Annotated in this window: 44 protein-coding genes and 1 pseudogene (2 of these 45 cut by a window edge); 19 read left to right on the top strand and 26 right to left on the bottom strand. The window is 64.8% G+C overall.

The genetic code is table 11. The annotated features are described in order from the left end of the window. The 5 genes from CLG96_RS00705 to CLG96_RS00725 form a co-directional block, all read right to left on the bottom strand. Positions 1-58, bottom strand: the beginning of a protein-coding gene (locus CLG96_RS00705) for a TonB-dependent receptor (RefSeq protein ID WP_107965953.1). It extends 2,312 nt beyond the left edge of the window; only the first 58 of its 2,370 coding nucleotides appear in the window; the start codon lies at positions 56-58; its stop codon lies beyond the left edge, outside the window. 425 nt (positions 59-483) lie between these two features. Next, positions 484-1,782 (bottom strand): type III glutamate--ammonia ligase, encoded by a 1,299-nt coding sequence (glnT, locus tag CLG96_RS00710; RefSeq protein WP_107965954.1) that lies wholly within the window; start codon positions 1,780-1,782, stop codon positions 484-486. Between the two features lie 93 nt (positions 1,783-1,875). Further along, a complete protein-coding gene (locus tag CLG96_RS00715; protein WP_107965955.1) occupies positions 1,876-3,207 on the bottom strand; it encodes an FMN-binding glutamate synthase family protein in 1,332 nt (443 codons plus the stop codon). Between the two features lie 12 nt (positions 3,208-3,219). Next, positions 3,220-3,909: a GltB/FmdC/FwdC-like GXGXG domain-containing protein gene (locus CLG96_RS00720; protein ID WP_107965956.1), complete on the bottom strand. Its 690-nt coding sequence runs from the start codon at positions 3,907-3,909 to the stop codon at positions 3,220-3,222. Then, positions 3,909-4,772 carry a class II glutamine amidotransferase gene (locus tag CLG96_RS00725; RefSeq protein ID WP_243395547.1) on the bottom strand — a complete coding sequence of 288 codons (864 nt, stop codon included), beginning with the start codon at positions 4,770-4,772 and terminating at the stop codon, positions 3,909-3,911. The genes CLG96_RS00720 and CLG96_RS00725 overlap by 1 nt, the downstream gene beginning before the upstream one ends. Positions 4,773-5,016: 244 nt before the next feature. Between CLG96_RS00725 and CLG96_RS00730 the strand changes: the two genes are divergently transcribed. Together CLG96_RS00730 and CLG96_RS00735 are read left to right on the top strand one after the other, a co-directional pair. Then, positions 5,017-6,369, top strand: a complete 1,353-nt coding sequence (locus tag CLG96_RS00730) for an NAD(P)-binding domain-containing protein (RefSeq protein WP_107965958.1) — start codon at positions 5,017-5,019, stop codon at positions 6,367-6,369. Between the two features lie 7 nt (positions 6,370-6,376). Then, positions 6,377-8,668: a trimethylamine N-oxide demethylase gene (locus tag CLG96_RS00735; RefSeq protein ID WP_243395548.1), complete on the top strand. Its 2,292-nt coding sequence runs from the start codon at positions 6,377-6,379 to the stop codon at positions 8,666-8,668. A 52-nt stretch (positions 8,669-8,720) separates the two neighbouring features. Here the strand turns inward: CLG96_RS00735 and CLG96_RS00740 are convergent, their stop codons facing one another. The 5 genes from CLG96_RS00740 to CLG96_RS00760 all read right to left on the bottom strand — a co-directional run bounded on the left by CLG96_RS00740 (position 8,721) and on the right by CLG96_RS00760 (position 13,704). Beyond that, positions 8,721-9,998 (bottom strand): ammonium transporter, encoded by a 1,278-nt coding sequence (locus CLG96_RS00740; RefSeq protein ID WP_107965959.1) that lies wholly within the window; start codon positions 9,996-9,998, stop codon positions 8,721-8,723. Between the two features lie 241 nt (positions 9,999-10,239). Continuing rightward, complete coding sequence (locus tag CLG96_RS00745; RefSeq protein ID WP_107965960.1) at positions 10,240-10,899, bottom strand: helix-turn-helix domain-containing protein; 660 nt, start codon at positions 10,897-10,899, stop codon at positions 10,240-10,242. A 206-nt stretch (positions 10,900-11,105) separates the two neighbouring features. Continuing rightward, positions 11,106-12,167: a heme-dependent oxidative N-demethylase family protein gene (locus tag CLG96_RS00750; protein ID WP_107966752.1), complete on the bottom strand. Its 1,062-nt coding sequence runs from the start codon at positions 12,165-12,167 to the stop codon at positions 11,106-11,108. Positions 12,168-12,178: 11 nt separating this feature from the next. Next, a complete protein-coding gene (locus CLG96_RS00755) occupies positions 12,179-13,126 on the bottom strand; it encodes a PDR/VanB family oxidoreductase (RefSeq protein ID WP_107965961.1) in 948 nt (315 codons plus the stop codon). Further along, a complete protein-coding gene (locus tag CLG96_RS00760) occupies positions 13,123-13,704 on the bottom strand; it encodes a dimethylamine monooxygenase subunit DmmA family protein (protein ID WP_107966753.1) in 582 nt (193 codons plus the stop codon). Before CLG96_RS00760 ends, CLG96_RS00755 begins: the two co-directional genes overlap by 4 nt. Positions 13,705-13,912: 208 nt before the next feature. Between CLG96_RS00760 and CLG96_RS00765 the strand changes: the two genes are divergently transcribed. Next, positions 13,913-15,046 carry an aminomethyl transferase family protein gene (locus CLG96_RS00765; RefSeq protein WP_107965962.1) on the top strand — a complete coding sequence of 378 codons (1,134 nt, stop codon included), beginning with the start codon at positions 13,913-13,915 and terminating at the stop codon, positions 15,044-15,046. Between the two features lie 13 nt (positions 15,047-15,059). On the opposite strand, the gene CLG96_RS00770 is transcribed toward CLG96_RS00765, so the two are convergent. Genes CLG96_RS00770 through CLG96_RS00800 form a run of 7 tightly spaced genes read right to left on the bottom strand, consistent with a single transcriptional unit; the run spans position 15,060 to position 22,269 of the window. Further along, positions 15,060-15,446 (bottom strand): dihydroneopterin aldolase, encoded by a 387-nt coding sequence (locus CLG96_RS00770; protein ID WP_243395549.1) that lies wholly within the window; start codon positions 15,444-15,446, stop codon positions 15,060-15,062. Then, positions 15,439-16,308, bottom strand: coding sequence for a bifunctional methylenetetrahydrofolate dehydrogenase/methenyltetrahydrofolate cyclohydrolase FolD (folD, locus tag CLG96_RS00775; protein ID WP_107965963.1), 870 nt, complete (start codon positions 16,306-16,308; stop codon positions 15,439-15,441). Before folD ends, CLG96_RS00770 begins: the two co-directional genes overlap by 8 nt. 4 nt (positions 16,309-16,312) lie before the next feature. Then, positions 16,313-17,173, bottom strand: coding sequence for a formyltetrahydrofolate deformylase (gene purU, locus CLG96_RS00780; protein ID WP_107965964.1), 861 nt, complete (start codon positions 17,171-17,173; stop codon positions 16,313-16,315). 35 nt (positions 17,174-17,208) lie between these two features. Then, positions 17,209-17,808, bottom strand: a complete 600-nt coding sequence (locus tag CLG96_RS00785) for a sarcosine oxidase subunit gamma (protein WP_107965965.1) — start codon at positions 17,806-17,808, stop codon at positions 17,209-17,211. After that, positions 17,801-20,746 (bottom strand): sarcosine oxidase subunit alpha family protein, encoded by a 2,946-nt coding sequence (locus CLG96_RS00790; RefSeq protein WP_107965966.1) that lies wholly within the window; start codon positions 20,744-20,746, stop codon positions 17,801-17,803. Before CLG96_RS00790 ends, CLG96_RS00785 begins: the two co-directional genes overlap by 8 nt. Next, positions 20,743-21,003 carry a sarcosine oxidase subunit delta gene (locus CLG96_RS00795; RefSeq protein WP_107965967.1) on the bottom strand — a complete coding sequence of 87 codons (261 nt, stop codon included), beginning with the start codon at positions 21,001-21,003 and terminating at the stop codon, positions 20,743-20,745. The genes CLG96_RS00790 and CLG96_RS00795 overlap by 4 nt, the downstream gene beginning before the upstream one ends. Positions 21,004-21,015: 12 nt before the next feature. Then, a complete protein-coding gene (locus tag CLG96_RS00800; RefSeq protein ID WP_107965968.1) occupies positions 21,016-22,269 on the bottom strand; it encodes a sarcosine oxidase subunit beta family protein in 1,254 nt (417 codons plus the stop codon). Between the two features lie 59 nt (positions 22,270-22,328). On the opposite strand from CLG96_RS00800, the gene CLG96_RS00805 reads away from it, so the two are divergent. After that, positions 22,329-23,366 carry a GlxA family transcriptional regulator gene (locus tag CLG96_RS00805; protein WP_243395550.1) on the top strand — a complete coding sequence of 346 codons (1,038 nt, stop codon included), beginning with the start codon at positions 22,329-22,331 and terminating at the stop codon, positions 23,364-23,366. 4 nt (positions 23,367-23,370) lie between these two features. On the opposite strand, the gene CLG96_RS00810 is transcribed toward CLG96_RS00805, so the two are convergent. Beyond that, complete coding sequence (locus tag CLG96_RS00810) at positions 23,371-25,164, bottom strand: aromatic amino acid ammonia-lyase (RefSeq protein ID WP_107965969.1); 1,794 nt, start codon at positions 25,162-25,164, stop codon at positions 23,371-23,373. 529 nt (positions 25,165-25,693) lie between these two features. Between CLG96_RS00810 and CLG96_RS00815 the strand changes: the two genes are divergently transcribed. From CLG96_RS00815 to CLG96_RS00840, 7 genes and pseudogenes are all read left to right on the top strand, one after another. Further along, positions 25,694-26,725: a LacI family DNA-binding transcriptional regulator gene (locus tag CLG96_RS00815; protein ID WP_107965970.1), complete on the top strand. Its 1,032-nt coding sequence runs from the start codon at positions 25,694-25,696 to the stop codon at positions 26,723-26,725. Between the two features lie 167 nt (positions 26,726-26,892). Continuing rightward, positions 26,893-29,826, top strand: coding sequence for a beta-phosphoglucomutase (gene pgmB, locus CLG96_RS00820; protein ID WP_107965971.1), 2,934 nt, complete (start codon positions 26,893-26,895; stop codon positions 29,824-29,826). 73 nt (positions 29,827-29,899) lie between these two features. Continuing rightward, positions 29,900-32,371 carry a TonB-dependent receptor gene (locus tag CLG96_RS00825; protein WP_107965972.1) on the top strand — a complete coding sequence of 824 codons (2,472 nt, stop codon included), beginning with the start codon at positions 29,900-29,902 and terminating at the stop codon, positions 32,369-32,371. A 59-nt stretch (positions 32,372-32,430) separates the two neighbouring features. Beyond that, entirely contained in the window at positions 32,431-33,699 is a 1,269-nt protein-coding gene (locus CLG96_RS00830; RefSeq protein WP_107965973.1) for an MFS transporter, read from the top strand. Between the two features lie 28 nt (positions 33,700-33,727). Next, on the top strand, positions 33,728-35,782 hold the full coding sequence (locus CLG96_RS00835; protein ID WP_107966756.1) for a hypothetical protein: 2,055 nt from the start codon (positions 33,728-33,730) through the stop codon (positions 35,780-35,782). An 81-nt stretch (positions 35,783-35,863) separates the two neighbouring features. After that, a pseudogene (locus tag CLG96_RS18555) lies at positions 35,864-36,013 on the top strand (IS630 family transposase); the annotation flags it as partial. Between the two features lie 246 nt (positions 36,014-36,259). Beyond that, positions 36,260-36,589, top strand: a complete 330-nt coding sequence (locus CLG96_RS00840; protein ID WP_107965974.1) for a DMT family transporter — start codon at positions 36,260-36,262, stop codon at positions 36,587-36,589. On the opposite strand, the gene CLG96_RS00845 is transcribed toward CLG96_RS00840, so the two are convergent. From CLG96_RS00845 to betC, 3 genes are read right to left on the bottom strand one after another with little or no spacing between them, the layout of a single operon-like run. Next, a complete protein-coding gene (locus tag CLG96_RS00845; RefSeq protein WP_107965975.1) occupies positions 36,558-37,748 on the bottom strand; it encodes an MFS transporter in 1,191 nt (396 codons plus the stop codon). The two genes, CLG96_RS00840 and CLG96_RS00845, sit on opposite strands and share 32 nt — an antisense overlap. Before the next feature lie 3 nt (positions 37,749-37,751). Beyond that, positions 37,752-40,061, bottom strand: coding sequence for a TonB-dependent receptor (locus CLG96_RS00850; protein ID WP_165799470.1), 2,310 nt, complete (start codon positions 40,059-40,061; stop codon positions 37,752-37,754). 34 nt (positions 40,062-40,095) lie between these two features. After that, positions 40,096-41,613 carry a choline-sulfatase gene (betC, locus tag CLG96_RS00855; protein ID WP_107965977.1) on the bottom strand — a complete coding sequence of 506 codons (1,518 nt, stop codon included), beginning with the start codon at positions 41,611-41,613 and terminating at the stop codon, positions 40,096-40,098. Between the two features lie 113 nt (positions 41,614-41,726). On the opposite strand from betC, the gene CLG96_RS00860 reads away from it, so the two are divergent. Together CLG96_RS00860 and CLG96_RS00865 are read left to right on the top strand one after the other, a co-directional pair. After that, positions 41,727-42,683 carry a LysR substrate-binding domain-containing protein gene (locus tag CLG96_RS00860; protein ID WP_279330460.1) on the top strand — a complete coding sequence of 319 codons (957 nt, stop codon included), beginning with the start codon at positions 41,727-41,729 and terminating at the stop codon, positions 42,681-42,683. A gap of 46 nt (positions 42,684-42,729) precedes the next feature. Further along, the gene (locus CLG96_RS00865; RefSeq protein ID WP_107965979.1) at positions 42,730-43,665 is read left to right on the top strand and encodes a TauD/TfdA dioxygenase family protein; all 936 of its coding nucleotides are present in this window, start codon (positions 42,730-42,732) and stop codon (positions 43,663-43,665) included. Between the two features lie 127 nt (positions 43,666-43,792). Here the strand turns inward: CLG96_RS00865 and CLG96_RS19395 are convergent, their stop codons facing one another. Further along, positions 43,793-43,933 carry an ATP-binding cassette domain-containing protein gene (locus tag CLG96_RS19395; protein ID WP_423828184.1) on the bottom strand — a complete coding sequence of 47 codons (141 nt, stop codon included), beginning with the start codon at positions 43,931-43,933 and terminating at the stop codon, positions 43,793-43,795. Positions 43,934-44,114: 181 nt separating this feature from the next. Here CLG96_RS19395 and CLG96_RS00875 point away from each other — a divergent pair, with 181 nt between their 5' ends. From CLG96_RS00875 to epsC, 6 genes are all read left to right on the top strand, one after another. After that, entirely contained in the window at positions 44,115-44,915 is an 801-nt protein-coding gene (locus tag CLG96_RS00875; protein WP_107965980.1) for an SDR family NAD(P)-dependent oxidoreductase, read from the top strand. Positions 44,916-44,960: 45 nt separating this feature from the next. Next, positions 44,961-46,013 (top strand): NADP(H)-dependent aldo-keto reductase, encoded by a 1,053-nt coding sequence (locus CLG96_RS00880; RefSeq protein WP_107965981.1) that lies wholly within the window; start codon positions 44,961-44,963, stop codon positions 46,011-46,013. Between the two features lie 116 nt (positions 46,014-46,129). After that, entirely contained in the window at positions 46,130-47,479 is a 1,350-nt protein-coding gene (locus CLG96_RS00885) for an LLM class flavin-dependent oxidoreductase (protein WP_107965982.1), read from the top strand. Positions 47,480-47,489: 10 nt separating this feature from the next. Then, positions 47,490-49,088, top strand: a complete 1,599-nt coding sequence (locus CLG96_RS00890) for an FAD-dependent oxidoreductase (RefSeq protein WP_243395551.1) — start codon at positions 47,490-47,492, stop codon at positions 49,086-49,088. After that, a complete protein-coding gene (locus CLG96_RS00895; protein ID WP_107965983.1) occupies positions 49,085-49,474 on the top strand; it encodes a 4Fe-4S dicluster domain-containing protein in 390 nt (129 codons plus the stop codon). Before CLG96_RS00890 ends, CLG96_RS00895 begins: the two co-directional genes overlap by 4 nt. A 105-nt stretch (positions 49,475-49,579) precedes the next feature. Further along, positions 49,580-50,509 (top strand): serine O-acetyltransferase EpsC, encoded by a 930-nt coding sequence (gene epsC / locus CLG96_RS00900; protein ID WP_107965984.1) that lies wholly within the window; start codon positions 49,580-49,582, stop codon positions 50,507-50,509. 66 nt (positions 50,510-50,575) lie between these two features. On the opposite strand, the gene CLG96_RS00905 is transcribed toward epsC, so the two are convergent. The 4 genes from CLG96_RS00905 to CLG96_RS00920 form a co-directional block, all read right to left on the bottom strand. After that, positions 50,576-53,104, bottom strand: coding sequence for a TonB-dependent receptor plug domain-containing protein (locus CLG96_RS00905; protein WP_107965985.1), 2,529 nt, complete (start codon positions 53,102-53,104; stop codon positions 50,576-50,578). A 60-nt stretch (positions 53,105-53,164) separates the two neighbouring features. Beyond that, positions 53,165-54,139 (bottom strand): ABC transporter substrate-binding protein, encoded by a 975-nt coding sequence (locus CLG96_RS00910; protein ID WP_107965986.1) that lies wholly within the window; start codon positions 54,137-54,139, stop codon positions 53,165-53,167. A gap of 350 nt (positions 54,140-54,489) precedes the next feature. Next, on the bottom strand, positions 54,490-55,353 hold the full coding sequence (locus CLG96_RS00915; RefSeq protein WP_107965987.1) for a TauD/TfdA dioxygenase family protein: 864 nt from the start codon (positions 55,351-55,353) through the stop codon (positions 54,490-54,492). Positions 55,354-55,750: 397 nt separating this feature from the next. Continuing rightward, on the bottom strand, positions 55,751-57,671 hold the 3' portion of the coding sequence (locus CLG96_RS00920) for a TonB-dependent receptor plug domain-containing protein (RefSeq protein WP_107965988.1). Its footprint extends 503 nt past the window's final position; 1,921 of the gene's 2,424 nt are visible here — the last part of the coding sequence; its start codon lies beyond the right edge, outside the window; the stop codon is at positions 55,751-55,753.

Consider the following 57,671-nt stretch of genomic DNA (forward strand, 5'->3'; position numbering starts at 1 on the left):
TCGCCTTGATGAAATGATTGCGGGCAATGCTTGTAAGCGCTTCACCTGGACCTGACATAAGGATACCCCCCTTCCTTGATTGCGGTTCAGCCGACCAGTCGCGACAAGTCGCCGGCGGGTTGAGATGTCGGACTCACAAGCTTGCGCGCGCCGCCGCCCTGCGGGCTTGCCGATAGCTCACCGGGATCGTGGTCGCCGCGGCGCCATGGGCGTCGCGCTGGCAAGCGCGAAGCTACACGCCTTCAGGAATCTCTCGCTCTCCGAAGGACATCCGAGTGCCGGAGGAGATTGCCTATGCCGATCAATGGCAATCCCCCGCCCCTCGAATGTGCCCCTCCCATTCTCGTTCTGCGCGCGATTATGATTGCGGGGCCATTCTTAATGAGAATTCAATTTGCTTACAAGGAATATATTCTTTTTAAGAAATTAAATTGACACATCGACCGCGGAAGGGAGTGAACCCGCTCCGGCCAGCACCGGCGATCAGCAATCCAGCGTCGTGGTGCGTTCCCATGTGGTCAGATGCGCGGTGAAGCTGTTCCATTCCTGTTTCTTCAGCTTGAGATAGCTGGGAATGAAGGCCCCCAGTGCCTCGTTCAGCACGTCGGACGCCTCGAGCGCGCGCAGGGCATCGAGAAGATTGAGCGGAAGCGTGGCGACATCCTTCACGCTATGCCCGTCGGTATACATATTTATATCGAGGCGCCGGCCCGGATCGCGCCCATTCTCCATGCCGTCCAGCCCGGCCGCGAGGATCGCCGCTTGCAACAGATAGGGGTTCGCCGCGCCATCGGCGAGGCGCAGCTCCAGCCGGTCGCCCTCGGGAATGCGGATCATGTGTGTCCGGTTGTTGCCGGTATAGCTGATCGAATTGGGGGACCAGGTAGCACCCGAAATGGTGCGCGGCGCATTCAGCCGCTTGTAGGAATTGACCGTGGGATTGAGCAGCGCGGCCAATGCCGGAGCCGAATGGAGCAGGCCGGCAATGAATTGATAGCCCATTGCCGATAGGCCCAGCTCGCCCTTCTCGTCACAAAAGACATTGGCGCCATCGCGCCACAGCGAAATATGGGCATGGCAGCCATTGCCGGTGAGGCCGGAAAAGGGCTTGGGCATGAATGTCGCGCGCAGGCCATGTTTCTCGGCGATCGACTTGGCCATATATTTGAAAAAGGCGTGACGATCGGCGGTGACGAGCGCCGTGTCATAATTCCAGTTCATCTCGAACTGGCCGTTCGCATCCTCATGGTCGTTCTGATAAGGTTGCCAGCCGAGATCCTGCATCGCGTTGCAGATCTCGGTGATCACATCATATCTGCGCATGAGCGCGAGCTGATCGTAACAGGGCTTTTCATGGCAGTCGGCGGTGTCGGCGATCGCCTGCCCATCCGGCGTGATCAGGAAGAATTCGCATTCGACGCCGGTCTTCATCTCCAGCCCCTGCGCTGCCGCGCGCTCGACCATGCGCTTGAGCAGGTTGCGCGGCGCCTGTTCGAGCGGCTTGCCGTCCATCCACAGATCGGCGGCGAGCCAGCCCACTTCGGGCTTCCAGGGAAGCTGGATCAGGCTGTCGGGATCGGGAATGGCAAACAGGTCGGGATCGGCCGGGCTCATGTCGAGCCAGGTGGCGAAGCCGGCGAAGCCCGCGCCGTTGCGCGCCATCCCGCCGATCGCCGATGCGGGAACCAGCTTGGCGCGCTGGGCGCCGAACAGATCGGTGTAGGAGATCAGAAAATATTTGATCGCCCGTTCCTTCGCGATCACTTCCAGATCGATAGCCATATGCCGTCTTCCCTGTCCCCCGGCAGGCCGGGCGACGTGCCCGGTTACCGCCCCCTCATCATGTCATGTTGATCCGTCGCTAAGCGCTTCCCCTCAGAAGCGGTCCGCACCCGGTATCCAGCTCGTGCCGGCCAGCGGCACGCGCGCCATCGCCGCCGCCTCGATGGTCAGCGCGACGAGATCCTCGGGCTCCAGATTATGCAGATGGCTCTTGCCGCAGGCGCGCGCGATGGTCTGCGCCTCCAGCGTCAGCACCGACAGATAATTGGCCAGCCGCCGCGATGCCGCGATCGGATCGAGCCGGGCCGCGAGCACGGGATCCTGGGTGGTGATGCCCGCCGGATCGCGGCCGTCCTGCCAGTCGTCATAGGCACCCGCGGTGGTGCCGAGCTTCTGATATTCCTCTTCCAGCGCGGGATCATTGTCGCCAAGTGCGACGAGTGCCGCGGTGCCGATCGCCACCGCATCCGCGCCCAGCGCCAGCGCCTTGGCCACGTCCGCGCCGCTGCGGATACCGCCGGAAACGATCAGCTGCACCTTGCGATGCATGTCGAGATCCTGCAGCGCCTGCACCGCCGGGCGGATCGCGGCGAGGATCGGAATGCCGACATGTTCGATGAACACGTCCTGCGTCGCCGCCGTGCCGCCCTGCATGCCATCCAGCACGACCACATCGGCGCCGGATTTCACCGCCAGCGCCACGTCATAATAAGGCCGCGTCGCGCCCACCTTCACGTAGATGGGCTTCTCATAATCGGTGATCTCGCGCAGCTCCTGGATCTTGATCTCCAGATCATCCGGGCCGGTCCAGTCCGGATGACGGCAGGCGGAGCGCTGATCGATCCCCTTGGGCAGGGTGCGCATCGCCGCGACGCGATCGGAAATCTTCTGGCCCAGCAGCATGCCGCCGCCGCCCGGCTTCGCGCCCTGGCCGATCACCACCTCGATCGCGTCGGCCTTCAGCAGGTCCGCCGGGTTCATGCCGTAGCGCGAGGGCAGATATTGATAGACCAAGGTCTGCGAATGGCCGCGTTCTTCCGCGGTCATGCCGCCGTCGCCGGTGGTGGTGGAAGTGCCGGCGATGCTGGCACCGCGACCCAGCGCCTCCTTGGCCTGCGCCGAGAGCGACCCGAAGCTCATCCCCGCGATCGTCACGGGGATCTTCAAATGGATCGGCTTCTTCGCGAAGCGCGTGCCGAGCCACACATCGGTGGCGCATTTCTCGCGATAGCCTTCCAGCGGATAGCGCGAGATGGAGGCGCCCAGGAACAAGAGATCATCGAAGTGCGGCAGGGCGCGCTTGGCCCCCGCGCCGCGTATGTCATAGATGCCGGTCGCCGCCGCGCGGCGGATTTCCGACAATGTGTGGGGATCGAAAGTGGCGGAATGCCGCGGCATGGTGCGCGGGATATTGGTCAGGTCCATCGCGCTTGCCCCTCAATAAGCCGCAGCGTTGTCGACATGGAAATTGTAGAGCGTGCGGGCGGAGCCGTAGCGCCTGAACTCCTCGACACGGCATTCGCCGTTGAGCCCCGCCTGATCGAGCAGCGCGCGCAGCTCGGCGCGATGCTCGTCGCGCATCTCCTTCTCGATGCAATCCGCGCCGAGGCTCTTCACCGCGCCGCGAACATAGAGGCGCGCCTCATAGATGGAATCGCCCAGCGCATCGCCCGCATCGCCGAGCACTACCAGCGCGCCCGCCTGCGCCATGAAGGCGCTCATCGGCCCCACCGATCCCTTCACGACGATGTTGACGCCCTTCATCGATATGCCGCAGCGCGCCGAGGCATTGCCGTCGATCACCAACAGCCCGCCATGGGCGGTGGCGCCGGCGGACTGGCTGGCATCGCCGCGCACATGCACCTTGCCGGACATCATATTCTCGCCGACGCCGACGCCGGCATTGCCCTCGACAACGACCGTCGCCTGCCGGTTCATTCCGGCGCAGTAATATCCGGCATGGCCGGCGATCTCGACGGTGATCGGCGCGTCGAGACCGACGGCGAGCGCATGCTGCCCGCCGGGATTCAACACCCGCCAATGGGTTTCGTTGGTATCCTTCTTGAGCGCGTGGAGCTCCGCGTTCAATTCGCGGCGTGTGCTCCTGTCCAGATCGACGACCTGCATCAGTGACGCTCCCAGGCGTAGACACGCGCAGGCTCGGGTTCGAAGACGCGGGCGCGTTCCACCCCGGGAAGGCCGGCGAGCGCGCGATATTCGGAGGCGAAGGCGACATATTCGTCGGTCTCCGCCATCACCGCGGGCTTGCATGAAATCGGATCGCGAACGACCGCGAAGCCATTCTCCGTCCCGACGACGAATGTATAGAAACCGTCGAGATCGGCGAGCCCGGCCTCCAGCGCCTCGGCCAGCGTCGCGCCCCCGCGCATCTTCCAGCTCAGATAGCCGGCGGCCACCTCGCTGTCATTGTCCGTCTCGAAAGTCATACCCTGCTTGACCAGCATGCGGCGCAAGCTGGCATGGTTGGAAAGCGAGCCATTATGCACCAGGCACTGGTCCATCCCGGTGGAGAAGGGATGCGCGCCGGCGGTCGTCACGGCGGATTCGGTGGCCATGCGGGTGTGGCCGATGCCATGGCTGCCGGCCATCGATTCCAGGCCGAAGCGCTGCGACACATCCGCCGGCAGGCCGACCTCCTTGTAAAGCTCGATCCGCCGTCCCGCGCCGTTCACCGCCACGTCGGGCCGCTCCGCGCGGAACCAGGCACGCGCCGCCGCCTCATGTTCGGCACCGAGCGTCAGCACCGCATGCGTGTCATGGATCGTCGTGGATACGTCCACGCCCAGGGCCGTGCCCAGAGCCTCGGCGACGCCACCCGCGTCGGCGCAGCGGATGGTGAACTTCACCTGCGCGGCGGCGCCATCACCATAGACCGCAAAACCGGCACTGTCGGGGCCACGATCGGTCATGACCTCAAGCATGCCGGCGAGCAAGCTGCCGAGCTTCGGCTCCAGCGTCCGGTCTTTCAAAAACAATCCCACAATGCCGCACATAGCGTCCACGCTCCTCGTGAATTGCTGCACGAGGCTTAGAATGACGTTCCGCAGCATGTCAACTCTTGAGAATTGATATTTCTTCTAAGGAAATTACTCAAAGGGCAGGAAACGGCGGATTTCCGGGATTCTTCCGCTTTCGGCTCCATTGGGCATGGCGACGCATATTGACAAACTTTTTTACTGACACGAAACTCGACCGCAAGATTCGGGAGGGTACATGACCAAACGCATTGCGATCATCGGGGCGGGGCCGAGCGGACTGGCGGTGCTGCGCGCGTTCGAAAATGCCCGCCGCAAAGGCGCCGATATTCCCGAGCTGACATGCTTCGAGAAGCAGGACGACTGGGGCGGCCTGTGGAAATATAGCTGGCGCACCGGGCTCGATCATTATGGCGAGCCGGTCCATGGCAGCATGTATCGCTATCTCTGGTCGAACGGACCGAAGGAATGCCTGGAATTCGCCGACTATTCCTTCGAGGAACATTTCGGCCGGCCGATCCCCTCTTATCCGCCGCGCGCCGTGCTCCACGATTATATTATGGGCCGCGTCGCGAAGAGCGACGTGCGCAAATATGTGCGTTTCGAAACGCCGGTCCGCTGGGTGGCCTATGACGAGGCGAGCGGCCTGTTCACCGTGCGCGTGAAGGATCTGAAGGCCGATCGCGACCATAGCGAGACCTTCGATCATGTGATCGTCGCCTCCGGCCATTTCTCGACGCCCAACGTCCCCTATTTCGAGGGGCTGGAAAGCTTTCCGGGCCGCGTGATGCACGCGCACGACTTCCGCTCCGCCGACGAATTCGCCGGCAAGGACATGCTGATGATCGGCAGCAGCTATTCGGCGGAGGATATCGGCACGCAATGCTTCAAATATGGCGCGCGCTCGGTCACCTTCAGCTATCGCTCGAAACCGCTGGGCTTCGACTGGCCCGAAGGTTTCGAGGAAAAGCCGCTGCTACGCAAGCTGGTCGGGAAGACCGCCTTCTTCGCGGACGGCACCAGCCGCAAGGTCGACGCGATCGTGCTGTGCACCGGCTATCAGCATAATTTTCCCTTCCTGCCGGATGAGCTGCGGCTGAAGACGAACAATCGCCTCTATCCGCTCAATCTCTACAAGGGCGTGGCGTGGCAGCCGAATCCGAAGCTGTTCTACATCGGCATGCAGGACCAATATTATACCTTCAACATGTTCGACGCGCAGGCCTGGTATGCACGCGACATGATCCTCGGCCGCATCGCCATGCCCGATGCCGATACGCGCCAGGCAGATATATTGGATTGGCGCAGGCGTGAGGAAGCGATCGAAAATCCCTTCCAGGGGATCGACTTCCAGACCGGATATGTGCGCGATCTTCTATCCGCCACCGACTACCCCTTCCTCGATGTCGATGCCGTCGCCGCGCTGTTCAAGGAATGGGAGCATGACAAGGAACACAGCATCCTTGGCTATCGCGACAAATCCTACCGCTCGGTGCTGACCGGCAATATGGCGCCCGTCCACCATACCAAATGGATGGAGGCAATGGACGACTCGCTCGCTGCCTTCCTCGCCGTGCCGGACGCCGCATAGGCCCCCTGTGACGGCCGAGACCATGGCCTTCATCGCCGCTTCGGCCACAGGCACATGCGAGGAACGCCTCGTCGTCGCCGGCGGGGGTGCCAGCCTGTTCGCGCTGCATCCGGGCGACCGCTGCCGCATCACCGATCCGGAAGGCCTGCAGCCCGGCATGCTTCACATGCTGGCGCCGATGGACTCGGCGGCGGATCTGTTGCCTGCCCTTGCCGCGCATCATGTGCCCACACTGGCTCCGTCCGACGCGGTCATGCGCCTGCTCAGTGCGATTGCAGCTGATGCCGACAGGCCCGGCCGCATTGCCAGCTTCGCGCTGTTCGACGATGGCGGCGCACCCGGCGCGATAATCGAGTTCGCTGCGCCGGCCGGTGCCGTCTGCGTCATGGAAGCACCCGGCGCGGCAATGCTGCCCGATGCGCAAAACCCGCCGACGGAACTGCATATCCGCATCTTCCGAGCGGCGGCCGCACCTGCCGACGCCCCTGCCCTGCTGGCCCCGCCGAAGCTGGACCTCCGGGTGAAGGCGGCCTCCGCACGCGCCTATCGCGTCGCGGCGGGCGACTATATCCAGATCGTCGATGTCGAGGGGAAGCAATGTTCGGATTTCCTCGCCTTCGATGCCGCCGCGCTCGATGCGGGCGAGGAATATGGCCTCGATGCCGTTACCACGCGCACGCTGATGGGCACGGCCTTCGCCAGCCCCGGCCTTCATTCCAAATATTTCGATGCGCGGATGAAGCCGCTGGTGGAAGTCGTGCGCGACACGGTGGGCCGGCACGACACCTTCATGCTGGCGTGCAACGGCAAATATTATGATGATCTCGGCTATCCCGGCCACGACAATTGCACCGACAATTTCAACCGCGCGCTCGATCCCTTCGGGGTAGCGCCGCGCAGGGGCTGGCCGGCGATCAACTTCTTCTACAACACCATCGTCGGGCCGGACGACGGGATCGGCATGGACGAGCCCTGGTCGCGCCCCGGCGACTATGTTCTGCTGCGCGCGCTGACCGATCTCGTCTGCGCCTCTTCCTCCTGCGCCGACGATGTCGATCCGGCCAATGGCTGGAACCCCACCGATATCCAGGTCCGCGTCTATGACCGCACGACCGATTTTTCTCCGGGGATAGCCCATCGCATGACTGCCGACGCCGCGCCTCGCCTGTCCCGCCAGACGGGCTTCCATCCGCGCACCGCCGCGCTCACCCGCAACTTCGTGGAATATCGCGGTTTCTGGCTGCCCACTTGCTTCACCGGCGAGGGGCCGGTGGCGGAATATTGGGCCTGCCGCGAGCGCGCCGTTGTCATGGACCTGTCGGCGCTGCGCAAGTTTGAGGTGATCGGCCCGGATGCCGAGGCGCTGATGCAGATGGCCGTCACCCGCGACATCAGCAAGCTCGCCGTCGGCCAGATCGTCTATACCGCCATGTGCCATGAAACCGGCGGCATGATCGACGACGGCACGGTCTTCCGCCTTGCCCAGCATAATTTCCGCTGGGTGTGCGGCGAGGATTATTGCGGCGTGTGGCTGCGCGAGCTGGCGGCGAAGCATGGGCTGAAAGTGTGGGTCAAATCCTCCACCGACCAGCTCCACAATGTCGCGCTCCAAGGCCCGCTTGCGCGCGAGATACTCGCGCCGATCGTGGAAACGCCGCGCCATCTGGCGACGGTGGCCGAGCTCAAATGGTTCCGATTCACCACCGGCAGGATCGCAGGCATTCCGGTCGTCGTCTCGCGCACCGGCTATACCGGCGAGCTGGGCTATGAGATCTGGTGCCATCCGGACAGTGCCCCTGCGCTGTGGGATGCGCTGTTCGAGGCCGGCGCGCCGCGCGGCATGCTGCCCCTGGGGCTCGATGCGCTGGACATGCTGCGCATCGAGGCGGGGCTCGCTTTCGCCGGCTATGAATTTTGCGACCAGACCGATCCGTTCGAAGCCGGCATCGGCTTCACCGTGCCCGCCGGCAAGACGGCGCCCTATGTCGGCGCCGAGGCGCTGGCACGGCGCAAGGCGAGCCCGCAGCGCCTGCTCGTCGGCCTGAACGTGGAGGGGGCGGAACATATCGGCCATGGCGATCCGCTCTATGCGGGTCGCATGCAGATCGGCGTCATCACCAGCGCCACCCGCTCGCTCATCCTGAACAGGACGATCGCGCTGGCGCGGGTCGATATCGCTTATGGCACGATCGGCCAGACGATCGAGATCGGCAAGCTGGACGGCCATCAGAAGCGCATCGCCGCCACCGTCACCCGCTTCCCGCATTACGACCCGGACAAGATACGCGTACGCGCCTGACGCGTCCCGCCGGCGGCCACTGTCCGGGCCCGAACCCGGACGGTGGCGTGGCTCAGCCCAGCCGATATCCCGTTTCGCCATGGCTGCTGAGGTCCAGCCCGGCCTGCTCATCCTCCTGGGACACGCGCAGCCCCACCGTCAGGTCCGCGATCTTGAGCGCGATATAGGTCGTCACCAGCGACACCAGCGCGCTGAAGCCGATCACGAAGATCTGGATGCCCATTTGCGAGATGATGTCCCGCCCCTCGGCATAGCCGGTGCCGCCCAGCGCCGGCGCCGCGAACAAGCTGGTCAACAGCCCCCCGGTCAGCGCGCCCACACCATGCACACCGAACACGTCGAAGGAATCGTCATAGCCGAAACGCTGCTTAAGATGATCGACCGCCCAGACGCAGATGGGCGAAACGATCGCGCCAATCGCAATCGCGCCCATCGGATGGACGAAGCCACAGGCCGGGGTGATCGCTACCAGCCCGGCGATCGCGCCGGAAACGACGCCCAACGTGCTCGGCTTGCCGCGATGCAGCCATTCCGTCGCCATCCACGCAACCGCGCCTGCAGCACCGCCCAGCAGCGTGTTGATGGTGATCAGCATGGCGAAGCCGTTCGCCGCCAGCGCGCATCCGCCGCAAAAGGCGAGCCAGCCGACCCACAGCATCGATCCGCCCGTCATCGTCATGGTGAGATTGTGCGGCGCCATCATTGCCGATCCCAGCCCCTGGCGCGGGCCGACCATGAAGGCGGCGACGAGGGCGGCAATGCCGGCATTGAGATGGACGACATTGCCGCCCGCGAAATCCTGCACGCCGAGATGGAATATCCAGCCGCCGCCCCAAGCCATATGCGCCATCGGCACATAGTTGATCAGGAACCACAGGAGCATGAAGATCATCACCGCCGAAAAGCGGATGCGTTCGGCAAAGGCGCCGACGATGATCGGCGGCGTGATCGCCGCGAACATCATCATGAAGATGATGTAGAGATATTCGGGAATGGTGCCCGTCAGGCTATCCGGCGTGACGCCGCGGAGGAACAGCTTGGCGGTGCCGCCGATCACCGCAGGGAATGCCCCCGTGGAATCGAAGGCCAGCGAATAGCCCGCAACCGCCCATAACAGGCAGATCAGCGCCGCGCTGGCGAAGACCTGCGTCAGGATCGACAGCGCATTCTTGGCCCGCCCCATCCCGGCATAGAAAAGCGCCAGGCCCGGCAGCATCATCAGCATCACGAACAGCGCGCACGTCGCCACGAAGGCGGTGTCCGCGCCGTTCGGTTCCGGCGTCGGCACCCCCTGCGCCAAGGCGGGCGATGCCGCCAGAATCCCTACCATCCAAGCAATTGCAAACCGTGGCAAACGCATGCGACCCCCCGTCCGTTGCGCACCGCACATGATCGGGCGCCGCCGCGGCCGGGCGCGCGCGATGCAAGGCATCGCCAAACCCGGAACCGCGCCAGCCGGCGGCCCTCCCACAGCCGAAGGTTAGACAGGGCGCGAGTCTACTGCAAGCAAGTTTCCTGTTAGGAATATAGAAAGGCGGGCGGCGCCGTTCGCCCACGGCGCCGCAACCTCCTCAGCTGGACGCGCGAGGATAGATGATGATCGAAAGATAGCGCATCGGATGGACGAGCAGCTGTTCCGGGCCATGCTGCGCGCCGGAATCGAACAGCATCGTGTCGCCAGGCCGCAGATGATAGCTTTCGCCGCCATGCCGGTAGGTCAGCTCGCCTTCCAGCATGTAGATCAGTTCCACGCCTTCGTGGCTGAAGCTGGTATAAGGCACGGCATTTTCGTGCAGCGTGATGAGATAGGGTTCGACCACCACATCGCCGCGCAGCAGATGGCCGAGCAACTGATAGTCATGGCCCGACTTGGTGCCCCGCCGCTCGATATGGACGCCGCGTCCGGCAGGCACGAAGGAGCAATCCTGCCGATCCTCGACCGAGGCGAACAGCGAGGAGATCGGCACCGAAAGCGCCACGGCAAGCGACTGTACCGTCGTCAGCGACGGCGAGATCTGGCCATTCTCGATCTTGGACATCATGCCGAGCGAAATGCCTGCTGCCGTCGCGAGATCGGATACGGACAGATCCTGCCTCCGCCGCAGCAGCCGGATTTGCGCGCCGAGCGCCTTTTCCAGCGAGCGATGGTCGCTGCTTGGCGCGCTGGAGCCGGTTCGGAGTTCCTCGATCTCCGCCACCGCCTCCTTCAGATCCCTAACAATCTTTGCCATGATATCTTGCACCTTCTTCGTATCTTGCGGGCTCCCTTAGGGCGATTGCGGACCGTATGAAATTACCCGGTCCCCGATCGCGGCAAAGCGAATGGCGGATGGCCTTGGCCGTGAGCGGAATATCCGCGAACCAGGCCGCCAATTGCCTACAGAATACGCTTCGAATGTGCCTATATATGGTGAATCCACGGCCGGCGCAGCAACCATTACGCCGGCAAAACATCCACTTCCGGTGCAATCCCCTTGCCGGTCGGCGCGCCATCATCGAATTGCGCCAGATGCTCGATCGCCATCCGCCGATAGCGGCCGAGGCCCTTATAATCCTCCAGCGCGGGATCGATATCGCGCAGCACGCGATGGAGCCGCCGGCCCCATTTCGGCACGCGCGCCAACTCGTTCATGCTGGCCAGATAGGCCCGCACGCTGAACAGGATCGCATTGGATCGGGGCAGGCGGTACAGCGTCTGCAATTCCACGCGCAGATGAAGCTTGTCCCCGACATTCTCGGGCGTCACGGTGGTGCGGTCCGGTCCCCATAAGGGATAATTTTCCGGTGACGTATCCAGCCGGGGATTGACGGTCATCGTCCAGTTCAGCCGCCGCACCGGCCGGCCATATTGCAGCCGCAGCAGATATTGCAGCGCCCGGTCGAACACGCCCAGATCGTGCGCCAGCGGCACCGGCCCGTGCCATTCGTGGAAGGTCATGCCCAGATCAAATTCCAGCGACCAATCGGCCTGGCTCGTCACCATGCCGCCATCCATGTAGAGATTGCCGTCGCGCTGGTCCTGCAGGGTGAAATCGCCCTGCATCTGCCGGGTGATATATTCGAAGGGCTCGAACGGCAGCGTCTCGGGCGCGCCGAAGACGAAGCTATCCTCGATGTTCAGCAGTCGGTTGCGCCACGTCCAGCGGTCGCCATCCTTCCCCAACTGGAAATGATCGGGATAATCCGCCGCCAGGCTCTCCATGATGAGCTCCAGCGTGTCCCACTGCGCGGCCATCATGTGCGGCAGCACCATGCAGCGATTGGGATCCTGTGCCAGGACCAGTGCACGCTCGCGGCATTCGCCGATATAATGTTCGTCGATATCGAGTACCGCGTCGAATGCGGGCGTCGGCCCGCCGCGCACATGCGGCTCGATATTGACCGAATACATGTAGCTGTCTTCGACGAAGGGAAAAGGAAAGCGCAGTATCGCCGCGTCGCTATTGGCGTAGCGGAAGCCGTCGCGGAAAATCTCGTCGGTCTTGAAGGCGATGGACATCGGCATTTCCCCTACAGATCCAGCACGAGCAGGTCGTTCTTCGCCCGCGACACGCATGGCATCACCAGCGCACCCTCCGCCTTCTCCAGGTCGGTAAGATAATGGTCGCGATGCTCCGGCACGCCGCCCGTCACTTTCGTCAGGCATTCGCCGCAGGCTCCGCCCCGGCACAGCGAAGGCACGGGCACGCCCGCCGCCTCCAGCGCATCGAGCATCGATTGATCCGGCCCCACCGCAATCTCGCGGCCCGACCGGGCAAGCCGCAGGGTGAAGGGATCGCCCCCCGCCGCCCCGAAATTCTCGCGATGCACGCGTGATGCGGGCCAGCCCAGCGCGGCGGCGGCCGCCTCTACATGATCCATCAACGCGGCGGGCCCGCAGACATAGACATGGGTGCCCAACGGCTGCCGCGCGAGCAGTGCGGAAAGGTCGAGCGCGCCCCGCCCGGCATGGACATGCACGTCATGGGCAGCATGAGGGGCCAGCAAATTCTCGAACAGCGGCACCTCGTCGCGCGCGCTGATCTGGTGCAGCTCCAGCCGCTCACCGCCCTGCCGCAATGCCGGCAGATAGGAGAGCAGCGGCGTGATGCCGATGCCCCCGCCGATCAGCAGATGCTTGCGCGCATGGCGCTGAATGGGAAACAGATTGTGCGGCACCGTCGCGCCGATGACACTGCCTTCGCCCAGCCGCTCGTGGATGAAGGCCGATCCGCCACGCGATCCGGCCGTCCGCCGCACGATCAGCTCATAACAGCCGCGCTCGCCCGGCATGGACACCAGCGAATAGGCATTGCGGAACGGCCGATCGCCGCCTTCCAGGATCAGCGAAACATGCGCCCCCGCCGATCCGATCGGCAGCGCCCCGCCATCGGCGGATTCCAAGGTCAGGCGCTTCAGCGTCGCGGACAGCGGCTCGATCGCCGCCACGCGCACCGCCAGCGGATCATGCCGGATCATCGGTAGATCTCCTCGACGTCAGGCCGCTCGCCCGGCATCTCGGCATCCACCTGGACCCCCATATAGGCGTTCAGCCGGCGCGAGAAATGATCGCGCACGAACAGCGCCGCGCCGCAGCCCCCGCAGGCGACAAGGTTGGTCGTGACGCCCTGGTTGAGCGTGCGGCAATGGACGCACAGCACGCGTCGCGCGCCGCTGCCGGCGTGGAAAAGGGCATATTCCTCCTTGCCCATTCCTGCCGCCTCCGCCGCGGCGGCCACATCCCACAAGAAAGCCTCGGTGCCGATGGCGTACAGGCGAAAGCCCATATATTCCATGGCCAGTCGCCGGCGCAGCGCGATCAGCAAGTGGCTCGCCGAACGGAAACCATGCATCCGCGCGTCGGGCATGGCGGACGGGATGGCGCGGCTATGCCCTTCCACCGTCCAGCATTCGTCATAGTCACCGAGACTCGTGCCCGGCGCGAAGGCCGCATGCGGTATCGCCATGCTATCGGCGACCAGAAGATGCGTGCGTCCCACCGGATCGCGGGCCAGCGGCGCATAGGCCGGGCGGCTCTTGATGCCCTGATCGTTCATGCGGCGCCCGCCCTCGGCGTCATCCGGCGCCACCCCGCCGTCCCCGCGACAATGCGCGTCATTTCTCTCCGCCCCGTCGGCAACATCGCAAGACTTTCTTTTAAGGAAACAGTCTTGTCAACTGCGCCGCACAGTTCCTATAAGTCAATATCGTTTCTGCTCGGTAAAGTTGACGGGCAGGACATGGGTTTCAACCAGCGAGGTTTCGATGACCAATTCCTGGCGCCATTCCGCCCTTGCCGACCGTCACCGCGCCCTTGGCTCCAGCCTGGAGGACTGGAACGGCATGGGCACGGCCTGGACCTATGCGAAGGATCTTCAGGACGATCATGCCGCGATCCGTACGCGCGCGGGGCTGATGGACGTATCCGGGCTCAAGAAGATCCATCTGGTCGGCCCGCATGCCGCGGCGATCCTCGATCGCGTCACCACCCGCAATGTGGAGAAGATCACGCCCGGCCGCTCGGCCTATGCGACGCTGCTGAACAACGCTGGGAAATTCATCGACGATTGCATCCTTTATCGCACAGGGCCCAATGACTGGCTGGTCGTCCATGGATCGGGAGCTATGCATGAGATGCTGGCGGCGGAAGCGGCCGGCCGCAACGTCGCCATGCTGTTCGACGACGATCTGCACGATATTTCGCTGCAGGGTCCGGTCGCGGTCGATTTCCTCGCCCGCCATGTGCCGGGCATACGCGACCTCAACTATTTCCACCATATGCAGACCATATTGTTCAAGAAGCCGGTGATGATCTCGCGCACCGGCTATACCGGCGAGCGCGGCTATGAGATTTTCTGCCGCGCGCAGGATGCGGTGGAAATCTGGGACAGGATCCTCGCCGAGGGCGCCGATCTGGGCATCGTGCCCACCGCCTTCACCGCGCTCGATCTGCTGCGCGTGGAGAGCTATCTGCTCTTCTATCCTTACGACAATTCGGAAATGTACCCCTTCGAGAAGGAAGGGCCGGGGGACACTTTGTGGGAGTTGGGTCTCGATTTCACGGTCAGCCCCGGCAAGACCGGCTTTCGCGGCGCCGAGGCGCATTATCGCGCGAAGGGCAAGGAGCGTTTCCGTATCTTCGGCGTGGAGCTGTCGTCCGATCAGCCGGCGGATGCGGCGGACGCGCTTTATGCGGGCGATCGCAAGGTCGGCATCATCACTTGCGGCATGGTATCGAAGCTCACCGGCCGTTCGCTGGCGATCGCGCGGCTCGATCCGGATGTCGCCGTCGCGGGCACCCCGCTCGAGCTTCGCGGCAAGCAGGGCATTGTGACAGCAACCGCGCAGCCGCTGCCCTTCGACGATCCGGAAAAGAAGAAGCGCAGCGCGAAAGGCTGACCGGGCGGCGAATTCAGGCGGCCCGCCCCCGCCGCATCCGTAACAAGACCCCCGCCGCCTCGGCATCGGGCGCGAGCGCGGCGGGCTTGGTCACGCGGATCTCGATCGCTTCGATCCCCGGCGCGGCAAGCAGCGCCCGCCCCATTCGTTCAGCGAAGCTTTCCACCAGCTCGATATGGCCGCATGCCAATGTCGCCGCGAGCGCATCGCGCACACGCTCATAATCGAAGGTCGCGCCGATCCGATCCTCCGGAACCGGGGCGATATCCATGTCGAGGTCGATCAGCAGTTGCTGCGCCCGCCCGCGTTCATGCGGATGCACGCCGATATGCGCCATCACCTTCAGCCCGCGCACGAACAGGCGCGTGGATTCGACGATCGCTGCGGGGATATCAGTCAAGCTCGCGCCGCGCTTTTGCCGCCGTCAGCGTGTTGCGCAGCAGGCAGGCGATAGTCATCGGCCCGACGCCGCCGGGCACCGGCGTGATCGCGCCCGCCACGGCCTCCGCCTCGGCAAAGGCGACATCGCCGACCAACCGGGATTTGCCATCGGCATCGCCGACCCGGTTGATGCCCACGTCGATCACGATCGCGCCGGGCTTGATCCAGTCGCCACGGATCATCTCCGGCCGACCGACGGCGGCGACGATTATGTCCGCGCGGCGGCACAGCGCCGGCAGGTCGCGCGTGCGCGAATGGGCGATAGTGACGGTGCAGCCCGCGCCCAACAGCAATTGCGCCATCGGCTTGCCGACGATGTTCGACCGGCCGACGATCACCGCATCGAGCCCGGTCAGGTCCGTCTTCACGCTTTGCAGCAGCAACAGCGCGCCCAGCGGCGTGCAGGGCATGATCCCGCCCGCGCCGGTGGCGACCAGGCCGACATTGGTGGGATGGAATCCGTCGACATCCTTGGACGGATCGATCGCACGCAGCACCTTTGTCGCGTCGATCTGCGGCGGCAGCGGCAGCTGGACGAGAATCCCGTCCACGTCCGGATTGGCGTTGAGCTCGCCGATCAGCCAGAGCAGATCCCCCTCGCTGGTCTCCGCCTCCAGCCGATATTCGAACGAGGCCATGCCGACCTCGACCGTCTGCTTCGCCTTGGAGCGGACATAGACCTGGCTCGCCGGATCCTCGCCCACCAGCACGACCGCCAGCCCGGGCTTCTCGCGCAATATGGCAAGGCTGGCGACCTCGGCGGCGATTTCCTGCCTCAGCGCGGCGGCGACCGCCTTGCCGTCGATAAGTATCGCGGCCATCGTCTCAATCCGCAAAGACGACGGTGGTCGCGCCATTGGGCAGCGCACGGCCGTCGAGATGGAAGGCCACCGCGCGCGCCAGCACGCGCCGCTCAATATCTCGTCCCTTGCGAACAAGATCCTCGGGGCTGTCATGATGGCTGACGCGTTCGACATCCTGTTCGATGATCGGCCCTTCATCGAGATCGGCGGTGACATAATGGGCCGTCGCACCGATCAGCTTCACGCCGCGCATATGCGCCTGATGATAGGGTTTCGCGCCCTTGAAGCCGGGCAGGAAGCTGTGATGGATGTTGATGCAGCGGCCCGAAAGATAGGCAGCCAGATCGTCCGACAATATCTGCATGTAGCGCGCGAGCACCACCAGATCGGGCCCCGTCTCCTCGACGACCGCCTTGATCCGCGCTTCCTGCTGCGGCTTCGTATCCTTGGTGATCGGCAGATGATGGAAGGGAATATCGCCGAAATCGATGCCCGCATAGGTTTCCAGCGGATGGTTGGATATGATGCCCACCACATCCATGTTCAGCTCGCCGATGCGCCAGCGATAGAGCAGGTCCACCAGGCAATGGTGGAATTTGGATACCAGCAGCAGCACCTTCTTGCGCTCGCTGCGCGACCGGATCTGCCAATCCATGCCATGCGCCTCGGCGATCGGGCGAAATTCCTCGATGAGCGCGCCGATCGCGCCATCATCGGCCAGGTTGAACGCCATGCGCATGAAGAAATGGCCGGTCTGCTGATCGTCGAACTGGTGCGCTTCCAATATGTTGCCGCCATGCTCGAAGAGCGTGGCCGTAACCTTGGCGACGATGCCGGGGCGGTTGGGACAGGATAGGGTGATCAGAAAGATATCGCTTGCCATGATCGCTTCCGGATGAAGGTTGGAGGAATATCGGGTCAGGCGGATCGCATCGGCGTCAGGCCGTTCGCGGCGGCAGTAGCGGCGATCCAGTGCCAGAAGCTTGCGGCGTAGCTGCGGAAGATGGCGACTTCGTAGACTGCCGCCTCGCGCTGCCACAGGATCGCGCCGATATGGGACATCACGGTCACCGCCGCCGCACCGACTGGAAAAGCGCGCGGATGCATGTCGATGAAGGCCCCGCGCGACAGCAAGGTCGCCGCCCCCGCGCCGCCCAGGCGCAGCACCGCATAGCCGGAGGACTGATCGAAGACCGAGGCGAGCCCATCCAGTTCGCCAGCCGGTTGCGCCGCCCAGTCCGGTGCCGCTCCCTCCCGCAGCATCAGCCAGGCGCCCGGACCGGTGCCGACAAGGGCGACGTCTCCTGCCGTTACGAAGCGGGCCGCATCCTCGACATCGATGCCGTATAGCGCCTTCATGCGCGTCGCGAGTGCCGCGCCCTGCCCGGCCCGCGCCATCACCGTGGCGATGCCGCGTGCCGGCGGTTCGGACAGGACAAGCCGCCCGTTGCCGGAGGGAGACAGCGTTTCGAGGAAGGGCGCGAAGGCTCCTTCAGCAGGCAGGAAAAGGTCAGCCACGCAGCCTCACTCCTTCCGGATCGACGAAGACGGGCGAGCAGATTTCGACCTCGACATCGGTACCGCGTAGCAGATCGACGGCGCGGACATGCTCGCCGATGCGCTCCCGCCCGCGCCGGAGCAGCGCCAGCCCGATCCAACCGTCCATCATCGGAGAGAAAGCGACCGAGGTGACATGCCCCTCATCATGCGCGGCGATGTCGGGCACGCCCGTCGGCAGCAGATGCGCGCCGCCGGCCAGCCGCGAAACGCGGTCCACCGGCCGGATGCCGATCAGCACGGGGCGATCGGGATCGGTCAGACCAGGCCGGGCCGCCATCACCCGCCCGATATAATCCTTTTTGGTCGACATCATTCCACCGAAACCAAGATCGGCGGCGGTCGTCTGGCCGTTCAGCTCATTGCCCGCGGCATGGCCTTTCTCGATGCGCAGCACGCCGAGCGCCTCGGTGCCATAGGGCGTCGCGTCGAGCGGGCGGCCTGCCTCCATCAGCGCGCGGACCAGCGCGTCGCCATAAGCGGCGGGCACGCCCAGCTCATAGGCCAGCTCGCCCGAGAAGGAGAGGCGGAAGATGCGCATCGGCACGCCGCGCCAGCGCGTCTCGGCGGCGGCCATGAAGGGGAAGGCTTCGTTCGACAGATCGAGATCGGGCAGCAGATATTGCAGCAGGCGGCGCGACAACGGCCCCGCCACCGCATATTGCGCCCATTGCTCGGTGACGGAGACAGCCTGCACGTCCAGCTCGGGCCACAATATCTGCCGGCAATAATCGATATGCTGCATCACCCGCGCGGCATTGGCCGTGGTGGTGGTGAGGAAATAGCGATCCTCGGCCAGCCGCGTGGTCGTGCCATCGTCCATGACGATGCCGTCCTCGCGCAGCATCACGCCATAGCGCGCCCGACCGACCTTCAGCGTCGAGAAGTTGTTGATGTAGAGCCGGTCGAGCAGCACGCCCGCATCCGCGCCTGAAAGCTCGATCTTGCCCAACGTCGAAACGTCGCAGAGGCCGACGCCGCTGCGCACCGCCCGCGCCTCGCGCGACACGGTTTCCAGCCAGCCTGTCTCGCCCGGCCGCGCGAACCATTGCGCGCGTTTCCACTGGCCGGCATCGACGAAGCGCGCCCCCTGCTCTACCGCCCAGCCATGGCCGGCGGTCAATCGCACGGGACGGAAATCGGCGTCACGATGATGGCCGGCGAAAGCGCCGATCGCCACCGGCAGATAGGGCGGGCGCGACAGCACCGTACCGGCCTCGACGATCGCCTTGCCGCTATACATGGCCAGCAGCGCATGGGCATTGACCTGGCTGGTCTTGCCCTGATCGGTCGCCATGCCGAGCGTCGTGTAGCGCTTGAGATGCTCGACCGAACGGAAACCTTCGCGCACCGACAGGGCGATGTCGCTGTCGGTCACGTCATGCTGGAAATCGACAAAGGCCTTCCCGCGTCCGCCCGGCACATGCCATGGCGCCGCGACGCCTGCCTTGTCGTCGCTGGTGCGCGGCATCGGCGGTGCGTGCCCTTCATGGCCCATATCGGCGGCGGCGGCCATGCCTTCGCGCAACCCGTCGCCGATCGTCTCGGCAAGCGAGAAGCGCCCTGCCGCCGCTCCCGCCAGCGCCATGCCCGGCGGCGGAGCCTTGAGCACGAAACTGTGGATCGCCTCCGACCAGATGGGCCGGCTGCCCAGATTGCAGCCTATCCCCATCGCCGGATTCCAGCCGCCCGCCATCGCCAGCACATCCGCCGCGATACGGGTGACACGTCCGCCGGCAGCGCGCACGCCGATCGACCGCAGTATCCTGCCATGCGTGCTCGTCACCGTGCCACCGGCGAACAGCGGCACGTCCGGCAGTGCCATCGGCGCCGCGCCTTCGCGCGGATCGATCAGCGCTGCCACCTCCACGCCCGCCGCGCGCAGATCGGCGGCCACCTGCCAGCCGCTGTCGCTGGTCGTGAACAGGGCGATGCGGCGGCCCGGCACCGCGGCGAAGCGGTTGACATAGCTCTGCACGGCGGACGCCATCATCACGCCGGGCCGATCATTGCCGCCGAACAGGATCGGCCGCTCGATCGCGCCGGCCGCGAGGATGGTGCGCTTCGCCACGATCTTCCACAGCCGCTGGCGCGGCTGGCCGGGCAGCGGCTCCGCCAGATGATCCGCCACGCGCTCGATCGCGCCATAGCTGCGGTCATCATAGACGCCGAAGGCGGTCGTGCGCCGCAGGATCGTGACTTCGGGCAAGGCGGACAGCTCGTCCGCCACTTCGCGCGCCCAGAGATGGCCGGGCCGCCCGTCAATCTCATGCCGTTCGGACAATAGCCGCCCGCCCAGCTCATTCTCCTGCTCGAGAAGGAAGACGCGTGCGCCCGCCCGTCCCGCCGCCAGCGCCGCCGCGAGCCCCGCCGGCCCCGCGCCGATCACCAGCAGGTCGCAAAAGCCATGGGCCTTGTCATAATGGTCCGGGTCGGGCGCGCCGGACAGCGCCCCCAGCCCCGCTGCGCGGCGGATCAGCGGCTCATACAACTTCTCCCACAGCGCCGCCGGCCACATGAAGGTCTTGTAATAGAAACCCGCGACGAACAGCGGCGACATGAGCCCGTTCACCGCCATCAGATCGAAACCCAGGCTGGGCCAGCGATTCTGGCTCTTCGCCTCCAGCCCGTCATAGAGCTCGATCGTCGTCGCGCGGCTGTTGGGCTCGGCGCGGGCACCGGCGCGCAGGGTGACGAGCGCGTTCGGTTCCTCGGCGCCTGCGGTCAGCAGCCCACGCGGCCGGTGATATTTGAAGGAACGGCCGACGAGCCGCACATCGTTGGCGATGAGCGCGGAGGCGAGCGTATCGCCGGCAAATCCGCCATAGTCCCGACCATCGAAGCGAAAGCGAAGGGGCTGGGAACGGTCGATGAGCCCGCCCGCGGCCAGCCGGCTCATCGTGCCGCCTCCCGCGCCAGGCGCACGGCCGCGATGGCATGGCTGCGCGTGTCGCGCTCCACCACCAGCCAGTTGCGACAGCCCTGTGCATGATACCAATGCTCGGCGATCGGCCCGGCCGGATTGTCGCGCAGATAGACATAGTCCGCGAAGGCCGCTTCGCCGGCATCCGCTGCCGGTCGCACCGGGGCGGCATCGCCGCGATAGACAAATTCGTGGACGTCCCGGTCACCGCAATAGGGGCATTTTACGCGCATCGGCTCGCCCTCTCAGTGCAGATTGGGTTGGGCGCCCTGGCCCTTCTCGTCGACCATTCGCCCGGCGGCGAAGCGATCGAGGCGGAAGTCCGTGGCGACGGGGTGGGGTTCGTCGCGGGCGATGAGATGGGCGAAGCACCAGCCGGAGGCCGGCGTGGCCTTGAACCCGCCATAGCACCAGCCGGCATTGAGATAGAGGCCGGGCACAGGCGCATGATCGATGATCGGCGAACCATCCATCGACATGTCCATGATCCCGCCCCAGGAGCGCAGCAGCCGGGCGCGCCCGATCATCGGCATGATCGCCATGCCGCCCTCGCACACATCCTCCACCACCGGCAGGTTTCCGCGCTGGGCGTAACTATTGTAGCCGTCGATATCGCCGCCGAAGACGAGCCCGCCCTTGTCCGACTGGCTGACGTAGAAATGGCCTGCGCCGAAGGTGATGACGCCGGGAATCAGGGGCTTCAGCGCCTCGCTGACGAAGGCCTGCAGCACATGGCTTTCGATCGGCAGGCGGAAGCCCGCCATCGCCGCCACGCGCGAGCTGTTGCCGGCCACCGCCACCGCCACCTTGTTCGCGCGGATTGTGCCCCGGCTGGTCTCGACTCCGGCGATCCGCCCGCCGGGTCCGCGCAGGAAGCCGGTGACCTCGGCATTCTGCACTATATCCACCCCGCGCGCGGAGGCGGCGCGGGCATAGCCCCAGACGACCGCATCATGCCGCGCCGTGCCGCCGCGCGGCTGAAGCAGCCCGCCCTGTATCGGAAAGCGCGCATTGTCGAAATTCAGGAAGGGGGCGATGCGGCGGACGCCCTCGCGATCGAGCAGCTCGGCATCGACGCCATGCAGCCGCATCGCATTTCCGCGCCGCACATAAGCGTCGCGCTGCGCATCGCTATGATAGAGGTTGAGCACGCCGCGCTGGCTGACCATCGCATTATAGTTCAGATCCTGTTCCAGCCCCTCCCACAACTTCATCGACCATTCGTAGAAGGGGATGTTGCCGGGCAGGCCGTAATTGGAACGGATGATGGTGGTGTTGCGCCCGGCATTGCCGCCGCCAATCCATCCCTTCTCGATCACCGCGACATTGGTGATGCCATGGTTGCGCGCGAGATAATGGGCGGTGGCCAGCCCATGGCCGCCGCCACCGACGATCACCACATCATAGGCGTCCCTCGGCGCGGCATCGCGCCAGGCGGGCCGCCATCCGCGGTGGCCCGACAGCGCCTGCCGCGCGAGGCTGAAGATCGAATAGCGCATGTCGCCGCCAGCACCCCTTCACCAACAGTGAAAACCGTTCACACTTGGTAAAATGAACAATGCCCGATATTGAGAGCGTCATCGCGTCCAGGAACGACTATTTCATGACCGAAAGCGACATCATGCCTGGAAGCCGATCGGCCCGGCTCGGATTCCTGCTGATCGATGATTTCGCGCTGATGTCCTATGCCTCGGTAATCGAGCCGTTCCGCGCGGCCAATATGCTCTCGGGCACGACGCTTTACAGCTGGCGGCATTTTTCGGTGCATGGCGGACCCGCGCGTGCCTCCAACGGGATCGAGATCCTCGTCGAAGGCATGTTGGACCGGGCCGAGCCGCTCGACCTGCTATTCGTCTGCGCGGGCGGCAATCCCGCCGGCTTTCGCGATCGCGCCACCTTCGCCCTGCTGCGCCATGCCGCCGCGCGCGGGGTGCGCATCGGCGGCGTATCCGGCGGGCCATGGCTGCTCGCGCGCGCCGGGCTGCTCCAGGGCTTTCGCTGCACCATCCATTGGGAGCATGAGCCGGCCTTCGTCGAGGCCTTTCCCGAACTCGATGTCGAGCCCAGCCTCTATGTGATCGACCGCGACCGGCTGACCTGCGCAGGCGGCACGGCGGGGCTCGATCTCGCCATCGAGCTGATCGGCGATGCGCATGGACCCGCGCTCGCGGCGAAGGTCGGCGAATGGTATATCCGCACCCAGACGCGCGAAGGCGGGGGTGCGCAGCGCGCGCCGGTCGCGCGGCGCTATCGCATCGCCCATCGGGGCCTGGCCGCGGCACTGGCGGCGATGGAGGCCAATCTGGCCGAACCGCTGCCGCGCGAGGCGCTGGCGGCGGCGGCGGGGGTGACGGTGCGCCAGCTCGAGCGGCTGTTCGCCGCCCATGTCGGACGCACGATCGGCCGCGAATATCTCGGCCTGCGGCTCGATGCGGCGATGCGGCTGCTGCGCGAGACGGAGCTTGGCCGAGTGGAGATCGCTATCGCCTGCGGCTTTGCCGACAGCAGCCATTTTTCCCGCGCCTTCCGCGCACGCTTCGGCATGACGCCGTCGCATGCGCGGCATGGCACGATGCCCGCCCGCAGGCGGGCATGAGCGGTCAGCGCTTGCCGACCAAGGGCACGGGCGCAGCCGGCGGCTGCGCCGGACCACCCGGATAGAAGCTGCTGGCAGGCATGCTCTTCAGGAATTGATAGGCGCGCATGCCCGGCGGCAGGCGGCCTTCGCCGGACGCCAGCGCCTTGCGCAGCGCCGCCGATGCCGCTGCCGGCGCATTACCGAAATTGCGCGAGGCATCCTGCGCCTTGCGCACTTCCATCCAGTTGCTGGCGGTGATGATGTCCTGCGCCAGCAAATGGGTGGCGACATCCACCGCCTCGCGGGCACGCACCACCTTCAGCCGCGTCTCGGCCTGCAGATCCTCCACCGTCGAAACGATGGCCTGCCCCTGCGGCGTCACCGGCGTGATGAGGCCCGCCAGCTCGATCCACAGATCGGACGGCAGATAGCCGCCGCCGAAAGCCATCTCCCGCGCCTGTTCGGGCGGGAGCACGTCGGACGGCTTGACCACGGTGAAGAAGGGATTGCCGAAACGATCGATCCGCTGCGCCACCGCCACGCCGAGATTGGCAAGCGCGATGGTGAAGGCCTCGATCTGGTTGGCCATGGGATAGGGATCCCAATTGGCGTTGGAGAAGATATAGCCGGACTTGCCGTTGCTCAGCTTTCCGCCCTTCACATAGAAACGCATCATCTGCGGCGTGGAGAGCTCCCATGAATCCGTGGGCTTCAGGCCGGGCCGGACCGCGGGATTATGATCCGACGAGTTCATCGCGATCATCAGCGTATCGCGCAGCTCCGCCCAGGACTGCCAGGCCGATCCGGCACGCTGGGTGGAGGCGCGCAGGCTTTCCGGATCCTGGATGATCCGCTTGGGATCGCCATCGAACAAATAGCTGCCGCGGATCATGTCCATCACCCGCGCCGCATCCCAATTCAGCCAGGGATAGGGCCGGTTGGACTGGACCGGCATCGAGATGGGCGTCACGCTGGAATTCATGCCGAGCAGCGCCATGGCGGTCGAAAGGTCGGTCCATTCCAGCAGCTGGCGCGCATCCTCCACGAGCAAGGCGGCATGGGCGACGGCATAGGCGTTGGTGCTGATCAGCGCCGCATCATCCGCGCCGAACGGCTCGAACGGCTTCAGCCCCGCTTCCTTCAGCGCCTGCGCCGCCGGCATGCGCACGCCGCGATAATAGACCTCGCCCTCGCCCACCATCGCTGAGCCGACCTGGCCGAGAATGGCGAGATCGCCCTCGCCCAGCGTGCCGCGGCTCTGCACCACGGGCGTGATGCGGTTGTTGAGCAGATCGATCAGCGCCTGGGTGAGGCCGGGGCTCGCCGCCTCATAGGACATGGTGTTGACGCGGATCGCCATCATCGCGCGCACCAGATCCTCATGCGCCACTTCGGGTCCATAGCCACCGCGCCAGCCGAAGGACGCGCGCTGCCGCGCGCGCAGCTTGGCGGCATTTTCGGGCGCGGTCGGATCGCCCGAAAAGATCACCGTCTCGCGCTGCGAGCCGGCGCCGCGGTTGAACCAATAGATGCTCACGCCTTCCGCCGAGCCTTGCAGCAGCAAGCCATAAGCATCGGCCGAACGCTGCCGCGCCTCGGGCGACAAGGCCACCTTCGCGCCGTGCCGTGCGACGCGAATGAGCTGATCGATCGTCAGGTCATGCCCCGTCATCGTCACCGTCTCGTCGGCGCGATCGTAGCGGATCGGCGTGTAGGCCGACGGGCCGGAGATGGCGACCTCCGCCAATGCCGGAGAAGAAGAACCAATTCCAAGAACGATCGACGCCAACAGGAATTTACGGAATACTTTCCTCATCTTCACCCCCGGTTCTGAATGGATTTCGCCGTGACTTGGACAGATTGAATTGAAATTCAGGATCAAACCAAGACATGCAGGTCCGCCGGATCACGTCGCCCGACGCCTGTAAGCGACCTTATTTTCTTGCGGTCGAGCCTGTTGGGTCGATTAACGGGGCCTCTATCGCCATCCGGCGCGTGCATTTCACAAAGGCATAGTAGCGCAACAGCCGAGGCCCATGTCGCCCGCTTCATCCTGCCCCCCAATTTGTTCGATGCGACTGCATATCCGCCGCCAACCGCATCAGAGAACAGCACTCATTTTCTCTTTAGTCAAGAAAGTTTCCTGAATTAATCATGCTGGCGAGCTCGATGGGTCCCGGAAGCCTCTTGGCCGGGCTCAACCGCTTGATTTCAGGAGAATCGGAACGAAATTGCGGCTTGCTTGCCGGTCGCGAAATCGGACGACCTCGCCCTCACGCTGCCCGCGGCCATAGACCTGACGTACCTGCTCGGTCGAACATTGCGTGCAATTGTTTACGGGTTGTATGTTGTCGATAGACGAACGAGCAGGACAGGATTTGGCCGAAGATCAAGACAAGCCACGAGATCCCTCGCGGCCGCCGACCATGGCGGACATCGCCAAGCTCGCCGGAGTTACCGCGATTACCGTATCTCGTGCCTTGAAAGACAATACTGTTGTCGCGCTGGAAACCCGCGAGCGAATTCGTCGTATCGCTGCTGAACAGGGTTATCGCCTCAATGTCGATGCGCGCCGCCTGCGTTTAAAGCGCAGTCACACGATCGCCGTGATTGTCGACATGCGGGCAACAAGCGAGCGGCCGATGTCCGGCCCCTATCCTCTTGGCCTGATCGGCGGAATATTGCAGCGCCTGTCGGAGCGGCGCTACAGCATGCTGCTGACGACGCTGAAGACGTTGGATCGCGACGGGATCGGCCATGCCGACGGCGCGATCCTGCTGGGTCAGGGCGCGAACGATGCGGCGGTACAACTGCTCGAACAATATTCTGTGCCATTCGTGGTGTGGGGCGCGGGACATGGCGGGCGCAACCATGTGTTCGTGGGCAGCGACAATATCGAAGCCGGAAAGACCGTAGCTGCTCGCTTTTACAGGCAGGGCCGTACCGCTCCGCTTTTCCTGGGCGATCCCGATTACCCGGAAATCAGCGATCGCTTCGACGGCTTCGCCAGCGCCTTCGACGGCAGGGAAGTGCGGCTGGTGCGCTGCGCGTTCGATTTCGCCGAGGCTCGCCGCAAGATAGGCCGGCTCCTCGATGCGGGTGAGCAGGTCGACGCGATCCTCGCGGCGAACGATCTCATGGCAGCGGGAGCGCTGCGCGCCGCCACCGATCGCGGCCTCAATGTACCAGAGCAACTCTCGATCGTCGGCTTCGATGATTCGCCGGTGGCTCTGACGACCGAACCGCCGCTCACTTCGGTCGCTCAGAATTGGAGCGAGGGCGGGCTGATCCTAGCCGATCGCATCCTCGCGGTCGTCGCCGGCAAACGCACGACCAGCCATTCGCTTCCGACTGCGCTCGTCGAACGTCAAACCTGAAAATTCCGTAGCTTACGAGGACCCCGATCGAAATCCTGATCGGGCCGGCTCTCCCTTCTCATGCCCATTTGGATTTATGTTATCGATGTCTTGACATGGATAACATCTGGTCTGAGAATATGCACAAGTCACCGGATCAATAATGGTGACAAGACGGGGAGGGGGGCATGACGCTGTTTCGGCGTACCAGTCGCATGCACGACTGGACGATCAGGCGCACTGGTGCGTGCAACGCGCTATTAGCTACACAATTTGCTTTGTCCAATGGCGCGCTTGGTGTCCGCGGCAATGTCGAGGAACGCCCGGACGGCACCGCCATTTGCTTCATGGCGCGTGTCTTCGATCTCGCCCCCATTTCTTATCATGAAGGATTTACCGGTTTCGCGAGCGCCAGCGAAACGCGCGTGCCGGTGCCGGACGGCACGCCAGTGCGCATCACGGTCGGCGATGTCGATCTCGCTCACCTCTCCCCGCTTAGCGAAGAGTGGCAGCTCGATCTCGGCGGCGGAACGGTATCGCGGACGAGCATCTATGAACTGCCTGACGGTCGTACTGTCGAAGTCGCCGCGCAACGCTTCATCACGGCTCGCGACGAGGCGCGCCTCTCGATCGCCCTTAAGCTGTCGATCAGCGCGGGCGAAGCTCCCATCAGCCTGCGCAGTTATATCGATACCGATGTCGAGACGGTGAGCGTCGACGATGATCCGCGCATCGGCACATCAGGCGGCGTGCGGATGCGGACGCTCCACCGGAGCGCCAATCACGTCCGCGCCAAGACTGCGCGGCTCGGCCTCGTCGTCGATGTGCGCCAGACGCACGACTTTGCCGAGGACATACTGACCGCCCATCCGGATGGTGTCAGCCTGAGCCTTCACGGCCAGATCTCCGCCGCGATGCCGATCGAGTTGAAGAAGACGGTCGAATGGATGATTCACGAGACCGACGCTCCGCCACATGGGAACGAGCCGGTTCCGCCTTCCCTTGGCGATTTCGTGGCGGACCAGCTGATCCATGAAGCAGCGATGACGGCGCTGTGGGACAGCGCCGAGGTCGCACTGCCCGGCAATCCCCGGCTGGAAGCAGCGCTGCGCTTCAACCTGTTCCATCTGATGCAGAACGCTCCACGCGATGGCTTGTCCGGCTATGCGGCGAAGGGCCTGACCGGCGAGGGTTATGAAGGCCATGTCTTCTGGGATGCGGAGACCTTCCTGATCCCTGTGCTGGCGCTCGTGGCGCCGCATCTCGCCCGCAATCATCTCGCCTGGCGCATCGCGACGCTCCCGGCTGCGCGCCATCATGCCCGCGAGCTCAATCACCCGGCCGGCGCGCTTTTCGCATGGCGGACGATCGCCGGGCGGGAGGGCTCGGCCTATTTCCCCTCGGGATCGGCCCAATATCATATCAACGGCGCGGTCGCCTTCGCGCTGGAATATTATGAGCACTCGACCGGCGATCGTTCGCTACGCGAGGCTGGCGCCGCCGAAACGGTGTTCGAAACCGCCCGGATCTGGATCGCGGCGGGCCGCTATGATCGTAACGGCATCTTCTCGATCGCGGCGGTGACGGGACCGGACGAATATAGCGCGCTGGTCGACAATGATTATTACACCGATCGCATGGCGGCGCGGCATCTACGCTATGCCGCGCGTCTATTCGCGGAGATGGGTGCGGAGGCGCCGGAATTTCTTGCCGCGCTCGCCGAGCGGATCGGCCTCGATGCCGACGAGATATCCGGATGGCGCCACGCCGCCGATGCCTTTGCCACGCATGACGATACCGCCGTCACTCCGCAGGACGCGACCTTCCTCGCCAAGCCCGAATGGAATTTCCTGGCCGAACCGATCGGCCATAAGCCGCTCCTTCTCTCCTATCATCCGCTGACGCTCTATCGGCATCAGGTGCTCAAGCAGGCGGCGGTGGTGCTTGCGCATGTTCTCGATGGCACGGACGTCCCGCTCGCCCGCAAGGCACGTGACTATGCCTATTACGAGCCACGCACGGTGCATGATTCGACGCTGTCGCCGTCGACGCACGCCATCCTCGCAGCCGAGATCGGGCTGCTCGACGATGCCCTGCTCCATTTTGAGGAGACGGCGCGTGTCGATCTGGACAATCTGCATGGCAACACCACCCATGGCGCGCATATGGCGGCCATGGCCGGATCGTGGCTCGCTCTGGTCTGGGGCTTTGCCGGCTTCCGGCCCGGCACCGATGAACGGCCAGCCCGCTTCGCGCCCGTCCTGCCGTCGGGTTGGGAGGGCTATAGCTTCACGATGCTATGGCGCGGCGTGCGGATCGAGGTGTCGGTGAGCGGCGACAGCTGCACCTTCACCGTGCCCGAAGGAGCCTCGCTGCCGTTGCTGATCGACGGGGATCTCGTGACGGTAACGGGCGATGCTTCGCTCGTCCGTCCGATCGCGCCACGCCCGCCAGTGCTGCCCGCATCCGAGCCGGGCCATTTCCGCGCGGCGATCTTCGATCTGGATGGCGTGCTGACCGACAGCGCCGAGGAGCATTTCCTTGCCTGGCAGCGGCTCGCAGCCGAACTCGGCATCTCGATCGACCGCGCCTTCAACGAGCGGCTGAAGGGAGTCGACCGGATGGGATCGCTCGATCTCATCCTTCGCCATGGCGGGCTCGATCCCGATCTGGCCGAGCGGCAGCGGCTGGCGGCACGCAAGAACGGCTATTATCGCGAGGCGATCGAGGCCTATGGGCCGCATCGCCTATTGCCGGGCGCTCGGCGCGCGCTGGTGGCGGCTCGCCAGCTCGGGCTGAAGGTCGGGCTCGCCTCGTCCAGCCGTAATGCCCGCTTCCTCATCGAACGGCTCGGAATCGCCAGCCTGTTCGATGCGGTGGTTGACGGCAGCGATGTCGCACGAGGCAAGCCCGCGCCGGACATCTTCCTCGCCGCGGCGAAAGCGCTCGGCGTGGAGCCCGACGAAGCGGTCGGCATCGAGGATGCCGCAGCCGGCATCGCGGCGATCCGGGCGGCAGGAATGCGTGCTATCGGCATAGGTGATCCCACCGACCTGCCCGATGCCGATATCATTATCTCGACTATCGCTCGTCTTCGATTGGAGCGATATCTTCCGGCATAGTCTATGCAATAAGACTGAATTGATAACAAAATCAAACCGGTAAACCGGAATTACATATGGAGAGGAATAATATATGAATAATTACAGCCTGTTGCTGAAGGCTGCGACGCTTGCCGCGATCTCGTCGTCCGCGCTCGCCTGGTCGGGCTGCGCGCTCGCCCAAGCGGCAGCGCCCGCTCCGGCCGCAACCGCCGGGACACCGGCCGAAGCGGAAGACGAGATCATCGTCACCGGCGTTGCCCGCAAGGATGGCCTGCGCAAGCTGGATGCCAGCTTCTCGATCAGCACTGCGTCCGAAGAGATGATCCGCGAAACGCAGCCGACCAGCACCGCCGATCTGCTGAAGATCGTGCCCGGCGTGTGGGTGGAATCGTCAAGCGGCACGGCGGGCGCGAACGTGTTCATCCGTGGTTTCCCATCGGGAGGCGATGCGCCCTATCTCACCATCCAGATGAACGGCTCGCCGATCTTCCCGCCGCCCACCTTGTCCTTCCTCGAGAACAGCTCGCTGTTCCGCCTCGATGACACGGTGGAGCGCGTCGAGGTGCTGCGGGGCGGACCGAGCCCGATCTTTTCCAACGGACAGCCGGGCGCCACCACCAATTTCATCCTGAAGAAGGGGACGAGCACGCCCCAGGGCAGCATCCGTGCGACGTTGGGCAGCGAAGGTCTCTATCGCGGTGATTTCGTCGTCTCCGGGCCAGTCGCCGAGAACACGACCTTCATGATCGGTGGCTTCTATCGCACCAGCGACGGCCTGCGCGACACACAGTTTCCCGCCGATCGCGGCGGGCAGGTTACCGGTAGCCTGACGCAGAAGTTCGATAATGGCGAAGTGACGGTCTATGCGCGCCGCCTCGACGACAAGAATGCCTTCTACACAGGCATCCCGCTCATTTCGAACAACGGCAAGATTTCGGCCTATCCCGGCTTCGACCCGGGCAATGACACGCTGATCGGCAACGAGATCCGCCGCGTTTCGATCGAGGTCGCGCCGGGCGCCACGCCCGTTACCAAGGCGCTCGATCTCGGCGAGGGCCGCGGCGCCAAGATCACGACGCTCGGCGCCACTTTCGATTTCGAGTTCGATGCCTTCCAATTGTCGAACAAGATGAATTATCTGAAAGGCGACGCCAACACGCGCGGTCTCTTCACCGGCGGCAATCCGACCTCGCTGACGAGCTATATCGCGAGCCAGGTGACCGCGGCGAACCGCAATGCCGCCGTGCTCGCTGCAGCAGGCCGCCCGGCTACCGGCGGCAGCGCGACCTTCGTCAACGGCAGCGGCACCGTGGCCGGCAGCCAGGCGGTGCTGGAGGCCGGCATCTGGTCGGTCGACAAGCAGCTCGAAAGCTTCACCGATGAGCTTCGCCTGTCGCGCGAGATTTTCTCCGGTAACAATCTCACGATCGGCGGCTACTTTGCCGATTATTCGTCGAGAGACCTCTGGTATCTCGGCAACAACGTCCTGCTGACCGTCGAACCCAATGCCCGGCTCGTGAATGTCGGCCTGAACAATGGCGTGGCCGTCAGCCGCAGCGGCTTCGTCGGCAGCCCCTTCTTCGACGTCAACGCCAGCTATAATGGCCGCAATACGGCGCTGTTCCTGTCGGATGAATGGAAGGTGACACCGACATTGCGTGTCGATGCAGGCGCTCGCTGGGAACGTCAGAAGGTCGATGCGACGCTGGAGAACAACACGACCGGCGTCGATCTCGATGGCAACCCGCTTACCCTCTACAATAACAGCGCCGCGATCCTGAACGGCACCTACCGCACGATTGAATATGCGAAGAGCAAGATTTCGTGGACAGCAGGTGCCACTTATTCGATCACGGACAGGTTGAATGTCTTTGCGCGCGCCAATAGCGGCTTCGCCTTTCCCCAGTTCGACAATCTGCGCGATGGCCAGTTCAATGTGCAGACCGTCAAGCAATATGAGCTGGGGGTGAAGACATCGACGCGGTTCTATGACCTTTTCCTCACCGGTTTTTATAACCGCTTCAAGGGCCTTCCCTTCCAGCAGTTCGTCCAGAATCCGGACGGCACCCAGACGAACCTGACCCGCATCGGCGGATCGCGTGCCTATGGCCTCGAATTCGAAGGCGCGATCCGGCCCATCACGGGGTTCGAACTCGCCACCCGTGGCGTGGTGCAGGATGGCAAGTTCAAGGATTTCGGCGAAAACAGCGGCAATCGCGTGTCACGCCAACCGAAATTCCTGATCGCACTGCTGCCCAGCTATGAATTCTCGACGGGCTTGGGCGAGGCGCGTCTGTTCGGTACCTTTACCCATGTCGGCAAGCGTTTTTCCGATGTGGAAAATCAGCAGGCCCTTGGCTCCTACGAAACCGTCGACGTCGGCGCGTCGCTCGATATCGATGATCATCTATCGTTCCAGGCAACGGTGGAGAATGTGTTCGACAAGCTTGCGCTGACCGAGGGCAATGCACGCATCATCGGTGGCGCGGCGTCCGGGGGCACATTTCTTGGCCGCCCGATCTTCGGGCGCCATGCCACGCTGACCGCCGCCTACAAATTCTGAGGCCAATCGCCCGGCCGGAAGCCATGTCTTCCGGCCGGCCTAATCAGGCGAGAAGCGCTATGGCTCTCTTCGACGATCGGCGACGTGCGATCGCTGCCCTCATCCTCACCTACATTGTGTTCGCGATCCTGATGAACAGCGTCGGGATCGTCATCCTCCAGGCGCTTCGGGAATTTCTGGTCGCCAAGACCCGCGCGGCCAGCCTCGAAGCGTTCAAGGATCTGTCGGTGGTAGCGGCCTCCGCGCTGCTCGCCACCCAGCTTCCTCGCTTCGGCTATCGGCGCGCGATGATCGGGGTCCAGATCCTTATCGCGGCCGCCTGCCTTGTCATGCGGCTGGCCGATGCCTTTTGGGCTACCCAATTGCTATTCGCGGTGACGGGCTTCTCCTTCGGCATCGTCAAGGTGGCGGTCTATGCCTCGATCGGGCTGCTCGCGCCGGAACCACAGCGCCATGCGAGCCTCACCACCCTGGTGGAGGGTCTGTTCATGCTGGGCCTGCTCGGCGGCTTCGCACTGTTCAGCCACTTCATCGGCGTCGCCACGCATCCAGGCGAGTGGCTGAACGTCTACTGGATCATGGCCGCCCTTGCGCTCGCGGCCGCAGCGCTATGGATGCTAACCCCGCTCGACGAGAGCCCTGCCACACAGGGGGACGGAACCAAGAACCCCGGTTTCTGGGCGATGCTTCAGCTTGCGCTCCTTCCCGCTTCGATCGCCTTCCTTGTCGGCACCTTCTGCTATGTGCTGATCGAACAGAGCATCAGCACCTGGCTGCCGACCTTCAACAATGAGGTGCTTCAGCTGCCTCCGGCGATGAGCGTGAAGCTTTCGGGGCTGTTCGCCGGCTCCATCGCGCTCGGCCGGCTGGGCGCGAGCGCGCTGCTACGGCGGCTGCCGTGGATCGTCGTCCTGCTTTCCGCGCTGGCGGGAATGGCGCTGCTCGTCATGCTCGTCCTGCCGCTGACGGCGGGGGTGATCGTCCCGGCGCAAGCCACCTGGCTCGATGCCCCGGCCGCCGCTTATCTCCTCCCGCTGATCGGGGTGCTGATGGCACCGATCTATCCCACGCTCAACTCGGTGATCCTGACCGCGCTGCCGCGCACCAGCCATGCGGCGATGATCGGCATGATCGTGATCTTCTCCGCGCTCGGCGGCACGTTCGGCTCGTTGATCACCGGCTTCGTCTTCGCCCATTTTTCCGGGCAGTTCGCCTTTTACCTCACGCTCGGGCCGATGATGGCGATCGCGGGCTGCGCGCTCGCCTTGCATCGCACGATCGACGATCATGGCGGCCGTGTCGCGGCGCTCCACAAGCTGGCGGCGTGACGGCAAGCGGCGCCCGAAGGAGAGAGACATGATCCGCCCGCTTTTTCTCCGGACCCTGATGGGTACGGCGATCGCCCTCGTCGCGCTCGCCGCCGCCCCCGCGATCGCGGATCGATCTCCTACTACGGCGCCGCCGCTCGCCTTCCGCATCGACGAAGGCCGCAACATCAACGCCTTCGTGCGGGAAGGGCCAGTCGCGGCGCATCTGCTGCTCCGCTCGGGCGGGGACCCGCGCATCCTGGTGGCGTTTCCGGCGGGAAATAGCGGCGTCGGCCTGTGGTTCGAACATTTGGGGCGGCCTGTCGCCTGGACGCTGACGACCCCACCCCGGCCCGTCACGGCGATCGATGGACACGGTCGGCCGCTGCGCGGGATCGAAGCCGAAGCCGTGATCGACGCGACCAGGCTGGACGTACGACAGGCGGTCCTTTCCTCCATCCGCGTGCTGAGGGACTATCAATCGCTGGGCAAGGCGCCGGCCGAAATCCTGACCCCGCCGATCGTGAGCGGCAACCGCCTGAGCTGGAGCCGCGATCGGCTCGACGGAGCTGCGGGCTATCGGCTTGTGGTCGAGGCCGTTGGCGGCACCGTCGCCCCCAGCCGGATCATGAGCGCGAACGGCCCTATCCGGCTCAAGATCACCGCGCTGACCGGCGAGACACCATTGAGCCCGCTCGGCGGACTGGGCCTGCTCACGGACGGAGCCACCGACGACCGGCGCGCGCGCGACGCCCTCGCCTTTCTCAGCTACCGCGAGAAATATCTCGCCGGCTCCTGGCGTTTCGACACCTATTTCGGACGCGACACGCTGATGTCGGTGCGGCTGCTGATGCCTGTACTCCAGCCCGAGGCAGTCGAGGCAGGTGTCGGCGCCGTGCTGGCACGGCTCTCGCCCGGCGGCGAGGTGGCGCATGAGGAGGATATCGGCGAATATGCGGTTCTGCGGCACCTGAAACAGAGCGGCGCGCCGGGCGACACGCCGATCCACGACTATGCGATGATCGATGATGATTTCATGCTCGCGCCGGTCGCCGCCGCCTGGCTGCTGGACGAGCCGAGGTCGCGAGGCCGCGCGCCCGCCTTCCTCGCCGCCCGCATGACCGGCGGCGAAGCTAATGGCGACGCGCTCGTCCGCAACCTGCTGTGGGTGATGGACCGGACGGCGGCCTTCGCCTCCTCGCCCACTGCCGCCAATCTGGTCGGGCTGAAGCAAGGCCATATGGCCGGGCAGTGGCGTGACAGCGGCGAGGGGCTCGGCCGTGGCCGCTATCCTTATGACGTGAACGCGATCTTTGTGCCCGCTGCCTTGCGCGCGATCGACGGCCTCGTCCGGAGTGGGCAGCTCGACGCCTATCTGTCGCCCGAGCGGCGCAAACGGCTCGCCGGCGCATCGGAGCGAGCCGAACTGTGGGAACGGCGGGCGGCCGCGCTCTTCGCGCTCACCATATCGGCCGAGCGAGCGGCCGAGCAGCTGGATGCCTACTCGGCCGAGATAGGCGTGCCGTCCGGGCCCGCGCTCGCTGCTCTTTCGGGCAAGCCGATCACATTCAACGCGCTCGCCCTGGATGCCGAAGGCCGGCCCGTTCCCGTGCTCCATTCGGACGAGGGTTTCGGCCTGCTGTTCGGAAATCCCGCGCCCATGGAGGTCGCACGGACGGTCGCCGCAATGATGCGTCCCTTCCCGGCCGGGTTGATGACGGATGCGGGGCTGCTGGTGGCCAATCCGGCTTTCGCCGACCCGGCAACACGCAAGCGTCTGGGCAACTCCGCCTACCATGGTACCGTCATCTGGTCATGGCAGCAGGCGATGCTCGCTGCGGGGCTCGATCGGCAATTGGCACGTCACGATCTTCCCGCCGAGGTGCGCACGATCCTGACCAGCGCCCGGACCCACCTTTGGAGGGTGATCGAAAATGCGAACGCGGTACGCACTTCCGAACTCTGGTCATGGTCCTATGCGAACGGCGGTTATCGGGTAGAACCGTTCGGCCAGCGCGGAACGGATGAGGATGAATCAAATGCCGCCCAGCTCTGGAGCACCATTTTCCTCGCGCTGAGGCCGCCTGGGATGCACGCGCGATAATAGATCTTTCTCCTGCGCGTTCTCGTGGCAACGACTGCAGCATCTGCGAAGGGAGAAATTTGAACATCGGCGATCTGATTTGATGAGAAGCCGCAGATCCAGGCGATCGAGCGAACAACGCCTGTGTTGCCGATGCGCCCTGGCCAGGTCGCACGGGTCGCCAGCCACTATAAGCAGCATGGCACCACCGACCTGATCGCCGCGCTCGGCGTCAAGACCGGCACGGTGATCGCTCCTGCAAGAGACAATAGCGGGCAATCGCGCTGACGCCGGCTGGGGCGCAGTATGGCGGGTGCTTCCTCGAGATCGGCGCTCCGCGCCCGCACTAGGCGGCGCCACGCCGCTGCCGCCCCTGGATTGCCGCGCACTGAGATGCGCCTGCCCGCTGCTGATGGCCAACGTCACGCTCGCCGGCTGCACCGTCGGCCCAATCACGCATCTGTTGGACCTCGACTTTGCGCCTCACTATGAAACGCCATGCACTGGTTATATCTTTTCGCCGCGATTGGCTTCGAGATCGTGGCCACCTCCGCCCTGAAAGCGGCAGACGGTTTTACCAAACCTGTGGCAACTGCCGTCGTGGCAGTCGGCTATCTAACGGCCTTTTATTGCCTGTCGGTTGCGCTCAGGGTCATCCCGATGGGCATCGCCTATGCTCTGTGGTCCGGTATCGGGATCGTCATCATTTCGTTGGTCGGCTTTTTTGTTTACCGGCAGAAGCTCGATGGCGCGACGCTGATCGGCATCGGGCTGATCATCGCTGGCACGCTGGTGATCAATCTGCTGTCACAGCCGGCGCGGCACTGATGGCGCTGCTGTCTGCGGCCGAATCAAGCTTCCGCGCCAGCGGCCAGGCCACCACGATCGCGGCGATGCAGGCGATCAGCCCCAGCGGACCCAAGGGCCAGTAGCCGCCCAGGAACTGCGCGATCATGCCGGCACCCAACGCACCCAGCGACTGGGACAGCAACCACACGCCCGACGTCATCACCGCAAGCCGGCCACCGGGTTCGACCGCGAATGCGAGCCCCAGGAGCAGCGGATATACGATGAACCAGCTGACATTGTAGAAGATCAGGGCGGCTGCGAAGAACGGCGCCGAGGGCGCGGTGGTGAGCAGGGCGCAAGCGCCGCCGCAGACGATCAACGCGATCGATAGCGGTAGTGCGCGCGGCAATCGGGCGGCGACCGCCACCATCGCGAGATTGCCGACGGCGCTCAACAAGGTGGCGACGCTCTGATAGCGTCCGAATTCGATGGCCGAAATCGCAATCGCGCGCGCGGCCCGCTCTACGAAGGGCCAAATCGCGAGACTGCCGAACGCGAAGAGCGCCATTGCGAGCAGCACGCGCCCACCGTCGGCGCCGATGCGGATCCGGATGCCGACGACAGGATCTTTCGCGCCGCTCACCGCGTCCGGCATTAGCAGCGTTCCGACGCCAAGCAGTGCGGAGAGAGTTGCTAGGCCGACGAACATCCCGTCCACGCCATAGCGGGTGCCGATCATGGGCAGCCCGATATTGACGGCGGCGAACAACAGGGTCTGGACCGCGATGCCGGCGGAAATCGCGCGTGCCGGATGGCTGGTTTGCCCCGCGGCGAGATTGACCGCGCTGTTCATCAGCCCGAAGCCCAGCCCGGTCGCGATCCGCCCGGCGAGGAGCAGCGGATAGGACGACAATAGCGCCGACAGGAGTTGCGCCGTGACGATCAGCAATGTCGCCGCGAGGCCGAGCGAGCGGGGACCAAGGCCATAAGCGCGCGGCGCGACGAGGAACATCGCGCCGGCATAGGCCAGCGTCTCGGCCATGCTCCACCCACCCATCTGGATCGGCGAAAAACCGAAGCGATCGATCAGCCCGCCGACCAGATAGGTGGTGAAGTTGTTGCCGATATGGGCCGCCCCCGTCGCCGCGCCAATGGCAACATAGGTCGGGGCAGACGATCGGCGCGGCGCGCTGCCCATCAATCAGAACCGGTATGCGGCGGACAAGCCGTAGGTGCGGCGCTCGCCTGGATAGATGCTGATCGAGCGGTTGAAAAACATGCCGAAGCTGTTGGTGCGATAGGCACGGTCGGTCAGGTTCTTCACCCAGCCCGCAATCTCCAGCCCGCTGGCATCGAAGCGATAGGCAACCCGCGCATCACCCAGCCACAAGGGCTTCTGGCTGAAGCTATCGCGGACCAGCGCACGCTCGGCTGCGCCCGCCAGGAATGGTGCCGGATTGATGTTGGTGGCGTCGGACCAGACATGAAAGCGATAGCGGCTGCTGTAGCGCCAGTCGGTGTTGAAGCTGACCGTCCCACCCTGCAGCGCGAATTCGTAGGTGCCCGACAGGTTGAGCGTGTTGCGGGGTGCCCGCTCCAGCCGCTGTCCGGTCAGGTCGAGCGGCGCGCCCCGGTTCACCGGGAAGGGCACCGAGGCGTCGGGGAAGTCGGTATATTTGGACGACTGGAAGCCATAGCCCGCGTTCAGCGCCAGCCCGGTGACGGGCCGGGCCGTGGCCTCGATCTCGAAGCCGTTGACGCGCGCGGACGCGGCGTTCTGCGTCCTGGTGCCGACGCTTTGCAGCACCGTGACCTGCATATTCTTGAAGTCATAATGGAAAGCGGTGGCATTCAGCGTCAGCCGCCGATCGAGCCAGCTTGTCTTCACGCCGACTTCATAGGAGGTCAGCGTCTCCGGATCATAAGCCGACAGATCACCCGGGCTCGCGACATAGGTGTTGAAGGCACCCGAACGAAAGCCGCGTGCGATGCGTCCGAACAGCAGCGCATCGTCGGCAATGCTGTAGTCGGCCGACACATCCCAGGTGAAACGCTTCCACGACCGGCTCGACGGCGTGGGCGCGATCGGCGCCCCCGTCGCATCGACATAGATGCCATTCTCGGTATCGATGTAGACGAGGTTCGGAACGCTTGCGTCGAATATATTGCCGGTTTGCGTCACATAGTCATAGGCGACGCCGCCGATGCTCTTCTTCTCCCAGGTGTAGCGTCCGCCCGCGGTCAGCTTGAGACGCGGCGTTATCTGGAAGCTCAGGCTCGCGAAGCCGGCCAGGTTCCGTGTCTTGACGTCGAAGTCATAGGCTGCGCCATCCACCCCGAAATTGACCGGGCTGTAGAGGCCGAGCTGACCAAAGCTGTTGGTCTTGTCGTGCAGATAATAGGCGCCGACGATCCAGCCGAGGCGATCGCCATCGGGCGAGGCCAAACGCAGCTCGTTGGTGAAGGTGCGCGAGCGGCCACCATAGCGCTCATGATATTGCGAGACGGGGTTCGCATCATCGTCGGAATAGACGAGCGAGCTCGATCGCTCATAGCCTGCAACGTCCGTGAGCGTTGCGCCGCCGAGATCGATCTCAAGGCGCGCGTCGGTGCCGAAGCGGCGGGCACGGGTATAGCCGGGGCCATTGTTGCTGAGCGCATGGCTGTCGTCGCGCTCCGCATAACCGTCGAAATCGGTGCCGCCCGCGAGCAGGCCGACATGCTGCAAGGGCTGGTCCTGCTCTGTCTCGCCACCATGCGCCTTCACCAGCAGCGAGGCATCGGGCGCGATGTCCCACAGGAGCTGGCCGCGCAGATCCCAGATATCATAATCGCCGGCATGCTTGCCGGTGAAGGCGTTGCGATATTGGCCGTCGCGATGCTTGTAGACGCCGGCGACGCGCGCCGACAGGCGCTCGGCGACAGGCCCGCCGATCCCCAGCTCGGCTTCGCGCGTGTCATCGCTGCCATAGACCAGCCGCCCCTGCCCCGACAGCGTATCTCCCGGCTTCGTCGTGACATAGTGGATCGCACCGGCGGTGGTGTTCTTGCCCCAGAGCGATCCTTGCGGACCGCGCAGCACCTCGACGCGGTCCAAGTCGTAGAGCGGCGCGCTCTGGGCGGAGCCGGCGCTGATATAGACCTCATCCTCATAGATGCCGACCGCGGAGGACGAGGTGGGCGTGAAGTCGTTGGTGCCTATGCCGCGCAGGCGGAAACGCGGCATTGCAGCGCCCATCGCGGATTCGGCGACGAGGTTCGGAACCTGGCGGGCCACGCCGATGCCGTCGCGGATCTGGCGATCGGCGATATCCTCGCCGCCGACCACGCTGATCGAAATCGGCACATCCTGCAGATTGGCACTGCGCTTGGTCGCGGTGACCACGATCTCGCCGCCTTGCGCACCCGCATCGGCAGGCGCGGCCTCCTCGGCGGCCAGAACTGGCGCGGCGATCATCAGCGTGGCGAGCACGCCGGCCACGCTCGCGATCTTGAATGATGGTCCGGTCATTAGGTCCCCCTCGAAAATGTGATGAGAAAGAGGCTTATCCGGCGCGCACGCGCGGGAAGCGCGCTGCCGCCTCGATCGCCTCGAGATCCATGTGGCTGCGGATATATTCGCGCGATGCATCGCGAACGGGCTGATAGTCCCAGGCCTTGAGCTGCCCGCGCATATTGGCGGCGGACACGAGCCGCCGCCGGCGCTGGCTTGCGAGCACGGCCTGCTCGAGCGCCGGCAGATCCCAGCGCGCCGCCACCTCCGTCCGGAACGCCGTCACGGTCGCCGCATGCGCAGGCTCAGCCGCGAGATTGCTCAGCTCGTCCGGATCCGCCGACAGATCGTAAAGCTGGTCGGGATCGGCCGGAGAATGAATGAATTTGAAGCGCCCGCGGCGGATCATCACGATCGGCGCAATCGCGCCTTCGCCCAGATATTCGCCGATCGCCTCGTCATGCCCTTCGTCGCCCGCCAGATGCGGAAGCAGGCTGCGGCCATCCAGCGGAGCCCCCTCGGCGGCACCTACTTCGGCAAGGTCGAGCAAAGTCGGCAGCATGTCGACGAGCGAGACATTTTCTCGGACGCGGCGCGGGGCGAATATTCCCGGCGCGCTTATGATCAACGGCACACGTGCCGCGCCTTCGAAGAAGTTCATCTTGTACCAGAGGCCGCGCTCGCCCAGCATTTCGCCATGATCGCCGCACAGGATGACGACCGTGTCGTCCGCCAGCCCCGCCTCTTCGAGGCTGGCCAGGATCGCGCCGACCTGCTCGTCGACGAAGCTAATCGCGCCATAATATGCACGGCGGGCGGCCAATATCTGCGTATCGCTGATCGGATCGAGGTCGTTGCCGCAAACATGACGCAGACGCAGCGAATGCGGGTCCTGCCGGTCGAGCGGAATGACGACCCGCGGAAGCGTGATCTCATCGGCATCATAAAGATCCCAATAACGATGCGGGATCGCGAAGGGGTCATGCGGATGGGTGAGCGAGGCGACCAGGCAGAAGGGCCTCTCGTCGGTCCCGCGCGCGATGTCGAACAATTTGCGCCGTGTGGCGAAAACCACCTCCTCATCGAAATCGAGCTGGTTGGTGCGGATGCAGGGCCCGGCGGTCAGCACGGAATCCATCGAATGATACCAGCTCGGCCGCTCGGCGATGCGCGCCCAGTCAGGCGTCCAACCAAAGTCGGCGGGGTAGATGTCGGTCGTCAGCCGCTCCTCAAAGCCGTGCAACTGGTCCGGCCCGACGAAATGCATCTTGCCTGCGAGGATCGTGCGATAGCCTGCGATCCGGAGATAATGGGCGAAGCTGGGCGTCTCCGCCGAAAATTCGCATGCATTGTCATAAGCGCCAATGCGCGACGGCAGCTGCCCCGACAGCATGGAAAAGCGCGAAGGCGCACAGAGCGGGCTGCTGCAATAAGCGGAATCAAACAGCACGCCGCGTGAGGCGAGGCGCGTCAGATGCGGGGCTTTCACCGTTGCATGCCCATAAAATGGCAGGGCGGCCGCGGCCATCTGGTCTGCCATCAGGAACAGAAAGTTTAACTTGGGCGTCATCCAGCCAAATTCTCTATCAACACGGTAGAGTTCAACTAGGATGTCGGCAGCCGGGGCGTGAACCCCCTGATTGCTTAAGGATGCGATAAGTGACGCTAATGGCTACAACGGCTATGCGGTATCACCGATTGCCGCTGCGAGGCTTGGCCGTGTTCGAAGCGGCGGCCCGGCACGGCAAGTTTGCGGGCGCCGCAGGCGAGCTGCTGATGACGCAAGCCGGTGTGAGCCAGCACATCGCCCAGTTGGAAGCCGATCTCGGCGTCGAGCTGTTCGTCAGGCGCCACCGGGGAGTCGAGCTGACCTCGGCGGGCGCAGCCTTTCTCGCGTCGGTCGAGCAGGGCCTGAAGATGCTGTCCGACGGCGTGGCCTCGGCACGTCGACATGCGACCGAGAAGACGCTGCATATCCTGACCGATATCGGTTTTGCGGCCTGGTGGCTGATGCCGCGCATCGCCGCGCTGAGCGAGCTGATGCCGGATGTGGAGGTCCGGTTGATCACGACCCAATCCAATATTGACAGCCAGTCCAATATTGACGCCGAGTTGGCCGATTTCGATCTGGCTGTGCTGTTCGGACATGGGGACTGGCCCGGCTGCAAATCGGCGCGGCTCTTTGCCGAGGAGGTGTATCCGGTCTGCTCGCCATCCTATCTCGGCGGGCATACGACACCGATGGCGCCCGCCGAGGTCGGTAGGTTCAGGCTGCTTCATCTGCGCAGCGATGGCCGGCAGCGCTGGTTTGCCTGGGATGACTGGTTCACGGCTTTCGGGGATCGTCCCCGCGCTGGCCAGCAGGACCTGACGCTCAACAATTATCAGCTGGTGCTGCAAGCAGCACTGCTGGGCCAGGGCGTGGCTCTGGGCTGGGCACCTCTGATCGACGAACTCATTGGCAATGGCAGCTTGGTGCGGCTGACGCCTCAACCGCTGACGAGCGCGCGCGGCTATCATATCATCGAGCCTCTCCACCGACCGCGCAACGCGGACGTGGCGACGGTCAAGGCCTGGTTGGCGACCCCAAGCGTGCCGGACGCCTTACGCGCCACGGCATTTGAAGATTGTGAAGGCTGAGGAGCCTCATCAGCCTGTTTAGCGATTCTACCCGACGGAGACCCCGATGACGGATGTTGATGCCGCTTATCCAAATCTGCCCGACCCGGCCGGGCCGCTCGATATCGTCGCCGTTGCAGGACGGATTGGCGGCGAAGTGCGGGGGCTGCGACTGGAAGGCGATCTCGACGACGCGACGATCCTGGCTCTGCGTCGAGCGCTCTTCCGTCACAAGGTTCTCTTCTTCCGCGAACAGTCCCATCTCGACGACGAGGCGCATCAGGCGTTCGCCGCCCGGCTGGGCAAGCCGGTGAGGCATCCGACCGCGCCAGCGCAGCATGGCGACTTCCTCTTGGAACTGGATTCGCACCATGGCGGCAAGGCCAACACCTGGCACACCGACATGACCTTCCTGACCAACTATCCTTCTGCCTCGATCCTGCGCGCCGTCTCCATTCCGGAGGCTGGCGGCGACACGGTCTGGGCCAATGCGGCGGAAGCGTATGCGCGGCTTCCGCAGCCGCTCCAGCAACTGGCCGATACGCTCCGGGCGATCCACAGCAACGACTATGACTATGCCGCGAACCAGACCGAGGCGGACGAGGAGACCGATGCCTATCATGCGACATTCGTCTCGACGGTCTATGAAGCGGAGCATCCCGTCGTGCGGCTGCATCCGGAAACGGGCGAGCGCTCATTGCTGTTGGGCAGCTTCTTCAAACAGTTCGTCGGAATGTCATCGGGAGATTCGCGGCGCCTGTTCGAGACATTCCAGAGCCATATCACGCGCCTCGAAAACACGGTCCGCTGGCACTGGCGCAAAGGGGATGTGGCGATCTGGGACAATCGCGCGACCCAGCATTATGCCATCGACGATTATGGCACCCAGCATCGGGTCGTTCGGCGGGTGACTATCAGCGGCGATATTCCGCTGGGGATCGATGGCCAGAAGAGCCGACAACTCAAGCCAGTTGAGTTCTACAGCGCCTTGGCAGCCGAGTAGCGATTAGGCTGTGGCCTCGGTTGATCCCTTCGGCATGCCGGCGATGCGGAGCAGGAAGGCGACATTGTCCGCGATCGCCCGCGACGAGAGCAGGCCGATGCGGCGGCCACATCCTCCCCGTCGACGATCAACGGCCGGCGTTCAACTGCTCCAGGCCGTTGATCGGACGGATGAGGATGGACGTGCCGGCCCCGGACCGGCCGATGGCCCCGAATAGCTCGCCCTTGTGGACATCAAGGCTGAGATCATAATTAATGCATTGAGGCATCCTGTCGAAACAAGACAACTTCAAGCCATGCTCATGGAGAATAGTTAATCACGGCATATCTATGCCGAGCAAAGCCCGTGATGAGCTTTTCTTATAAGAGGATCAGCGGAATTGGCAGGACAGGCGCTCCGCTCTTCTTATTGCGTGCGCGGTAGACAGGCGGATCGATGGAGGAACGGGCGTGGATCTTGAGCTCAGGGGCAAGCGGGCGCTGGTGACGGGCGGCAGCCGGGGGATCGGCCGGGCGATCGCGCGGGCGTTGCTGGACGAGGGCGCGCGGGTGGTCATCGCCGCGCGGGATGGCGAGGCCGTGACCGTCGCGGCGAAGGAGCTGGCCGCGGCGACCGGCAGCGAAGTCCATGGGGTGACGGTCGACACGCGCGAGGATGCCTCGGTCGACGCGCTCGTCTCGGCGGCAATAGGCCTGCTCGGCGGGCTCGACATCGTGGTGAACGCGGCCGCCCGTCCGGGCGCCGTGCCGGACGTGCCGGGCATAGCGGGCGTCTCCTCCGACTATGTCCTTGAGGAGATCAACACCAAGCTGGTCGGCTATCTGCGCGTCGCCCGCGCCGCCGCGCCGCATCTCGTTGCCAATGGCTGGGGACGGATCATCAACATCAGCGGGCTTGCCGCGCGCCAGACCGGCACCATTCCCGGATCGGTGCGCAACGTCGCGGTGGCGGCGCTCACCAAGGGGCTTGCCGACGAGCTGGGGCCGAAGGGCGTCAACGTCACCGTCGTCCACCCCGGCGCGACACGCACGGAGCGCACCGCCGCGATCGTCGCTTCCCGTGCGGCCGCCGACAGCATCTCCGAGGTGGAGGCCGAGAAGGCGCTCTATGGCGGCTCGCTGATCGGCCGGATCGTGGAAGCCGAGGAAGTGGCGGCCGTCGTCGCCTTCCTCGCCTCGCCGAAGAGCGTCGCGATCAATGGCGACGCGATCGCTGCCGGCGGTGGCAGCCCACGCGCGATCCATTATTGAGGCGCTCGCGCAATCCCTTCCCCAACTCAATCCCGAAGGACAGCCATGCAATTCCGCAAGCTCGGCGGCACCGATATCGACGTCAGCCTGATCTGCCTCGGCACGATGACATGGGGCTCGCAGAACAGCGAGGCCGAGGCCCATGCCCAGATCGACTATGCGCTCGAACAAGGCGTAAACTTCCTCGATACGGCCGAGGCCTATCCCGTGACGCCCACCAGCCCGGAAACGCAGGGGCGGACCGAGGAATATATCGGAAGCTGGATCGCCAAGACCAAAAGGCGCGGCGACATCGTGCTCGCCACCAAAGTCGCAGGCCCGCTGCGTCCCGGCGATCCGCGCAAATTCCGCGGCGGCGACAACCGCCTCCACCGGCGCAACATCCATCAGGCGATCGACGACAGCCTGACGCGGCTGCGGACCGACTATGTGGATCTTTACCAGATCCATTGGCCGGACCGCACCGTCCCCTTCTTCGGCGTACGCGGCCTCGACCGGCTGGCCGATCATCCGGACTCCGCGCCGATCGAGGAGACCCTGTCCGCGCTCGACGAGCTGGTGAAGGCCGGAAAGGTCCGCCACGTCGGCGTGTCGAACGAGACGCCTTGGGGCGTGGGCGAATATCTGCGGCTCGCGCGCGACAAGGGCCTGCCGCGCATCGCCTCGATCCAGAACGCCTACAGCCTGCTCAACCGCATCTTCGAGATCGGCCTGTCGGAGATCGCGCTGCGCGAGCAGGTGGGCCTCCTCGCTTATTCGCCGCTCGCCTCCGGCAATCTTACCGGCAAATATCTGGGCGGCGTCATCCCGCCGGGATCGCGGCGCGAGGTCGCCAAGCAGTTCGTCCGCTACGACACGCCGGGGCAGGTGCCGGCGAGCGCGCGCTACGTCGCGCTGGCGCATGCGCACGGCCTCGATCCGGCGCAGCTTGCGCTCGCCTATGTCAACAGCCGGCCGTTCGTCACCTCGACGATCATCGGCGCGACCTCGATGGAGCAGCTCCGCACGAACATCGCCAGCATCGACGTCACGCTCTCGCCCGAGGTGCTGGCCGAGATCGAGGCGATCCAGCACGCCATTCCCGATCCCTGCCCGTGAAAAGTGCATGTCCGACGCCATCCTATGAGCGGCGACGGCACCCGTTATGAGAAGGCATCGTTATTCCCGGGCGCTTGGCCCGACTACATGCGATCGACCGATATGGGAGATCGTCCATGGGCCAGAAGCCATCCCGCCAGCTCAAGCTCGACGCAATCCTCGAAGGTGTCGGCGTCGATCAGGCGAGCTGGCGCGATCCAGCGCTCCCCGGCGACGCCAGCATCAATATCGACTGGTATATCGAGCAGGCCCGTCTGGCGGAGTCGGCCAAGTTCGACCTGGTGTTCATCGTCGACTCGCCCTTCATCACACCCGACACCGCGCCGCATTTCCTCAACCGGCTGGAGCCGCTGACGCTGCTCTCGGCGGTGGCGGTGGCGACGTCGCGCATCGGCCTCGTCGGCACACTCACCACCTCCTATTGGGAGCCCTATAACGTCGCACGACAGTTCGGCTCGCTCGACCATATCAGCAAGGGCCGCGCCGGCTGGAACGTGGTGACGACCGGCCTCGAGGGCGCGGCGCGCAACTATGGGCGCGAGGAGCATTTCGACCACAAGGTCCGCTATGCCCGCGCGGCCGAGTTCGTCGACGTGGTGCGCGGCCTGTGGGACAGCTATGAGGACGATGCCTTCCCGCGCGACAAGGCCGCCGGCATCTTCCTCGACAAGGCCAAGCAGCATCCGCTGAACCACAAGGGCGAGCATTTCGCCGTGGCCGGGCCGCTGGCGCTCAGCCGCTCGCGCCAGGGCCAGCCGGTCATCTTCCAGGCGGGCGAAAGCGACGAAGGCCGCAATCTCGGCGCCCGGATCGCCGACGCGGTCTTCGCCGCCTCCGACAGCTTCGAGGCCGGCCAGGCCTATTATACCGATCTCAAGGCCCGTGCCGCCGCCCTCGGCCGCGATCCCGATCTCATCACCGTGCTGCCCGGCCTGTCGCCCGTGATCGCCGATACCGACGAGGAGGCGCAGGCGATCGTCGCCGCCCAGCAGGAAGCCTTCGATATCGGGAAGCTGCTGGTGCAGCTCGGCCGCGCGTTCAACTATCACGATTTCAGGCAATATCCGCTCGACGCGCCCTTCCCGGACCTCACCGGCGTCACCCTCAACAGCTACAAGGGCCATGTCGAGCGCATCATCCGCACGGCGCGCAAGGAAAATCTGACGCTGCGCGAGGCCGCCTATCGCTTCGGCACATGGCGCACCACCTTTATCGGCTCGCCCGAGACGATCGCGGACGAGATCGAGCGCTGGTTCGTCGGTCGCGCCGCCGACGGCTTCAACCTCCGGGTCAGCCGCCCGCGCGATTTCGCGCTGTTCTGCGAACGGGTAGTGCCCATTCTGCAGGAGCGCGGCCTCTTCCGTCGCGACTATGAGCATGACACGCTGCGCGGGCATCTCGGCCTGCCGGTGCCCGAGAACCGCTGGAGCGCGGCAGCACGTCCCGAGCTGATCGCGGCCGAATAGACGTCTGCCGTTGGAAGACCGGATCGACATCGAGGCCGACGTGCTCGTCATCGGCGGTGGCATGGCCGCCTGCTGGGCGGCGATCGCGGCGGCACGAACGGGCGCGGCGGTGGTGCTGGTCGATAAGGGGTTCGTCGGCACCAGCGGCGTCACGGCCACAGGCGGACCCAATCACTGGTGGGTGCCGCCCGATCCAGTCGCGCGCCGCGAGGCGATCGACCGGCGCATGGCGACTGCCTTCGGTCTCGCCGATCCGGAATGGATGGCGCGCATCATCGATGTGACATGGCGCCTGCTCCCGCAGCTTGCGGATCATTATCCCTTCGCCACGGATGGCAAGGGCGGCACTTTCTATTCCGGCGTGCGCGGGCCGGAATATCTGCGCGCCCTCAGGGCATTCGCGACCGCCAGCGGCGCTCGCATCCTCGATCATCATCCGGCACTCGAACTGCTCGTGCATCGCGACGGATCGGTCGCGGGAGCGGCCGGCTATGCGCGGCTGCACCGCCGGGCCTGGATGGCGCGGGCGGGCGCGGTGATCCTGGCGACGGGCGGCTGCGCCTTCCGCTCGGGCCTGATCGGCAGCCATACCAATAGCGGCGACGGCTATCTGATGGCGGCGGAGGCCGGCGCCATCCTTTCCGGCATGGAATTCTCCACTGCCTATTCGCTGTCGCCGGCATGGAATTCGACGCGGACCCTGCCCTATTTCGCGGCACGCTTCTTCGATGCCGAAGGGCGGGAGTTGGACATACCGCCGCCCATGACGGGCACTCCGCATCTTCAGGCGCTGGCGGCGGCGATGCTGGCGGGACCCGTTCATGCCGACCTCGCCGATGCCCCGCAGCTCCTCAAGACGATCCTGCGCGACATCCAGCCCGCCTCGCTGACGCCGTTCGAACGCCGAGGCGTCCGCCTGTTCGAGGAGCGTTTCGAGGTGAAGCTGTTCGGCGAGGGCACCATCCGCGGCACGGGCGGCCTGCGCATCGTCGACGAACATTGCCAGACGGATGTGCGCGGCCTGTTCGCCGCCGGGGATGCGGCGACGCGCGAGCTGATCGCGGGCGCGACCAGCGGCGGCGGCGCGCAGAACTCCGCCTGGGCGTTGACCTCCGGCCATAATGCCGGCGAAGGCGCCGCCCGCCTCGCGCGCAGCATTGGCCGCCGCGCGCAGGATCCGGCACGCGGGACAGGCCAGGCCGGGCTTCGCCCCGCATCAGCCGTGCGCGCCGTCGACGGCCAGGCCGTGCTGCGGACGGTGCAGGCGCAGACGATCGCCTATGACAAGGCGCTCTGGCGCAGCGAGGCATCGCTCGTCGCATCCCGCGCATGTCTGGACGATGCATGGCGAGAGCTGAGCCACCATCATCATGCCGATGGCCTCGATCAGGTCGGAGCGCGCGAACTTGCGGCCATGACGGCAACCGCGCGCTGGTGTATCGCCGCCGCCCTCGCACGCGACGAAAGCCGAGGAATGCACATCCGCACCGACAGGCCGGATATGTCATTAGACAAGGCTTTCCGACTGTTGACGGGCGGGCTGGAAACAGTCTGGACGCGCCCGGAAACGCCGGCCGCGCAATCTCGCGACACGAGCATCGCGGCATGATCGCCCATATCTTCGCGGATCGCTGCATTGGCTGCGAAGCCTGCGTCGCGGCTTGCCCCACGCACGTCCTCGATCCCGGTGCGGATGGCGTGCCGGTCATTGCCCGGCTCAACCAGTGCCAGACCTGCTTCATGTGCGAGCTCTATTGCGAGGCCGACGCGATCTATGTCGCATCGGACCAGCGTCATCCCGAGTGGATCGATCCGGATACGCTTGCCGCCTCGGGCGAGCTTGGCAGCCTGCGGCGCGGCTATCGCTGGACGCGAGAAAATAGCCAGCCGGGCAGCCTCGACCAATTCTGGCGCCTTGGGCCCCTGTTGCGCGAAGGAGCCGAGATCGCGGCCCGGCGCTATAGGGACCGCCACCCGGGCCAGCCGGACGTCTGACGCCCCACCGATGCTTCACATCAACCAAACAAAACTGTGAAGCGCGAATCTCCAGTCCCGGAGTAGGAGATACGCATGAAAGGCCATGCCTGAGGACGAAAGACGATGAACGACACCGCAGTCTTGCCCGCCGCGATCGATTTCCCCAATGAGCTGGAAACGGTGGTGGACGGGCTCCGGCAGGCGCGATTGGACTGGCGCGCCACCCATGCGCGTTATGCCGAGCAGGGCGTGCACTTCCCTTCCCGCGCGGCGCTGGAGCGGATCCTGCGCGAATTGGGCGCGGCGCTCTTTCCGCTGCGCCTTGGGCCGCCCGAGCTCAATGCCGGCAACGAGAATGCCTATGTCGGCGCCACGCTGGAATTGATCCTGTCCCAGCTCGCCGCGCAGATCGCCCTCGAGCTGAACCTGAACGGCCCGGATAGCGATGCGGCGGCCATGGCGGCCCAGCGGATCATCGGCGCCTTCGCGGCGAGCCTCCCCGCCATTCGCCGGCTGCTCGATAGCGATGTCGAGGCCGGCTATCGGAACGATCCGGCCGCGCGCAGCGTGGACGAGGTGCTGCTCTGCTATCCCTCGCTCGCGGCCGTCATCCATCATCGCCTCGCGCACCGTCTTCACCGCCTCGGCGCGCCGATCGTGGCGCGGACCATCGCGGAGATCGCCCACACGCGCACGGGCATCGACATCCATCCCGGCGCCTCGATCGGCCCCAGCTTCTTCATCGATCATGGCACGGGCGTGGTGATCGGCGAGACGGCGGTGATCGGCACGCGCGTGCGCCTCTACCAGGGCGTGACGCTGGGTGGAGAGCCTTTCCTGGAAGGACAGGCGCATGCCTCCGGACCGGAGACACGGCGGCATCCGAAGATCGAGGACGATGTGGTGATCTTCGCCGGCGCCGCCGTGATCGGACCCGTCACCATCGGCGCGCGGTCGCGGGTCGCAGGCAATGTCTGGCTGCGCCAGGACGTGCCGTCCGACAGCTTCGTCGAACTGGCGCCGCCGCTCATCCGGCCGCGCGGCGATAGCTGATCCCAGTCGGCGCGCGGGCCACCCCCTTCCCCGGCCACTCAGGCCATCGGGGCTGGCCCGCAGCCCTCAGAAATTCACCGAGACCCTGCCGTAATAGAAGCCGCCGCTCAGGCCGAAGGGCGCGAAATTGCCATAGGCGCCCGATCCGTCCGCGGCGATGATGCCGTTCCGGTCGGGATAGGCGTCGAACAGATTGTTCGCGCCGACCGACAGGGTGACATGACTGGACAGATCATAGCCGACATCGAGGTCCGTCACCCATTTGGCGCCAAAGCGCTTGTCGCCGCTCGCGACATTGCTGGATTCGACATAGCTGCCATAGCGCGTCAGGCGCGCCAGCGCGTGGACCGGGCCGAGGCTCCAGTCGCTTGACAGCACGATCTTGCTGCGGGGCGTCGCGGCGACCAGATCCCGCTGCGCCTGACGGCCGAACAGCGTGACATTGAGCGACGCAAGCTGCGGCGGATTGTCGATGATATCGGTGATCTTCGTCTTATTGTAGCTATAGGCCGCATTCAGGCGGAAGCTGCCCAGGCCCGTTGTGCGCAACATATATTCGGCTACCACGTCGATGCCGCGCGTACGCGTGTCGATCGCGTTGGTGAAGAACTGGGCGCTGTCCACGCCGGTCACGCCGTTGGCGATCAGGATGTTGCGGATCGCGGCACCGCCATTGGAGGCAGTGCCGAGAAATTCGGTCTTTACGATCCGGTCATCGACCTTGATCTGATAGGCGTCGACCGTCAGGCGCGCGGGCCCCTGCTCGAAGGTGAATCCCGCCGTGTAATTGAGCGACTTCTCCGGTTTCAGCGGCCTGGCGCCGAGGGCCAGCGCCGCGACGCTGTTCACGGGCAGGAATTTCGAGGTCGTGTTCACGCGGTTGGCGCCGATCACCGTCACCGTGTTCTGCGTGGTCGAGAAGCCGGTCTGGGCGAGAGAGGGGGCGCGGAAGCCGGTGTTGACGCCGCCACGTATGGCGAGGCCCGGCAGGATCTCGTACCGGGTCGAGAACTTCCCCGACACGGTATCGCCGGCGCTGTCGTCATAATGCTCGAAGCGGCCCGCGACGCCGACGAACCACGTCTTGGCAATGTTGGTCGAAAGATCGGCATAGGCGGCGATGTTGTTGCGGCTAAGCGAGCTCGCATCGGCCGGCGAGGTGCCGGTGAAGGAGACAAGGCCCGGCGACGGCGATCGCCCGGCATAGGCCTGCCCGAACGGCGTCCCGTCGGCCGGGATGACATAGCCGCCGTCACGATAGCTGTCCGGCTCGCCGGCGATGTTCTGGAACTTCTCCCAGCGATGCTCCACGCCGACCGCAACGCTGAGCGGCTCGACGAGACCGATGTCGTAATCATGGCTGAGGTCGATATTGTTGACCCAGAGATCCTGGATCTGCTTGCCCATGAAGAAGCTGGTCGGACTGGAAGGCCCCAGCGAGGGATTGAGCGTACCCGCCGCGCCGAGCTTCACATGATCGCGGCCATAGCTTGACGAGACATCGAAGTCCCATGATCCGAGCGCGCCCTTGAGGCCCACCGCCGTCTGGAAATCCCACTCCCAGATGCGCCGCCGCGCCTGGAAACCGGATGGGTAAATCTGCGGCAGGGATGTGAACCCCTGCGCATTGGCCTGCCCGCCATAACCGATGGTCGCGGGCACGACCGCGCCGCGCTTGTCGTCGATGTCGCGATAGCTGAGCGTCGAGAAACTGTAGAGCTTGAGCCCGTCGCCCAGCGGCAGCGCGGCGTTGAGCGAGCTGTTGACGATCTTGTCGCGATTGGACCGGCCATAGCCGCCCGCGATCAGATGGTCTGCCGTCGCCTCGCGCGGATCGGGAGCGCCGTTCACGAAGGGATAGACATAGGGCACCGGATCGGCCGAACTGTCGGCGCGGCCATGATATTTGCCCTCGACCGCGAACCGGACGAAGCCGCCGTCGCCGATCGGGGCGCCATAGCCGATGGTCTGCTGGAGAAGCTCGCCGCCCTTCTCGTAAAGCTGCCCGGCGGTGGAGGTGAACTCGCCGCCCCGGGGCCTGTCGTCGAGGATGATGTTGATCACGCCCGAAATCGCGTCCGAGCCATATTGGGCGGCCGCGCCGTCGCGCAGCACCTCTATGCGGCCGACTGCATTGGTCGGGATCAGGTCGATGTCTACCGGCGTCGATCCGCCGGAGATGCGGGAGAGATTGTTGATCAGCGAGGTGGTATGCCGCCTCTTGCCGTTGACGAGGACGAGCAGATAGTCGCCCGAAAGCCCCCGGATCGAGATCGGGCGTACGCTCGCCGAAGTGCCGCCGCCACCAAGGGCCGGCATGGTCAGCGAGGGGATGATGTTGCCCAACACTTCCTTCAGGCCGGTCCTGCCGGTTGCCTTAAGCTCGGCCGGCGTGATGACGTCGATCGGGACGGGGCTGTCGGCGACGGTGCGGACCGCCCGGCTGCGAGTGCCCGTCACGACGATGGCGCCGGCGTCATCGGGCGCCGCGCCCGCAGCCGCATCGTCAGCGGGCGCGACCTCGGCCGCGACGGCATCTTGCATGAAGGCAGCCGCGGCGAGCACGGCGGCGCCGGTCAGAAACATGGTCTTCATGATGGTCCCCCAATTTTAGCTTGGCTGCGCTCCTCTCCGGGGCTCGCGGGCCCCGGAGGCTCAGCCTGTGGTCGGGCCGCTTGGCGCGGCGCTCTTGGTCGTCGTGAAGTCTCGCTCGAAGCCGTCGGCCAGCGCCCGATCGCCCCTGACCGCGCCGGAAGCGCGGAAATCGTCCAGCACCTGGCGCACATCTCCGATCACCGCGTCGTCGATCGGCACGGCCGAACGGGCGTTCTTGGCCGCGTAATCGCGCGCGACGTCGGGCGGCAGGCCGGTCTCCTTCGCGAGCGCGGCGGCATAGGCGTCGGGATTGGCCCTGGCCCAGGCAAGCGCGCGGGCCTCGCGGCGCAGGAAATCAGCGAGCAGCGCACGCTTGGCCGCTATGGCCTTCTCGTTCGCCACGTCGAAGCTATAGGCATTGATCAGCCCCCGCCCATCCACGATCGTCCGCGCCCCTTCCTTCAAGGCAGGCGCGAGATAGGGCGTCCAGATCGCCCAGCCGTCGATCGTGCCGGAGCTGAACGCGGCCTTGGCGTCGCCGGGCGCCAGGAAGGTGAAGATCACCCAATCGGGCGGGAGCTTCGCCTGCCGGAGCGCGCGGATCACCAGATGATGACCGACCGATCCGCGCGTCGTCGCGATCTTCTTGCCCTTCAGGTCAGCCAGGCTGTGGGCAGGAGAATTTCCGGGCACGACGAGGGCGAGCGCGCCTGCCGGTCGCTCGGTGACGAATTGCGCGCCCACCGCCTTGATCGGGCTGCCGCTCTGATAGGCGAAGGTGAAGGGTGCGTCGCCCGCCAGGCCGAGATCGACTGCACCCGCGCCGATCGCTTCCAACAGAGGCTGGGCGGCGGCGAATTCGGACCATTCGACCGTATAAGGCGCGCCCTCTAGCGCGCCGCTCGCGATCATCACCGCCTTGGTGCCGCCACGCTGGCTGCCGATGTGGAGCACGTCCGCCCTATTTGGCTCGGCGCTCCGGCTGCAGGCCGTGACCGCCAGCAGGACGCCGAGTGCAAGGATCAGGCGCCTCATGCGACCGTCTTTTCCCGGTCGAGCCCATATTTCTTCCATGTCCCGGCAGCTGCCTTGGCATGGACTGTAAACTTGGCGGGCATGGTGTCTCCCTTGACCCCTCATCATGCGGATGAGGCCAAGGCTCCACGCATTTCCCACTTGTTCAATAGAGTATGTTTGCTAGCTGATATGAGCGGCGCTTTACAGCGGATATTATCGCGCAATATCAGTCTGATGATTGGGATTGCGCGAGCTTGGTAGAAAGTCTTTACAGGCACGAAGCCGTCTCGGAACGGTGCTGGAGAACAGGCAGCCGAAGAGAGCCGGCCATCCACCGATAGCCGGCTCCAGCTTCCATACGATATCGGTCAGAGATCGGCGTAGAGACGCTCGTCCGCGATCAGGATGCGATCGAGCACGCGGGGAAAATCGCCATAATTGCGCACCGCATAGTGCACCGCTCCGCGATTGTCCCAAAAGGCCACGGAATCCGGGCGCCAGGAGAAGCGCACCTGGAATTCGGGCCGCTTATACTGGCGCAGCACCTCGTCGAGCAGCGCGCGGCTTTCGGCGAGCTCGACGCCGAGAATCTGCGGCTTCTGCGTGAAGTTGACCCAGAGTATCTTCTGCCCGGTCTCGCGATGCGTCCGCACGACGGGATGCGCCACGATCGGATAGTCATGTCCCGCGCCGACAAGCGCCTCGCGGAAGTCATGCGTGACATGGAGTCCTTCGAGCCGCTCCTTCAGCTCGACCGACAGCCCTTCATAAGCGAGGTTCGCATCCACCCAGATGGTATCGCCGCCGACCGGAGGCAGGCTGACCGCGCGCAGCACCGCGCCCCAGGTGGGGACGAGCCGCCAGCTCGTGTCGCTGTGATAGGCATCACCGGGGCCGACATCCCGATGGATGCGCTTCTCATATTTGGCGGCATCGACCGCGGCGATCTTGTGGATCGGAGAGATCTTGGCATCGGGCGTCGTGCTCGGATGGGTGTAGAGCGGCCCGAACGCCGCGGCGAAGGCCGCATGCTGCTCAGGCGTGAGCGGCTGATCGCGGAAGAACAGGACCTTATATTTGATGACGGCAGCCCGGATCGCATTGCGCTGCTCGGCCGATAGCGGCCGGCTCAGATCCACGCCTTCGATCTCCGCGCCGATCGTCGGCTGGAGCGGACGGATGCCGATCACTTGCTGGGCGTGGTTCAGGACTTCGGCTGCTGCGGCTGACATGGTCCACCTCCCTCATCGCGCGGAATCGCGCTTGGCGGGTGCATTTTAGCCGATCAGCATGCCGTGTATTATGAATTACGCTCTGGAATGCATTGATTCCTAAAATATGATTTTTAGTAATCAATGATATAGCCGCACCTTTTAATGGCCATATGGCAGTCTCTTTCTTAATGTTGATTTCTACTTAACTATCCCGGCTCACACATCACATCAACGCGCCTTGAGCGACAAGAACGAAGACCGACGCCGGCAGGAGATTAGCGCTGCTCACGTAGCGCATGGAGAAGAAGACTCCTTCGGAAAGGCCAGGCCTTCCCGAAGGGTCATCACTCACGGACGTTCACGGATTTGACCTGCAAGTTCCGGCCAAACATACATTGAGGCGCTTATCCGGCCATCACCAGTTCAGGCCCGCGCGGACGTAGAGATAGCGCCCATTGAAGCCGAAGGGCGAATAATAGGGATAAGCAACGACGCCGCTTGTGTTGAGCGAAGCCGGCGCCCGCCTCGGATAGGTATCGAACAGATTGCTCGCGCCGATCGCGATCTGGGCCCCCTTGGCGGGCTGATAGCGGACCTCGAGATCGAAGATCGCGCGGTTGCCCGTATTGAGATCCGCCGCGCCACTGGCAAGGGTGCCGGGCTGGTTGACATTGCCATAATGAGTGAAGCGCGCGGTCGCCCCGATATCGGCGAGCGACCAATCGGCGGTGCCGCTAATCTTCGTGCCGGGCGTACCATCCTCGAGCGTCAGGATGCGGCTGCGCGCGAACAGCGTCGGCGCGGGATCGATCGTCGCGGTCGAGGTCGGCACCCGTGTCACGTCGATATCGTTGATGTTGGCTGCCGCCATCAGGTCGAAGATGCCGACGGCCGCAGTCCGCGCCCGATAATGGCCGACAATATCGACGCCCTTGGCGGTCGAGGCGAGGCCGTTGATGAAGAAGCGCGCCGAGGGCACGTTGAACGGCGCGAGGATCGCTGCCACCTCCGGGCTGAACGACGCCTGGATATTCTCCGACAGGCCGAGCTGGTCGCGGATATGGATGCGATAGGCATCGACCGTCAGGTCGAACCCGCCATGACGGAAGACCGTACCGACGGTGATATTGGTCGACTTTTCCGGTTGCAGTGCCTTGCCGCCCAGCGCCGTCGCAACCGGGCTGGTCGACGGGAAGGTACCGGTCAGGATCGGCGCACCATTCTGCACCACCGAGGCGATCGAGGTAAAATAGGATTGCTGGAGCGAGGGCGCCCGGAAGCCGGTCGAGGCCGTCCCGCGCAGCGCGAAGGACGGCGTGAAATCATAACGGACCGAGATTTTGCCGGTGCCGGTGGTGCCGAAATCCGAATAATGCTCGCCGCGCCCGGCAAGCCCCACCAGCAGCTTGTCGGTAAGCTGCGCCTCGACGTCGAGATAGAGGCTGCCGTTGCTGCGGTGCCGGTTGACGACATTCAAGGGCGAGAAGCCGACAAAGCCCTGCGCGCCCGGCGCCTGGCCCGCGACCGGATTGACCGGCGCATAGCCATAGGAGGCAGGTTCGCCCGCATCGATGCCATAGCCCTCGCGACGTCCCTCGGCGCCGAAAGCGATATTGAGCGATTCGAAGATATCGAAGGTCCGGCTGACATCGAGGCCGCCGACGAGCTGATCATAAGTGTTGGCGCCATCGTAGAAGGAAGTCGGCGTCAGATTGCCATAGCTATAATTGGCCGAGTTCCGTGTCCGGAAGGCGATCCGGTTGCGGCCGTAGCTGACATTGAGATCGACGTTCCAACCGGCGAGATCGCCCCTGACGCCAATTGCGGAATTGATATCACGCGAGCGTGTATTGATCAGCGGCAGGAAGCCGTTCGGCCACACGCCCGAAACGGCCGCGGCGGCCGTGGGCAGGCGCGGGAAAGCCGCGCTGGTGCTGTCGCGGTCCTGATAGCCGAACCAGGCATAGAGCTGGAAATAATCGTTGAGCGAGGTGCCGGCATTCGCCCAGATACTATATTGCTCGACCGCCGGATCGCCGAAGCGCGACGTGACGCGGACCGGCGTTACACGCGGATCAAGATCACCACGACTGGTCGGCTGGCGGTTCACATATTCGCCCGACACGGTCAGGAAGCCGTCGTCGCCAAAGCCGAAGCCCTGCCAGGCGGACGCCGCGACCGTATGTTCGCCGGTAATATGGCGGCTGCCGCGCGCGGCATCGACATTGGTGTCGTAAAGCCCATAGGTGACGGACGCCCCGCCGCCTCGCCGTGCTTCGCGCAGGCGGAGATTGACAACGCCGGCAATCGCATCCGAGCCATATTGCGCCGACGCG

The organism is Sphingomonas oleivorans (genome assembly GCF_003050615.1).
Lineage (GTDB): Bacteria > Pseudomonadota > Alphaproteobacteria > Sphingomonadales > Sphingomonadaceae > Sphingomonas_H > Sphingomonas_H oleivorans.

Excerpts from the sequence above, each read along its gene's own strand:
- CLG96_RS00860 (WP_279330460.1), top strand. The coding sequence starts at position 41,727 with ATGCGGTATCACCGATTGCCGCTGCGAGGCTTGGCCGTGTTCGAAGCG.
- folD (WP_107965963.1), bottom strand. The coding sequence starts at position 16,308 with ATGGCCGCGATACTTATCGACGGCAAGGCGGTCGCCGCCGCGCTGAGG.
- CLG96_RS00720 (WP_107965956.1), bottom strand. The coding sequence starts at position 3,909 with ATGCAGGTCGTCGATCTGGACAGGAGCACACGCCGCGAATTGAACGCG.
- CLG96_RS00790 (WP_107965966.1), bottom strand. The coding sequence starts at position 20,746 with ATGAGCCGGCTGGCCGCGGGCGGGCTCATCGACCGTTCCCAGCCCCTT.
- CLG96_RS00715 (WP_107965955.1), bottom strand. The coding sequence starts at position 3,207 with ATGGACCTGACCAATATCCCGCGCACCATGCCGCGGCATTCCGCCACT.
- CLG96_RS00840 (WP_107965974.1), top strand. The coding sequence starts at position 36,260 with ATGCACTGGTTATATCTTTTCGCCGCGATTGGCTTCGAGATCGTGGCC.
- glnT (WP_107965954.1), bottom strand. The coding sequence starts at position 1,782 with ATGGCTATCGATCTGGAAGTGATCGCGAAGGAACGGGCGATCAAATAT.
- CLG96_RS00830 (WP_107965973.1), top strand. The coding sequence starts at position 32,431 with ATGGCTCTCTTCGACGATCGGCGACGTGCGATCGCTGCCCTCATCCTC.
- CLG96_RS00810 (WP_107965969.1), bottom strand. The coding sequence starts at position 25,164 with ATGAGGAAAGTATTCCGTAAATTCCTGTTGGCGTCGATCGTTCTTGGA.
- CLG96_RS00880 (WP_107965981.1), top strand. The coding sequence starts at position 44,961 with ATGCAATTCCGCAAGCTCGGCGGCACCGATATCGACGTCAGCCTGATC.
- CLG96_RS00915 (WP_107965987.1), bottom strand. The coding sequence starts at position 55,353 with ATGTCAGCCGCAGCAGCCGAAGTCCTGAACCACGCCCAGCAAGTGATC.
- CLG96_RS00865 (WP_107965979.1), top strand. The coding sequence starts at position 42,730 with ATGACGGATGTTGATGCCGCTTATCCAAATCTGCCCGACCCGGCCGGG.
- CLG96_RS00850 (WP_165799470.1), bottom strand. The coding sequence starts at position 40,061 with ATGACCGGACCATCATTCAAGATCGCGAGCGTGGCCGGCGTGCTCGCC.
- betC (WP_107965977.1), bottom strand. The coding sequence starts at position 41,613 with ATGACGCCCAAGTTAAACTTTCTGTTCCTGATGGCAGACCAGATGGCC.
- CLG96_RS00825 (WP_107965972.1), top strand. The coding sequence starts at position 29,900 with ATGAATAATTACAGCCTGTTGCTGAAGGCTGCGACGCTTGCCGCGATC.
- CLG96_RS00750 (WP_107966752.1), bottom strand. The coding sequence starts at position 12,167 with ATGTCCATCGCCTTCAAGACCGACGAGATTTTCCGCGACGGCTTCCGC.
- CLG96_RS00800 (WP_107965968.1), bottom strand. The coding sequence starts at position 22,269 with ATGCGCTATTCGATCTTCAGCCTCGCGCGGCAGGCGCTGTCGGGCCAC.
- CLG96_RS00815 (WP_107965970.1), top strand. The coding sequence starts at position 25,694 with ATGTTGTCGATAGACGAACGAGCAGGACAGGATTTGGCCGAAGATCAA.
- CLG96_RS00730 (WP_107965958.1), top strand. The coding sequence starts at position 5,017 with ATGACCAAACGCATTGCGATCATCGGGGCGGGGCCGAGCGGACTGGCG.
- CLG96_RS00905 (WP_107965985.1), bottom strand. The coding sequence starts at position 53,104 with ATGAAGACCATGTTTCTGACCGGCGCCGCCGTGCTCGCCGCGGCTGCC.
- CLG96_RS00765 (WP_107965962.1), top strand. The coding sequence starts at position 13,913 with ATGACCAATTCCTGGCGCCATTCCGCCCTTGCCGACCGTCACCGCGCC.
- CLG96_RS00845 (WP_107965975.1), bottom strand. The coding sequence starts at position 37,748 with ATGGGCAGCGCGCCGCGCCGATCGTCTGCCCCGACCTATGTTGCCATT.
- pgmB (WP_107965971.1), top strand. The coding sequence starts at position 26,893 with ATGACGCTGTTTCGGCGTACCAGTCGCATGCACGACTGGACGATCAGG.
- CLG96_RS00910 (WP_107965986.1), bottom strand. The coding sequence starts at position 54,139 with ATGAGGCGCCTGATCCTTGCACTCGGCGTCCTGCTGGCGGTCACGGCC.
- CLG96_RS00885 (WP_107965982.1), top strand. The coding sequence starts at position 46,130 with ATGGGCCAGAAGCCATCCCGCCAGCTCAAGCTCGACGCAATCCTCGAA.
- purU (WP_107965964.1), bottom strand. The coding sequence starts at position 17,173 with ATGGCAAGCGATATCTTTCTGATCACCCTATCCTGTCCCAACCGCCCC.
- CLG96_RS00835 (WP_107966756.1), top strand. The coding sequence starts at position 33,728 with ATGATCCGCCCGCTTTTTCTCCGGACCCTGATGGGTACGGCGATCGCC.
- CLG96_RS00805 (WP_243395550.1), top strand. The coding sequence starts at position 22,329 with ATGCCCGATATTGAGAGCGTCATCGCGTCCAGGAACGACTATTTCATG.
- CLG96_RS19395 (WP_423828184.1), bottom strand. The coding sequence starts at position 43,933 with ATGCCTCAATGCATTAATTATGATCTCAGCCTTGATGTCCACAAGGGC.
- CLG96_RS00740 (WP_107965959.1), bottom strand. The coding sequence starts at position 9,998 with ATGGTAGGGATTCTGGCGGCATCGCCCGCCTTGGCGCAGGGGGTGCCG.
- CLG96_RS00895 (WP_107965983.1), top strand. The coding sequence starts at position 49,085 with ATGATCGCCCATATCTTCGCGGATCGCTGCATTGGCTGCGAAGCCTGC.
- CLG96_RS00760 (WP_107966753.1), bottom strand. The coding sequence starts at position 13,704 with ATGAACGATCAGGGCATCAAGAGCCGCCCGGCCTATGCGCCGCTGGCC.
- CLG96_RS00745 (WP_107965960.1), bottom strand. The coding sequence starts at position 10,899 with ATGGCAAAGATTGTTAGGGATCTGAAGGAGGCGGTGGCGGAGATCGAG.
- CLG96_RS00755 (WP_107965961.1), bottom strand. The coding sequence starts at position 13,126 with ATGATCCGGCATGATCCGCTGGCGGTGCGCGTGGCGGCGATCGAGCCG.
- epsC (WP_107965984.1), top strand. The coding sequence starts at position 49,580 with ATGAACGACACCGCAGTCTTGCCCGCCGCGATCGATTTCCCCAATGAG.
- CLG96_RS00795 (WP_107965967.1), bottom strand. The coding sequence starts at position 21,003 with ATGCGCGTAAAATGCCCCTATTGCGGTGACCGGGACGTCCACGAATTT.